Raw genomic sequence first — 57671 nt, forward strand, 5'->3', positions numbered from 1 at the left:
GGAGGCGTATGCCTGCGACATTACGTACGGAACGAACAACGAATTCGGATTCGATTACCTTCGCGACAACATGGTGCTTTATAAAGAGCAGATGGTACAACGTCCGCTTTATTTTTGCATTATTGACGAAGTTGACTCCATTTTGATCGACGAAGCGCGGACGCCGCTGATTATTTCCGGGCACGGGCAAAAATCGACGGAGCTGTATTATGCCGCCGACCGGTTCGTGAAGACGCTAGTACCGGAAGAGGACTATACCGTAGATATTAAAGTGAAGGCAGTAGCGCTCACCGAAAAAGGGGTGGCCAAAGCGGAACGGGCTTTTGGCGTCGACAACCTTTATGACCAGAAGCATGTGACTCTGAATCACCATGTGGTGCAAGCACTCAAGGCGAACGTCATTATGCGCCGCGACGTCGATTATGTTGTTACGGGAGACGAAGTGTTGATCGTCGACGAATTTACGGGCCGTTTGATGGCGGGACGCCGCTACAGCGACGGTTTGCATCAGGCGATCGAAGCCAAGGAAGACATCAAGGTGCAGAACGAAAGCATGACCTTGGCCACGATTACGTTCCAGAACTACTTCCGTATGTACCGCAAGCTTGCCGGGATGACCGGTACGGCGAAAACGGAGGAAGAGGAATTCAAGAAAATTTACGGTCTGGAAGTACTGCAGATCCCGACCAACAAGCCGAACCAGCGGGTCGACATGCCGGACGTCGTTTACAAGAGCGTAGACGGCAAGTTCAAGGCGGTCGTGGAAGAGATCGTGAAGCGGCACAAAAACAACCAGCCGGTACTCGTCGGCACGGTGTCGATCGAAAACTCCGAACGCGTCTCGGAAATGCTGAAGCGCAAAGGCGTCCAGCATAAAGTGCTGAATGCCAAGTACCATGCCGAAGAGGCGGAAATTATTTCGCGCGCCGGCCAAGCCGGAGCCGTAACGATCGCCACCAACATGGCGGGCCGCGGTACCGACATTTTGCTGGGCGAGGGCGTTGCCGATCTGGGCGGCCTTCATATTATCGGTACGGAACGCCACGAATCGCGCCGGATCGATAACCAGCTGCGCGGCCGCGCCGGACGCCAAGGCGACCCGGGTTCAACCCAGTTCTACCTGTCGCTCGGCGACGAACTGATGAAGCGGTTCGGGGCGGACAATGTGCTGAACATGATGGACCGCCTCGGTTTCGAAGAAGACCAGCCGATCGAAAGCAAGATGATCACCCGGGCGATCGAATCCGCGCAGAAGCGGGTCGAAGGCAACAACTTCGACGTGCGGAAAGTCGTCCTGCAATATGACGACGTTATGAATCAGCAGCGGGAAATCATCTATAAGCAGCGCCGTGAATTGCTGGAATCCGAGAACATCAAGCAAATCGTCCTCGATATGATCAAGCCGGTGATCGAACGGGTTGTAGAGGCGCACACCGCCGACGAAATCCCGGAAAACTGGGAGCTCCAGGAGGTAGCCGACTACGTCAACAGCAAGCTGTTGGACGAAGGGGCGATTTCGAAGGATGACCTGTGGGGCAAGGAAGCGCCGGAGATGGTGGAGTTTATTTTCGAGCGCGTGTTGGCCAAATACGAAGCCCGCGAACAGGCGATCGGCCCGGAAATGGTGCGCGAATTCGAGAAAGTTATCGCCCTGCGCGCCGTGGACAGCAAGTGGATGGACCACATCGACGCGATGGATCAATTGCGTCAAGGCATCCATCTGCGGGCGTACGGCGGTACGGACCCGCTGCGCGAGTATCAATTTGAAGGTTATGAAATGTTCAACGCGATGATTGCCAGTATCCAGGAGGAAGTGGCAACATATATTATGAAGGCGCAGGTGGAATCCAACCAAGAGCGCCAGGCGGTTGTGGAAGAAAGCAAAATTTCCACCAGCGGCGAGCCGGCCGAGAAACGCCCGGTCAAACGCGGCGAGGAAATCGGCCGCAACGACCTTTGCCCATGCGGCAGCGGCAAGAAATACAAACACTGCCACGGACAAAATGCTTAAAATGCGAGTTCAAAAAGTCGGATTTTCAGGACCGAGAAGGTTGGATGAAGCCAGGGACTGAGTAGCGGAGCGTAGACAGATCTACGTGAGTCAAATGTTTCCGAAGGAAACATGCTTCGGAAGCATCCGCTTGGAAGGCCCGGCTGAATTCAAGATTCGACGCCCGATCCATTCCCTAAACTCTTCGTCATGGAAAGACGACTTTTTGAACAACCTCTTAATGAAAGGTGATTAACATGATCGAGGCCAACGTAAAGCATGATATGCGCGAAATCGCCAAGAAATTATCCAATCTTAGGGGGTCTCTTTGACTTAGATCTTAAGCAAGAGATGATCGCCAACTATGAAGAAAAAATGGCGGCCCCGGACTTTTGGGACGACAACGAGAAGGCTCAGGCGATCATCGCCGAGATGAACGCCGTGAAGTCCTCCGTTGATCAGTACCTGGCGCTGCAAGGGGAATATGACGACATCGAAACGATGGCCGAGCTGGCCGAGGAGGAAGGCGACGAGTCGCTGGCAGCGGAGATTTCCGAGTCCGTTACCGCTATGGCGAGGAAGCTGGAGGATTTCGAGCTTCAACTGCTGCTTAATCAGCCTTACGACAAAATGAACGCGATTCTGGAACTTCACCCTGGCGCGGGCGGCACCGAATCCCAGGACTGGGGGCAAATGCTGCTGCGGATGTACACCCGCTGGGCCGAGAAACGCGGCTTCAAGGTAGAGACGCTGGACTATTTGCCCGGCGACGAAGCGGGGATCAAAAGCGTAACCCTGCTGATTAAAGGGTACAACGCTTACGGCTACCTGAAGGCGGAAAAAGGCGTGCACCGCTTGGTGCGGATTTCGCCGTTTGACGCTTCCGGGCGGCGTCACACCTCGTTTGTATCCTGCGATGTCGTGCCGGAGATCAGCGAAGACGTCGAAGTCGAAGTCCGTCCCGAGGACTTGAAGATCGACACGTACCGTGCCAGCGGCGCCGGCGGCCAGCACATCAACACGACCGACTCGGCGGTGCGGATTACGCATATTCCGACCGGGATCGTGGTGACGTGCCAGAACGAGCGCTCCCAGATCAAAAACCGCGAGCGCGCCATGACGATGCTTCGTTCCAAGCTGTACGAGCGCAAGCTGGAGGAGCAGCAGAAGGAACTGGACGAAATCCGCGGCGAGCAATCCGATATCGCCTGGGGCAGTCAGATCCGTTCCTACGTGTTCCATCCGTACAGCATGGTGAAAGATCACCGCACCTCGGTGGAGACGGGCAACATCGGCGCGGTCATGGACGGAGACCTGGACGCGTTTATTGACGGATATTTGCGCAGCCAAATTCGCTCCGAGGCCTAATTTCGTCCTTGTGCCGCATTCAACTATAGAACCGAAAACCCACCTCAGGCGAAGGGCTTGTCCCGCCTTGATCGGGTGGGTTTTTATTTTTCGGGTGCATACATAATAGTTTTAGAAGCGATCAAATAAGGAGGGGCCGCGGTGCCGCCTAAAACCCGCAAACGCAGATTTGGGGATTATATTCCTTTAACTGGACCGGTACGCCATGCGATCGACACGGCGATGATTCTCGTAGGATCGCTGATCACGGCGCTGGCCTTCAACTTATTTCTCGTCCCGAACCACATCGCCTCGGGCGGCGTATCGGGGATTTCGATTATCGTTCAAGCGCTATTTGGCATGGAGCCGGCGTATACCCAGTGGGCGCTGAATATTCCTCTTTTTGTCGCGGGGTATTTACTGCTCGGGCGGGATTACGCGATTCGCTCTTTGCTAGGTACGGTCGTTTTGCCTTTATTCGTGTTTCTGACCAAAGATTTTCCGGTCCCGACGACCGACCCGCTGCTCGCTTCTTTGTATGGGGGGATCGGCGTAGGCCTGGGGCTGGGCATCGTTTTTCGGGGGCGCGGATCGACCGGAGGTTTGTCCACGCTTGCGCAAATCATTCAGAAGTACAGCGGGCTCAGCCTATCCGTTTGCGTTGTCCTGATGGACGGTACCGTGATTGCATTGGCTATGTTTATACTCTCCCCGGAAAAGGCGCTATACGCTCTAATCGGCCTATACATTACCGGCAAAATCATCGACGCGATCGAGCTTGGCTTTAACTATACGAAAGTGGCCTATATCATCGCCGAAAAGACCGAGGAAATCTCGAAGGCTGTGCTGTCGCAATTGGACCGCGGGCTCACCAAGCTGGACGGGCGCGGCGGATATACCGGCGATCAACGGACCGTGCTGATGGTGGTCGTGGGGCAAAGCGAGGTCACCCGGCTCAAAACGCTCGTACAGACGCTGGACCCCACCGCCTTCGTCATCATCACAAATGCCCATGAGGTTTTGGGAGAAGGGTTTAAGCGAGGGTAAGAAAAAACTCCTCTATATTTAGCGGTTAAAGTAAATCGCTAAATATAGAGGAGTTTTCTTTACGAAGTATTAATTTAACAGTCACTCCAAGATTGTTAACACCCGCTAAACACACCATTGACAATCCAAACTTATTATTATCAAGAAGTATTACTAACCAAACCGAGAGGAGTTCATTTTTAGTTATGGGCATTATCGAAAAATCGGGCAGGCGTACGTTAATCATGCTTCTGATCGCAGCTGTTTTGTTATCGTGCTTCCCCATGGGGGCAGCGCGGGCGGAGGAAATGAAGGCGGCGCCGTTTGGACAAGTTCTGGACGAGCGCAAAATGGAAATAGGCCCGGACGCACATTACACTTGGTACGATATGAAGCTGCCGCAAGGCTTGGAAAAAGTCCATTTTGTCGAGTTTGATCCGCGGAATCCCGCGCTTGAGCTGCAGCCGGGTAAAACGGAAGGCAAAGTATACGGCATGCAGGGAGTCACCAAGATGGCCAATGACGCGGATCGCTCCGGCAATCGGGTTATTGCCGCGATCAACGCGGATTTCTATGACATGTCGACGGGCGTGCCGCTCGGTCTGTTTATGGGGGATGGAGAGATTTTGACCAGCCCTCCCGACGATTGGTTTGCGTTTGGGATGAAAAGCGACGGAACGACCATTTACGGTCCTAGCCCCAGACTGGATAGAACGCTGAATATCAACGGCAATACCGTGCCGATTCATCATATTAACCGGATGCGGTTCAACAGCGAGGCGCTGATCCTTTACACACCTTCTTTCTATACCTCCACCATGACGAACGATCTGGGTGACGAGGTTGAACTGGAAGTTTTGGACGGAGCGGTGAAAAGCGGGGAAACGATGCGGCTGCGCGTTGCGGCCATCCACAAGGACAAAGGGAACACGCCGCTTGCGGAAGGCAAAGTGGTGTTGTCCGCTTCCGGCAGTTACCGGGAGATGCTGTCGGGGCTGAAAATCGGCGACGAAATCACCGCCAGTTTTGCTTTTGAAGAGGCGTGGGGCGATGTGAAAATGGCGGTCGGCGGACAGCACCTGCTGGTCAAGGACGGAGTACCGATGTCCGATCCGGACCGGGAGCTGTATCCGCGGGTGGCGATCGGAACTAAGGCCGACGGCACGGTGGTTATGCTGGAAGTCGACGGGCGTGCGCCGGGGTTCAGCGAAGGCGTATCCTTTCAGGATTTGGCGCTCATGTTGAAAGACATGGGGATTGTCGACGCGCTGCTTCTTGACGGAGGCGGTTCGGCGACGTTTGTGGCCAGACTTCCCGGGGAGCCGACGCGGAAAATATTGAACCGACCTTCCGATGGAGCGGAGCGCAAAACCGCAAACGGCATTTTGCTTGTCAATAAAGCGCCGGAATCCGCGGCATCCAAGCTCGTGGTCCAGCCGAACCTGGAGCGGGTGCTGATCGGTTCTAGTTTCCGGTTCAATACGGCTGCCGTCGATGAGTATGCCCATCCTGCCCCGTTTGCGGGATCGCCAAATTGGAGTGTGGATGCATCCGTCGGGTCGATCGATGAATCGGGATTGTTTACGGCGGGAAATACGCCGGGAATGGCTGATATTTCCGTTACGGCCGGCGGCCTCGCGGGAAGCGGACAGGTAGAAGTCGTGGACGAACTGAGCGAACTGAAGTTTCCCGACGCGGTCAGAACGTTTACCTCGGGAGCTCAGCAAACCTTGTCCGTGACGGCGTTGCGGAACGGGCAAGTGATTCAGGCGGACAACCGCATGTTCGAGTGGCGGGTAGAAGGTCCGATCGGGAGCATTGACGAGAACGGAACGTTCACCGCGACGACGGAGACTGAACAAAGCGGCAGGATTATCGCGAGCTATCGGGGAATAGAAGTTTCCATGGATGTTCACGTTGGCCTCCCTCCGGTGATTCTGGAGGATTTCGAGAACGGACTGGACCGGTATCTGCCAAGCGCAGGCGACCGGTACACATTGGCCGGCGTCAGCGAAGAAACGAATGAGGACTTTGTCCGCTTCGGCAACAAGTCGGCGAAGCTGGAGTACGACTTCACGGGGACGATCGGGACTTCCGGAGCTTATATCAAAGCGAAAAGCACCGACGATTACATCGAAATTCCGGGATATCCGGAAAAAATCAGCATGTGGGTTTATGGAGACGGGAAGAAGCACTGGCTCCGGGCACAAATGTTCGACGCCAACGGCGGGAATATCCCGATCAACTTTGTCGAAGAGACCGTAGGCGTCGACTTCACGGGCTGGCGCTATCTGGAGGCGGAGGTGCCGCAAGGCAGACCGCTGCCGCTGAAACTCGCCATGCCGGTGCGCTATATGGAAACGAAAAACGATAATAAGGACGCGGGCGCGATCTATATCGACCAAATCCGGGCACTGTACGGTCCCGCGAACGACGATTTGGACGCCCCGTTGATCAAGGACGTTTCCCCCGCGGATGGGAACACGATCGACACGAATACGCCGAAAATCCAAGCCTTTGGCGAAGATTACGGGTATGATCCGGCGGTTCATCCGGGGACGACGCTGATCGATCCGGATAAAATCAGGCTGTATGTTGATGGAGAACTGGTACAGCACACACTGTATCCGCCTAAAGGGCAAATCCACTATACTCCCGCCATTCCCCTGACGGACGGAGTTCACGCGGCCAAGCTGAAAATCCGCGATTTGTCCGGCAATCAGACGGAGAAGGAATGGACGTTCACGGTCGATACCGGAGCGCCGAAAATCGAATACGACGGCCCGGCAAGCGTGTATGCGGGCAATTCGTATACGCTCGGCGTGCGGGCGGTGAAGGCTGCGGGAATTCACGAAGGGTTTATCGAATTCGGCTTTGATCCGGCCAAGGCGGAGGATCTGCAGGTTGCGGCAAGCGAAAAGCTGACGGAAACCCAGCTGCGGTCTGCGATCGAACCCGAATCCGGGACGGTTCGGATTGATTTCAACGGTCTGGAGGCGTCCGGCTTGACGGATCATGAGCCGCTTGCGCAAATCCGGTTCAAGGTGAAACCGGCCGCGTCCGATACGCATCGTATCGCCTTCCGGTCCGGCGCGATCAAGCTGAAGGATCAGGGAGATACCAGCTTCAGGCTTTACGGCTTGCCGGTCGAGTCGGAGATCAGACACCATTTGCGGCTCGCATGGGACGAAAACGGGGTTATCCAAGGAGGGGCCACGACGATTCAGGTCACCGATGAAGCGGGCGCCGCCGTTGAAGACGCGACAGTGACGGCCGACGGCACCGAGCTCGGCGTTACGGACGCGAGCGGGAAGCTGGAAACGAACGACCTTACGGACGGGTTGAAAGAGTACGAGCTGCAAGCGGTGAAGGGGAATTTCTACAGTCCCGTGCTCAAATTCAAGGTTTCGCCATTGGCCGGGAATCCGGTTCCGAACAATATCAGCGTAACGATGGGGGCGGATCCGAGCAGCTCGCGCGCTTTTACATGGCATACGCATCCGGATGTGAAAGAAACGGTTGTGGAGATTGCCAAGAAATCGGAATTTATTGATTTTTCCCAACCTAACGTATTTAAGGTGATTGGTTCCGACTACTTGTTCAACACGTGGGACATCGGAACCGTCAGGGTGCACAAGGCGGTCGCCGACAACCTGGATCCCGGAACGGAGTACGTCTACCGGGTAGGCGACGGAGCCGGGAACACCAGCTCGCAGGGAACGTTCCGCACGGCCGCGGCATCCGGGGACGCGTTCGAGTTTCTCTATTTTGCCGATTCCCAGGCGACCAACGCGTCCGGCTTCAAATTGTGGGGAGATATCGCCAAGAAAGCGGCGGCGGAACATCCGGACTCCAGCTTCATGGTGCATGCTGGCGATATGGTGGAAGACGGATATAAGGAAAACGAGTGGAACATGTGGTTTGGCGCCGCCCAGCAGACGTTATTGAACAGTACGATCGTATCCGTCGTCGGCAACCACGAAGTCACCGGTCCGAAGAAAAACGATTATTTCCTGGCGCACTTCAATCATCCGCAGAATGGCATCGATTCGTTGAAAGGAAGCAATTACTCTTTTGATTATCTGAATGCGCATTTTGCCGTTTTGAACAGCGAATACGATTTTGAAAAACAGCGGGAATGGTTGCGGGAGGACTTGGCGTCGACCGGCAAGACGTGGAAGATCGTCATATTCCACCGTGGCGCGTACGGCAGCATTTACGATTCGGAGCATATCCGGAACGCCTGGACTCCGGTTTTAGACGAGTTCCGGGTCGACCTGGCTCTGAACGGACACGACCATGTGTATATGCGGACCCATCCGATGAAAGGCAACAAGCCGGTCGGGGAAGGAGAAGGGACGACTTACGTCGTGGCCGGCTCTACCGGTCCGAAATTTTATCAGGTGGTGCCGCGCGAATGGCAGAAAATTACGGACGGCGAAGAGGTCCAGATGTATGCATCGATCAAAATAGACGGGGATGAACTGAGCTTTGCCGCCAAGACCATCACTGACCGGATCGTGGATCGGTTTACACTGGCCAAAGCGGCCCCGCAATCCGTCGTACTGGATCGCACGGAAGCCAAAATTCAGGTGGGCGGCAGCATCAAGCTGAACGCCACCGTATTGCCCGAGCACGCGAATAATAAGTCGGTCACCTGGTCCGTTTACAGCTCGAGCGGGGATAACGTCGTCACGGTCGACGCGGACGGTCTGGTTACCGCTCATGAATCGGGAACGGCGGTTGTCAGAGCTTCCACCGTCACCCAGGCCGTTTACGCCGACAGTGTAATCGAGGTGGTGCCGCCGTCGCCGGGTGCCGAGTTGGCCGCTATCGAATTGCGTGGGCGGGATAAACTTTATGTCGGCGAGACGGATCAAACGGTGACGGAAGCCGTTTATGACGACGGGTCCCGTCGGCAGGTGGTTGAAGGTGTTCAGTACGCAAGCAGCCGTCCGGAAGTTGCAACTATCGACGCGGCCGGCGTGATCCGGGCGCTTAGCGAGGGCACGACGGTGATTTCCGCGGAATTTGCGGGAATGAGCGGGCAATACACGCTGATCATTGAAGGACAGAAACCGGATGTTAAGCTGGAGCGTTTGGAGATGGATCTTCGCCGGAACATGACGGAGGGGGAAACTCAAACGGCCCGCTTGACGGGGACTTACAGCGACGGAACGTCCGTCTCTTTGACGGATGGGGTTGAATTCAGCAGCAGCCATCCGGCGGTTGCCGCGGTAAATACCGCCGGGGTAGTTAGAGCCGTCCGGGAGGGCCAGACGGTCATTACGGCGACTTACGAGAATCATACCGCCAGCGTTGAAGTGACGGTTGGACGGGATCGTTTGACGGGCGGCAGGGGGAAATCGTCGAATAAGAGCAATAATACGCCGGCACCGCCAACCGCGCCTGCCTCTCCTCCAACGTCCGAAACACCGGGACGATTCGTGGTGAAGCCGGAGCAGTTCAGCGGCCAAGAGGCAGTAAACGGACAAATCGAACTCCGTTTTGAAGGGGTGCTGCGCGAATTAATTCTGCCGGGGAATGCGGGGGAACTGCTTGAGAGCAATGCTTTATTTGTGCAAGCAGGCAATATGGCTGTCTCTATCCCGTCCGGGGTCATTCGATCTCTTATCAGTTTGGCGAAATCCGAACATCCGGAGAACAGTACCATTGTACTGAAGGCACATGCCTTGCAAGCCGAGGAAGCCCAAATTCTCCTGCGTAACGCAAGCGTGCGTTCCGGGGCAGGGATTGAAGCGGCGAGCGACGTGATGGACTTCTCGCTGTCCTTGACCAGCAAGGAAGGCGATACCGTTTGGCTGACCCGGTTCAATGAACCGATCGGAATATTCCTGCCGGCGAACCCGGATGCGGACAGGAACTTGACGGGGATTTACGGTATTGCCGGCGATGGATCGCTTGAATACTTGGGCGGCGTTTGGAAGGATAAATTTTTGGCGGCATCGTTGAACCAGGCCGGCAGATACGCTGTACTGGAATATACGAAGACGTTCACCGATTTGCCGGACGGTCATTGGGCGGCAAGTGAGATCAGGCATCTCGCGGCAAAACATCTGGTGGAGGGCGTTTCCGGCGACAAGTTCCAACCGGGCCGGCAAGTGACGCGGGCGGAATTTGCCTCAATGCTGGTTCGTCTGCTCGATCTCCAGGGCACGGGTGCGGACGCTGGGTTCGCGGACGTGGCTCCGGACAAGTGGTATGCGGACGAAGTTGCGTTAGCGGCACAAGCGGGAATCGTAACCGGTACGGGCGCCGCAAGTTTTGCGCCGGATGCGCCGATCACCCGTCAGGAGATGGCTGTCATGATCGTTCGGGCGTATGAGTACGGTTCTGGCCAACCTGCGCAGCCAGTTACCGAATCCGGCTTCACGGACATCGCCTCCGCCCCGCAATGGGCGAAAGCGGCGATAAACGTAGCCCGTTCCCTCGGGCTTGTTGAAGGGCGGACGGATGTTTCTTTTGGCCCTGAAGAATACGGAACGCGCGCTGAAAGCGCCAAGCTCATCTACAATCTGATGGAGACCATGGGAGACCATGGGGGCTAATTCCTAATCTGGATAAAAACGCAGCCTGTGTTCGATACTCAAGCGAACACAGGCTGCTTCTTTTTTTAACTCAAACCATCATAGATGGAATGCTCCTGCTTCAGCGGAAACCGGACTCCCCGCTCCCAGGCCAGTTCGAATGACTCAAACCCGAGGTGCGGCGGAACATGGGGGCCTAATTTGCCGAATACCCGCTCAACGCTGAGGATTTGCGATTCATGGGCCTCAAGCGCCCGGCGTTTGGCGTCCCAGCGGCCGGCGGCTTCCACGCGCAGCACACTCGACTTTTTCGAATCAAATGATCCGAATTGGTTATAGTACAACTTTTGTACCGTGGGCGCCTGGCCGCTAAATATCACATCATTCACGGCATAATGGATCACAATATGATCCTGATGCCCGGAAATGCCGTCCTCCGGAAACGTGACGACGATTTCGGCTTGATGGCGCCGCAAAAAATCAGCGACCTTTTCCCGCAGCAGGGCCGGATCCGTTTCCTTCAGCTTCCCGTCGCCCATTCCCAACTGCTCCACCGTGGAGATGCCTAATATGTTGGCGGCTTTCTCCAGTTCCAGGTCTCTTTTGGCGGCCAGCTCCTCCCGGGTCATGGCCCCTAATCGCCCGGTCTTCCCCGCGTCCCCGCGGGTTGCCGTCAGCAGCACCGCACGGCTCCCTTCATCGGCGATTTGCCGGATCAGATACGAACAGCCGAACGTCTCATCATCGGGATGAGCGTAAACAAAAGCTACGGTTGTCATGATGAACCTCCTCCTTACTCCACTCCTGCTGTTTATGATTTACTACCTACTATACTTTAATATGGCCAAATCGTTAAGTCCGGCCGTTTCCTAACATTGCCGTGTAAATTTTTTGGAATGGGATTGTATTTATATAAGTTCGCTCGTATAATAATACATATTTAATACGGTTTTATACATTCCGGGTTGTTGGTTTGATAGAAACAGGCGGGAGAAGAAAGCGAGGGCAAGCAGGTGAACGGGGAAAAAGTAAAAGTCGCGATTGTCGGTTCTACGGGGTACGGAGGCGTGGAGCTGATTCGTTTTTTATGGGGGCATCCAGCGGTAGAGATTGTTTCGGTCATTTCGGCATCCAGCGCCGGAGCGCCGATTTCGGAAGGGTTTCCGCATTTGTCGGAGATTATCGTCCAATCTCTGGACGCGGTGGAGCCGGAGGAAATCGCCGCCAAAGCGGAGGTTGTATTCACCGCAACGCCGTCCGGCGTCAGCGGCAAGCTGGTGCCTGAGCTGTTGAAGGCCGGGCTGAAGGTGATCGATCTTTCCGGCGATTTTCGGCTTAAAGACGGGGACGTGTATGAAACGTGGTATAAGCATGGGGCGCCGGACGGCAAGCTGCTGGAGCAGGCGGTTTACGGGCTCAGTGAAATATACGGAGACGAGGTGCGCGGCGCAGGGCTAATCTCCAACCCCGGCTGTTATCCGACGGCGACCCTGCTGGGTCTGATCCCGGCGCTCAGCGCGGGTTGGATCGATCCGGGCAGCATTATCATCGACGCCAAATCAGGCGTGTCCGGTTCGGGCAGAGGCACAAGCCTGACGACGCATTATGCGGAGATCAACGAAAATTTAAAAGCCTATAAAGTGAATAAACACCAGCATATTCCCGAAATCGAGCAAATTTTATCCCAGGTCGCCGGCGAGCCGGTGACAGTGACGTTTACGACACATCTGGCGCCGATGACGAGGGGAATTATGAGCACAATATACGCCGGGCTCAAGGGCGCATATACCGAGGACGATTTGATTCAGCTGTACCGGCAGTTTTACAAGGGGCGTTCTTTTGTCCGCATTCGCGAAAACGGCATCTGGCCGGCGACGAAAGAAGTGTTCGGCTCCAACTATTGCGACATCGGGTTTGCGGCGGATCGGCGGACCGGAAGGCTGACGATCATTTCCGTGATCGACAACATGGTCAAAGGGGCCGCGGGCCAGGCGATTCAAAACTTGAACCTGATGATGGGCTGGGACGAAACGGCCGGACTGAACTACGTTCCAGTTTATCCGTAAATTAAGTTCACGGTTGGCGGGGCTTTTGGCCTCCTCGAAAATAAACAGCGCGTTTAAGCGAAAGTATCGAAATCGGCTGAAGATGGAAAGGAGAACGTCATGGGAGTAGTTAGTTTATTTCGCGTTGCGCCGGAGGGAGGCATTACCGCTCCAAAAGGCTTCCGGGCCGGCGGACTGCATTGCGGCTTGAAAAAAACGCCGCGCAACGATCTCGGCGCAATCGTATGCGAGGTGCCGGCGGCGGCGGCGGCCGTGTACACGACAAACGTGTTCCAGGCCGCCCCGTTGAAGGTGACGCGGGAGAGCATCGCGTCGGGAGGGCGGCTGCTGCGGGCCGTCGTCGTCAACAGCGGCAACGCCAACGCTTGCACCGGCGCGCAGGGCGAAGCCGACGCGTACGCGATGCGCGCGGCGGCGGCCGCGGCGTTTGGGCTCGGCGAGCACGAAGTCGCCGTAGCCTCGACCGGGGTCATCGGCGAACTGCTGCCGATGGACCGCGTTTCCGCCGGCATCGCCGGTTTGCCGGCGGCATTGGCGGCGAGCGGCGAGGGCGCCGAGCAGTTTTGCCAGGCGATTTTGACCACCGACCTCGTGAAAAAAGAGGTGTGCGTCAAGCTGGACGTTGACGGGTGCGAGGTGACGATCGCCGGGGCGGCCAAAGGCTCGGGCATGATTCATCCGAACATGGCGACGATGCTCGCTTTCGTGACGACCGACGCCGCGATCGAGCCGCAGGCCTTGCAAAGCTTGCTGGGTGAGACGACCGACCTGACATTTAATATGATCACGGTCGACGGAGATACCAGCACAAACGACATGCTGCTGGCGATGGCCAGCGGCCTGGCCGGCGGCGGCGAGCTTGCGCCGGGTCACGCCGACTGGGACGCCTTCGCCGCCGCGTTCCGGCACGTGTGCGAGACGCTCGCCAAGGCGATCGCCCGCGACGGCGAGGGCGCCACGCGCCTGGTCGAGGTGACGGTCACGGGGGCTGTCACCGATGGGTCTGCCCGCGCCATCGCCAAAACGATCGTTGGCTCGAGCCTGGTCAAATCGGCGGTGTTTGGCGCCGACGCCAACTGGGGGCGGATCATCGCGGCGGCGGGCCGGGCAGGCGAGCCGATCAACCCCGAGACCGTCGACATCAGGCTCGGCCACATTCTCGTGCTGTCGGGCTCGCGGCCGATTCCTTTCGACGAGGATGAGGCGCTCGCCTATCTCAAGGGCGACACCGTGAACATCTTCGTGGACCTGCATAACGGCAAGGGCGAAGCGACCGCCTGGGGCTGCGATTTAACCTACGATTACGTGCGGATTAACGCCGCTTACCGGACTTAGTCCAGGGGCGGACCGATAGTTTAAGATGAACTTTATTGCTATTGCTATTGCTATTGCTATTGCGCTTGCGCTTCACCTAATTTTGAAATCTATCGGACGGAAAGGAGCATTTGAACGATGACAACGGCAGTAAACAGCGCTCCGGATGCGGCGGGTAAGCTTTCCGGAGGGCGGATGTTTGTCATGAAATGCGGAGGCAGCACGCTTGCGGAGCTGCCGGATTCTTTTTTCGGCGATCTCGTCAAGCTGCAGGAGAGCGGAGTCCAGCCGGTTATCGTGCATGGAGGCGGGCCGGCGATCTCGGAAAATCTCGGCAAGCTCGGGATCGAAAGCAAGTTCGTGAACGGGCTGCGCTATACCTCGGAAGAGGTGCTTGACGTGGTGGAGATGGTGCTGTCCGGCAGCATCAACAAGATGATCGTGCGCCGCATCGCCAAGTCCGGCGGCAAGGCGCTTGGCCTGTCCGGCGTGGACGGCGGCCTGCTGCAGGCGAAGCCGGTGGCGGCTAGCCATGAAGTTGGCTTGGTCGGCGAAGTGACCGGGGTCAACGCCGATTTGGTGGCCGGCGTGCTGAACCTCGGCTATATGCCGGTCATCGCTCCGGTCGGCGCCGGACCGGACGGCCAGCGCTACAACATCAACGCCGATACCGCGGCCGGCGCGGTAGCGTCCGAATTGGGCGTGTCGAGGATGATCGTCGTCACGGACGTCCCCGGCATCATGAAGACCGTGAATGGGGAAAAGCGCGTGCTGGAGACGATTACCGTACAGCAGATCGAGGACATGATTTTGGCCGGGGAAATTTACGGCGGCATGATTCCGAAGGTTCGCGCAGCGGTAGACTGCATCAGCGGCAAAGTCAAGGAAGTCGTCATCGTCAACGGCGCCGAACCCGGCGTGCTGGGGAAAGTACTGTCCGGCGAAAAGATCGGTACCAAAATCGTCCGGATGCAGTAGCCCCGTTGTTCCCGTTTGCGCTATAGTGCGTTATAGTTAGGTTAATAGAGTGACGGTAGATATATGTTAGACTAATAGACGCTGGATTGCGGAGACTAGCCTGTAGAACAACCAGTAGAGCAACAAGTAGAGCAACAAGTAGAACAACAAGTAGAACAACCAGTAGAACAATCCGGATACGTGGTCTCATCAAAATAGCGGAGTTTTATGCTCTTATTTTTTGGAATTGAACATGTTCATCCCGAATAGCGGCATTTTTGGTCCTTATTTTCCAGGGGCGGTCCCGAAAAAGTGGCAATTCCCTGCGGTTCGTGAAAATAACGACATAAATTGCCTCTATTTCACTCAAAGTGGGGGATTGGCCGAAATAACGACATTTTTTGCCTTTATGTTACGTGTGTTGGTCGTGAAAAGAGCTGCACAGCGAGTCGATTTCTTAATCATAGACAGGAGTGATAAAACTTATGGCACAAAGCGACGTAAAAGAAACGGGGAAACCTGCGGAAACTGCCGCCAATGGAGCGGGGAGCGCCTCTTTAACCGGAAGTCCAGGTGCGAGCACCAGCCCTAGTCCAAGCTTCAGCCTTGGAGCAAATTCCAGCCTCAGTGCAAGTTCCAACCCTAATGGAAGCTCAAGCCCTGGCGCCAACTCGGGCTCCAGCGCGCTTTTTCCAAGCTATGCCCGGTATCCGATTCATCTGGTAAAAGGCCAGGGGAGCTGGCTGTGGGATGACAAAGGCAACCGCTATTTGGACTTTATGAGCGGTCTGGCCGTAGCCAATCTGGGACATGCACCGGAAAAAGTGAAGGCCAAGGTGAAAGCCCAGCTCGACGAACTGTGGCATGTATGCAACCTGTTCCACATTCCGCAGCAGGAGACGGCGGCCCGGATGCTGACCGAGGTCAGCTGCGCTGATGTGGTGTTTTTCTGCAACAGCGGCGCGGAGGCGAACGAAGCGGCGATCAAGCTGGCGCGCAGGTACCACCAGAAGGTGAAGGGAACGGAACGTTATGAGATTATTACGTTCGAGCAGTCGTTCCACGGCCGGACGCTGGCCACGCTGACGGCCACCGGCCAGCAAAAGGTAAAGGACGGCTTCCTGCCGCTGCCGGCCGGCTTTAAAACCGTGCCGCTGTATGACCTGGACGCGCTCAAAGCCGCCATCGGCCCGCACACCGCAGCGGTGATGCTGGAAATGGTTCAAGCCGAGGGCGGTGTGTACCCGGTCGATCACGGCTTTGTGCAGGAGCTTGCGGCGCTGTGCCGGGAGCAGGGCCTGCTGCTGATCATCGACGAGGTGCAAACGGGTATGGGCCGGACCGGCAAGTGGTTCGCCTACCAGCACTACGGCATTGAGCCGGACATTTTCACTTCGGCGAAAGGTATCGCCAGCGGCCTCCCGGCCGGGGCAATGCTGGCGAAGGAGTATTTGCGCGAGGCGTTTACGCCGGGAACGCATGCCTCCACCTTCGGCGGCAACCCGGTCATAGCGGCGGCGATCATCGCTACGCTTGAAACGATGAAGGAAGAGCGGATTCCCGAACACGCGGACGAGATGGGACGCTACCTGATCAGCCGCCTGGAGGAAACGTTCCAGGCCGTGCCGTTCGTCAAGGAGGTTCGCGGCAAAGGCCTGTTGATCGGCATCGAATGCGCCGGACCGGTCGCGGATATCGTGACGCTTGGCCAGGAGAAAGGCCTGCTGTTCGTCACGGCGGGACCCAACGTCATCCGTCTGCTGCCGAACCTGAAGGTAACGAAGGATGACATCGATCAGGCCGTAGCCATGCTGGCCGACGTGATCGCAGCCTATACCGCCAAGGAGGGGAAATAACCGATGACTTTGCTGGAGCAGGGGAAACACAGCAGTATTAGCCTTAGCGGACGTGATTTTATCGAATTGACCGATTATACTATGGAGGAAATCCACTACCTGATCGACCTGGCCGTTGAGCTCAAGCGCAAACAGAAGAACGGCGAGGTCTATCAGCCGCTCAAAGGCAAAACCGTGGGGCTGATTTTCGAAAAATCGTCGACGCGGACGCGGGTGTCTTTTGAAGTGGGCATTTATCAATTGGGCGGGCATGCGTTGTTTTTGAGCAAAAACGACATCCAACTCGGGCGCGGCGAGACGATCGCCGATACGGCCGGGGTGATGTCCCGCTATTTGGACGGCATCATGATTCGTACGTTTGGCCACGACAGAGTGGTCGAGTTGGCCCGCCACGCCGCCGTGCCGGTGATTAACGGCCTCAGTGATGCGGCTCATCCGTGCCAGGTGCTGGCCGACTACCAGACGCTTTACGAGCACAAAGGGAAGCTCCAAGGGCTCAAGCTGGCCTACATCGGCGACGGCAACAACATGGCCCATTCGCTGATGATCGGCGGGGCGAAGCTTGGGGTGCACGTGTCGGTGGCAAGCCCTGAGGGCTACGAGCCGGACCCGCAAATCGTGGCGGACGCGAAGGAAATCGCCAAAGCGACGGGGGCGCGGATTGAAGTGGTCCGCGAGCCGAAAGAGGCTGTGCGGGACGCCGACGCCATTTATACGGACGTGTGGGCCAGCATGGGCTTTGAAGAGGAGCAGAAAATCCGGGAGATCGCTTTTAAGGATTATCAGGTCAACGAAGAGCTGGCGAAATACGCCAAACCGGACTACGTCTTTCTGCACTGTTTGCCGGCGCATCGCGGCGAAGAGGTCAGCGAAGGCGTCATCGACGGCCCGCATTCGATTATTTTTGACGAGGCCGAGAACCGGCTGCATGCCCAAAAAGCGCTGCTGGCGGCTTTGCTCGGATAATTTGGGGGATGCCCGGGGTAGACACGGCCAGCGTCGAATATCTGAGCCGGAGCCCGGGCTTCGCTTTGACAATCAACGAGGAGGATATCAGGATCATGGCAAAAGAAAAAATCGTGCTGGCCTATTCCGGGGGACTGGATACGTCGGTTATTCTGAAATGGTTAAAAGAAACTTATGACGCGGAGATCATTGCGTTCACCGCCGACATCGGCCAGAAGGAAGAGTTGGATGGGCTGGAAGCGAAGGCACTGGCCACCGGCGCTTCGAAGGTATATATCGACGACCTGCGCGAGGAGTTCGCCAAAGACTTTATTTTCCCGATGTTCCAGGCGGGGGCTTTGTATGAAGGACAGTACTTGCTGGGCACCAGCATCGCCCGCCCGCTGATCGCGAAGCGGATGGTGGAAATCGCCCGCGCCGAAGGCGCAACGGCAATTGCTCACGGCGCCACCGGCAAAGGCAACGACCAGGTACGCTTCGAGCTGGCCGCCGCGGCGCTGGCGCCGGAGATCAAGGTGATTGCCCCGTGGCGGCTGAGCGAGTTCCGCGACCGTTTCCCGGGCCGCGCGCAAATGATCGCCTACGCCGAAGCGAACGGCATCCCGGTGACGGCCTCCGCGGCCAAGCCGTATTCGATGGACCGCAATCTGCTGCACATCAGCTACGAGAGCGGCGTGCTGGAGGATCCGTGGTTTGACGCGGCCGCGCCGGAGAACAAGGATATGTACCTGCTCAGCGTGTCGCCGGAGGATGCGCCTGACCAGCCGGAATACTTGGAGCTGGAATTCGAGCAGGGCAACTGCGTGGCGCTGAACGGCGAACGTTTGAACCCGCTGGCCGTGATGGAGAAGCTGAATGAGCTTGGCGGCAAACATGGCATCGGCCGCGTCGACATGGTGGAAAACCGCTTCGTCGGCATGAAAAGCCGCGGGGTGTACGAAACGCCGGGCGGCACGATCCTGTTTACGGCCCACCGCAAAATGGAGTCGCTGACGATGGACCGCGAAGTGATGAACCTGCGCGACAGCCTGATCACGCGCTACAGCACGCTTGTGTACAACGGCTTCTGGTTTGCCCCGGAGCGCTTGGCGCTGCAGGCGCTGGTGACCGAAAGCCAGAAGAACGTGACGGGCACGGTGCGCGTGAAGCTGTACAAAGGCAACATTATCGCCGCCGGCGTTAAGAGCCCGGTCAGCCTGTACAATCCGGACATCGCCACCATGGAGGAGGATCCGACCCAGGCTTACGATCAGGGGGACGCAACGGGCTTTATTCATCTGAACGCGCTGCGGCTTAAAGTAAGCTCCGGCGTGGAACAGAACAAAAGCAAGTAAGCCGTTGAACGAGCTTTATAAGTAAGTTCAAGTTTAAAAAGTCGGCTAAAAGATGACTTTTTAAACTACCTCTATAGCAGATAAGGGAGTGGATCAGGTGAGCAAACTGTGGGGAGGCCGCTTCACGAAGCAGACCAACCGTTTAGTCGAGGAATATACCGCCTCCATCGGGTTTGACAAAGCGCTGGCCGAGGAGGATGTGCAGGGGAGCCTGGCGCATGTGACGATGCTGGGCAAATGCGGAATTTTGTCCGAGGAGGACGTGGACAAGATCAAGGAAGGCCTGCATGCCGTCTTGCACAAAATTCGGCGCGGCGAGCTGGAGTATTCCGTGTCGGATGAAGACATTCATATGAATATCGAAAAACAGCTGATCGAAGAGGTCGGCGGGGTCGGCGGGAAGCTGCATACCGGACGGAGCCGGAACGATCAGGTGGCGACGGACATGCATTTGTACCTGCGCAAACGGGTCGTTGAATTCGTCGCTCTGCTGCAGGATTTGCAGGAGGCGCTGCTGGGGCAAGCCAAAGCGAACCAGGATACGATCGTTCCCGGGTATACCCATCTGCAGCGGGCGCAGCCGATTTTGTTCGCCCATCATTTGCTGGCGTACGTATCGATGTTCCAGCGCGATATCGAACGCCTGCAGGACAGTTACAAGCGCATCAACGTGCTGCCGCTGGGAGCGGGGGCGCTGGCGGGAACGACGTTTCCGATCGACCGCCATTTCGTGGCCGAGCAGCTGCATTTTGACGGCGTTTATGAAAACAGCCTTGACGCAGTCAGCGACCGCGATTTTATACTCGAATTTTTGGCGGACGCTTCGATATTGATGATGCATCTCTCGCGCCTCAGTGAAGAACTGGTGCTGTGGAGCAGCACCGAATTCCGCTTCATTGAGCTGGACGATGCGTTTTGCACGGGCAGCAGCATTATGCCGCAGAAGAAAAACCCGGACGTGCCGGAGCTGGTCCGCGGCAAAACGGGCCGCGTATATGGGAACCTGATGGGCCTGCTCACGGTGCTGAAGTCGCTGCCCTTGGCCTACAACAAAGACATGCAGGAGGACAAGGAAGGCATGTTCGATACGGTCGCTACGCTGCAGGGAGCGCTGCAGCTGTTCGCTCCGATGATCGCCACGATGAAGGTGAACAAGGAGCGGATGCGCGAAGCGGTGAACCAGGACTTTTCCAACGCGACCGACATCGCCGACTTCCTGGCCAACAAAGGCCTGCCGTTCCGCCAGGCGCATGAGGTCATCGGCAAAACGGTGCTGTACTGCATCCAAAACGGCAAATATTTGCTCGACCTTACGCTGGAGGAATTCAAGCAGTTTTCGCCGCTATTTGACGACAGCATCTATCAGGTGCTGCAGCCGGAGAGCGTCGTGAACGCGCGCAACGTATACGGAGGTACGGCTTCGCAGCAGGTAGCCGCGGCGATCGAACGCGCGGAGCGGAAGCTGGAGAGCGGCCGGACATGGGTGCAGGAGTACGCGGAAAAAAGTAAATAAATAGCCGGCCCATCCGGGATGATCCGGTAAAATCACAAGCAGCCATCGTCATTGACGAGCGGCTGCTTTTTTTGTGAGCGAGCGGGGCTCCTAAACCATCCCATTTTTATGTGAAAAAATGAAAGTTAATTATAATATTTTTCATTGAAATTTCAAAAATACTCTATAAAAACTGACATAAATTGTCGAAATATGGATTATGCCGCTTTATGTGATTGATCTTTAACCCCCTCCTCAATCAAATGTCATCCCTATCAACCCAGTTACTTTTAAATTTTACACATACCGCAAAGGAGAGAATTTAATGAAAGCCTTTTGGAACCGTCTGCTTAGTTTAGTGGAAGTCAGGACATTGCGTAACCGGATGCTCCTTATTTTTGCCGTCTTGCTGATCATCCCGAACCTGGTCGTCGCTTATTCCAGCTATACCAGCGCCAGCGGGCAGCTGCGCTCTAAAATAGAAGAAAGCGTCAAATCGAACGTAAACCTCTTGGATGAGACGCTGAATCAAATCATCGAAGCGGAGAGCCGCAACGTCGAACAACTGGTGATGCAAATCAATTCGGCGCAAATCGAGGCGAAGTCGACCGAAGTCCAAGAGCTGATGGAATTATATATGGAGAAACATCCCGAGCTGGAGGTCCTGACCGTCGGGAATCAAAACGGAGCGTGGATGAAAGCGCCGGATCCCGGCAAGCAGGACTATGACCCGCGGGATAGAGACTGGTATAAAGCCGCGATGAAGGCTCCGAAAGAAACGGTCATCATCGATCCGTTCACTTCGTCAACAACGGGCCACTACAATTTGTTCATCAGCCGCGCGTTGGCGGATGGACAGGGGGCGATCACGGTTTCCCTTGACCTGGCCCAGCTGAACGAAATGGTGAAAGCGATCCGTTTGGGCAAAAACGGGTACATTTATATCATGGACCGGAACAGCAAGTTTGTGTCGCATCCGACAAACGCCATTGGCGAAGAAGCGGCCGGGAACCAAATCGCCAAAATTCAGGGGACGGAATCGGGATTTATGGAGTATGTCAACCCGAAGACAGATTTGTCGCAGAGCGTATTTTTCACCACGAACAAGCTTACGGGATTCAAGATCGTCGGCGTATTGGAACTACAGGAATTTAGCGAAGCCTCCATGCCGATTTTTTGGACATCCATGATCGTTTTAGCGATTTCACTGGTGGTTGCCGGCATCGTGCTGTTTTTCGTCATCCGCCTTATTACCCGTCCGATCGAACAGTTGAACCATTCGGCACGGCGGGTCAGCGAAGGGTACTTAAACGAGGATGTCGTTGTGAAGCGAAAAGATGAAATCGGACAACTGGCGGAGAACTATAACGGCATGTTGGCTTCTTTGCGCACGATGGTCCAGGAAATGTCGGAAACCGCCAGCCAGCTCGCCGCTTCGAGCGAAGAACTGACGGCCGGAACGGAGCAAAACGCGAAAGCGGTCGAGCATGTCGTCGAGCTGGTGCAAGAGGCTTCGGGTGATGCGGAGAGCCAGGCTGCGTCTTCGGCCGAAAGCGCCAAAACGATGGAAGAAATGTCGATGGGCATCCGCAAAATTGCCGAAGCTTCGTCCACCATTGTCCAGTCGTCTTCGCAAACGGTATCCGACGTGCAGAACGGCAGCGAGAAGGTTGCCCAGGTCGGGCTGCAAATGGAAGAAATTCGCCGCTCTACCCGCGAATCGGCGGAGCTGATGCAGCAGATGAGCGAGCTAAGCGCATTTGTCGCCGAGATGAGCGGCTCGATTTCGGACATCGCCGGGCAGACGAATCTGCTGGCGCTGAACGCGGCGATCGAGGCGGCCCGGGCCGGCGAAGAAGGACGCGGCTTTGCGGTCGTGGCGGGCGAGGTGCGCAAGCTGGCCGAGCAGTCGCGCGTTACGGCGGACCGCATTCAGCAGCATATCGGAGAGATGAACGAGCTTACCGGCAAGGCGTACCAAATGATCAAGCAGGACGTCAACGCGAATGTGGACCGGGGCATGTCCGTGACCGAAGAAGCCCAGCAGGCGTTCCGCGAAATCGAGCGCTCGACGCAGCGCATTTCGGAGCAAATCCATGAAGTGTCGGCCATTACCGAGCAGATGTCGGCCAGCGCGGACGAGATCGCAAATCCGGTGGAACAGATCGCGGCCACCTCGGCGAAAAGCCTGGAAAGCTTCCAAGGCGTAACCGCCGCAACCGAGGAGCAGCTCGCTTCGATGGAGGAAATCTCCTCGGCTTCCGAAGGTTTGGCGCGGATGGCGGCCGATGTCAATGCGCAGATCGAACGGTTTAAACTTTAATTAACCTCCTTATAACCTCATACTCTATCGCTGCGTGCGGCCCTGTTCCTGCAAAAGGAAAAGGGCCGCGCGTTTTTTAATCAGCTTCGTTCCAAATTTTTTTAGGTCCGGATGATTTACAACGAAAAAATCACAGTACGGTTAAAAACGGGTGCCGGGCGGCTGCTTGGTCCCGCCCGTGCCGCGGAAATCGTAGGCGCCCGGATCAGCGTCGCCCCGCAAATTTCCTGGGGACTGATGCCCTGGCTGAAGTCGTGGGGAACGCCGGAGCTGCAGGCCAACGTAATCGAAGGCGATGTGATCCGGTTGGAGAATACGGTCTGTGATGTCGTGCGCGGAGGCGATGTAACGATTGGTCCCGGCTGCCGGATCGGGCTCGTGGAATATACGAAACAGTATCATCAGGATCCGGACTCAGAGGTTAAAGAATGCCTGAAAGGCGGAGGCAACGATCATGTGTGATGGAAATAGCCGGCTTGGGTTCGTGGTGGCGGGTTTGCTGCTCGGCATCCTGATGGCGGCGATGGTCAACACGATCGTATCCACCGCCATGGCCACCATTGTAGCCGAACTGGGCGGGTTGGATAGTACGTTTGGGTCACCTCGGCCTATGTGGTTGCGGAAATGGCGGCGATGCCGATTTTCGGCAAGCTGTCCGACATGTATGGGCGCAAACGGTTTTTCGTGTTTGGCATCGCGATCTTTTTGCTCGGTTCGGTGCTGTGCGGCCTGACGGACAATATCGTGCAGCTCAGCATATACCGCGCAATCCAGGGGATCGGCGGCGGAGCGCTGATGCCGATCGCTTTTGCCCTCATGTTCGACGTGTTTCCGATTGAAAAACGCGGGGCGATGGGCGGTTTGTTTGGCGCTGTGTTCGGCATCTCCAGCTTGGCTGGCCCCCTGCTCGGCGCGTTTATTACCGACCACTTGAATTGGCGCTGGAATTTTTACATTAATTTGCCCCTGGGTGTGCTTGCGCTGTTGTTTATCGTCGTTTTTTATCGGGAGTCTCCCGGTTCATGCCAAGCAAAAAATCGACTGGTGGGGTGCTTTAACCTTGATTGGAGCCATCGTTGCGCTGATGTTCGCGCTGGAGCTCGGCGGCCAGCTGTATGCCTGGGACTCCGTAGTGATCCTCGGTTTGTTCGCGGCGTTTGCGCTGCTGTTTATCGTGTTTTTGCTGGCGGAGCGCAGGGCGGGGGAGCCGATCATTTCCTTCGGCATGTTCCGGAAACGGCTGTTTGCCAGCAGCAACGCGGACGATCGGGATCACCCGTATTCGGCATTTTGCAGCGCAACTTTTTCGCCAGCCGCTTAGCGGAATCGCTGGCCGGGACAGAAGGCGCGGCTGGGCTGCCTTCGCTGGACGATCCCCGGACCTTGCTGGCCTCGAAGGCGCGAAAAGCGATCTCCGCCCCGGTGCTGGAGCGGATCGTCAACGATTTGTCTGCCTCGATCACCGATATGTTCCGATGGACGATCGTTCCCGCGGCGCTTGCGCTGATCGCGGTGCTGTTTATGGGGAACGCCAAAATGCTAAGCCACTCCCGCGCCCGTGGAGCCGCCCCCAGCTCCGGACGGGAACCCCGGCCGGCAGCCGACAAGGAATAAGCCGCTCGTGGCAGCACAACAAAAAACTGTCCTGATCAGATCCTGGATCTGGGGACAGTTTTTTAGTACATGAATTAACCGAAACGCGCGCAGTCTGACGAACGATCCCGAACGCTTGTTTGTTCAGCGCGTATCGACAAAACCCTTGCGTCCGGCGGCATACCCGAACAGGGCAGTCAGCACCGAAAACGCGATGATCGCGGCCAGCGGCGCGTTCCACCCTCCGCTGACGTCATGAATATAACCGAACAATGCCGGCCCAAACGCCGCTACCAGATATCCGACCGATTGGGCCATGCCGGACAGTTGTCCGGCTTGCTCCGCCGTACGCGACCGCAGCGAAAAAAAGACGATCACCAGGCTGAACGTGGTACCGCTGGCGATACCGAGCAACACAATGAACAGCGGGGCGAGCGCCGCCGGACCAAGCCAGATTCCCCCGAATCCGATGAAAAACAGGGCCGACGAAGCTGCGGTTAACAACTTTTGGTTATCCGTCCGCGCGGCGATGAGCGGCATCAGGAAGGAGCCGCCCATGCTGACGATCTGCATCAGCGAAAGCATCCAGCCGGCTTTTTCGGGACTCATCCCTTTTACCTGCAAAATATCCGGCAGCCATGAAACGCTCACATAAAACATAATCGACTGTGAGCCCATAAAAATGGTGACGAGCCAGGCTGTTTTGGAACGCCAAATTCCGCCTCGCCGTGCGGGAGCGCTTGCCGCCGCCGGGGAAAGCTGTGCCTTGGCCTCGCTAGAGGCAACGGGACGGCGGCGAAGCAGCGGAACCCACACCAAAGCCGACACCGCCGCCAGCAAGGCCCAGATGCCAAGCGCTCCCCGCCATCCCAGAGCGGTAGCGGCGAGCGGAACGCTAATGCCGGAGGAGATCGCCGCCCAGAGATTGAGGGACGAGGTGTACAGGCTGGTCATCAGCCCTACGCGCTGCTGAAAACTCCGCTTGATCAGCGCCGGAAGCAGCACGTTGCACACGGCGATCCCCACCCCGATCAGCGCGGTTCCCGCAAACAGCGCGGCAACAGAGGGCAGCGAGCGGATGATCACGCCGGCAGTCATGAGCATCATACTATAAAAAAGCGTTCTCTCCATGCCCCACCAAACGGACAATTTGGGGGCGGCGAGCGCAAAAACGGCGAAAGCGATCAGCGGCAGCGTCGTCAGCATCCCCGACAGCGCATGGGACAAGCCGGTGGCAGCCTCGATTTGGCCGATCATGGCGCCGACCCCGGTGATCGGCGAACGCAGCGTGGCGGCGGTTAGCAGCACGGCGGCGACAAGCAGCCCGGCCGAGGCGCTGCGCGCGCCGGCGGCTTGCCCTTCGGCGCTTATGTCTCCGGTGCTTGTGTTTCCGGCAGTTGTGCCTCCGGCGGTCTGGCCCCCAGCGGCTTGTCCTCCGACGCTCTGGCCTCCCGCAGCGCGGCCCCCAGCAGTTTGCCCCCCGGAAACGGTCGTTGTTTTGTGCATTGATGTTGTACCCTCCTTGGAAGAAAAACGAATCATGAAGTCATTTAAGCCGCTAATTGTAGTTTGGATTCTATGCCGTACCTTTGATGCGGTTTTTGTCACATAGACACGCTTACTCCAGTATACTAAAATTAACACACCATGATAAACTTTAAATTAATGGCCCGCCTTAAAGCTCCAGCGAACAACATAAGGGCCAAAAATGCCGTTATTCCGGTGATGTCCGCCCATTTGAGAGAAATAGAGGCAAATTATGTCGCTATTTCCCCTCGTCGCCAGGAAATGCCCATGTTCTGGTGCATTCACAAGAAAATAGGGACAAAAAATGTCACTAATGGGATGAACACGCTGGGGCCCCGGATAATAAGTACATAAAGTGCTGCTATTTTAGAAGGCCGGAGGTTCGCTTCATCGTTTCTGTAGCCGACTGTCAAGCGCCGATTTCCGGGTTGAACCGTAAAAAAAACTGGCGATCCCGCGTTTTCGGTAATCTACTGTTGCGCTTTTTCCGTAATATGGTAAAATACTAATCAAGTTAAATATCCAATTGTTGCTATTATCTAACCCGGATCAGGGACCAGCCGGCAGCAAGCTAGGCCGTGAAGCGCACGCCTTTTGTTTACGAACATTGTCGTAGACGAAAGGCGTTTTATTTTTTTATGGAGGTGTGATCAATGGCATTTGAGGAGCAGTACTCGGAATGGATCGCAAGACACTTGGCGTCGCGTCAAGGCGAGCGGGCAAGAAGGCTTGAGGAGGGGCATGGACATGCGGAAAGTCTGTTTGTGGAAAAAGTATGGTGGCCGTCATTCTGGAGTTTGGATCATCTGCACCCGGAATATGAAGTCAACGATTTTAAGGACGGGTATCGTTATCTCGACTTTGCTTATATTCGTTCCGGTCTGCTGCTGGCTGTGGAGATTGACGGGTATGGACCGCACTTGCGCAACATCAGCCGGCTGCAGTTTTCGGATCACTGCCGCCGGCAGAACGACCTGATCTTGGACGGCTGGATGGTGCTGCGTTTTACCTATGACGATGTGAAGGAGAGTCCGCGTTACTGCCAACAAACGCTGCAGCAGTTTATGGGGAGGTGGCTTGGCGAAGGGAAGCTAGTTCAGGAGATCGACTATGTCGAAAAGGAAATCATCCGCTTGTTTCTGCGGACGGGACGCCCGCTCACCCCAGGGGATATTTGCCGGCATATGAGGGTGGAAAACAAAACGGCAAGAAAGTGGCTCCGCCAAATGGCGGACAAAAATTGGCTTGAGCCAGCCAGAGGCAGCGAGCGGATTCGGTCCTATCAGCTTAGCATGGAGGGGAAGCGATTTGTGATCTAGTCAGGTGTGCCAGGTGTGCCAGGTGTGTCAGGTGTGCGATGTGGCTGAGATGGGAAGAGGGGCTGGTGGCGAGGGACGAGTGGAGTGGAGTGGGACAAGCAAAGGGGAAAAGGCGGAGTGGGACAAGCAGTTGGCTGGTTCCACTGATAAATAGCGCCCTTTTATGTCCCTATTTGACCGAAGGAGACAATTTCCGGGGAAATAACGGTATAAAATGTCTCTATTTTATGGAAACGGGCTATGCAGATGCCTTTTTATGCAGGGAGTAGCAAAATAACGCCATTTATTTCCGCTATTTTTGCTCCAGGGGATGAATTTTTCAAATAACGCCATAAAATTCCGCTATTTTACGGGAATGTCGTGATTGGCCGGAAAGAGGGAGACGGCGCGGCCGACAAGCAGGTATCTATCGGAAATTCGGTCCTTGCACGCCGTCCTCCAGAATTTGCTTGGGTGCGGATTTGTCGGAATTACCCGCCCCGCCTTTGCTTCCGGACGAGTTATCGGTTCCACCGACGGCAATCACCGCCGGCTGCGCCGGGTAAATGTCTTCGGAGATACGAATCCGCTCTACCGCGCGGCCGTCGACTTTTTTAATCCGGTACGTTTCGACGACATAACCCTGCTTTCCTGGCAAGACCAGTTGCTTGCTTCCCGCAGGGAGCGCACTGTTGACAACGTGTTTTTTCGGCGCGGGAATCTCTTCCGTTGTGCGGGATTCAACGGCGTAGGTGACGTTTTCGGGGATATCGCCAAACAGCTTGACGGTCAGCCGCTTATTTTCGATCTTCGCGCGGATGAGAAGGTGGCGGCCAGACGTATTTTTGAAGCGGAAATTGATGTGGCCTTGGGCAAATGTTGCATCCTGCCCTTTGGGCAAATAGCTGACCGGCACGGAATGGTTGCGGCGCTCCACGATATCGAGCCCGGCGCGCACCGCCGCATTGTAAAGCGTACTGGATACCTGGCAGATGCCGCCTCCCACCCCCGGCACAAGCTTGCCCGCAAAAATGACCGGCGCTTCGCGGAAACCGTACGTTTTCTCGGCGTATTCCACCGCTTTGCCATAATCGAAAATTTCGCCCGGCGCCAGCACCTTGCCGTCAATGCTTCGCGCGGCCGCATCGACATTATGGATTCTTCCCGCGCCGCTGGTCAGCAGCCCGGTGGAAAATTGCACGATTTTGCGGCGGATGCCTTCTTTTTTCAAGATTTCGACCGTAACCTTCGGCTGAACCGTACGCAGCGGGACGCTGAGGCGGATTGGAGCATAAGCGCCGGGAGATCGCCCGGTCGGGTTATTTTTGCCGGGGGCATACTCGCCATGGCCTTTCTCACCGGGGACATTCCCGTCTTCCGGACCGGTCCCATCTCCGGACTTTGGCTCCCCCCGTTCAACGAGCCGCCGGTTCCATTCCGCTTCGGCTGCTTTTACGACCTGGGGCGCTAGCCGCTCCCAATCGACACGCAGCGCCGTTTTTTCCGGCAGGTAGCGGATTTGATCGTCAGGCGTAATCGTTCGGACTGCGTCCACCGGATCGCCGAATTGCGCTTTTTCCCATGAAGGCGGAAAGACCGACTGCAGCTTTTTTTCATCTAAAGCGATCTTTAGATCCCACTGCTTCGGGAAATTCCTCCGGGCTTGCACCCGTTCCCATAGCGTCCCGGTCTCCAGCTGCCGGACCGCGGCATGAAAGGAGTGGGTCTCGAAGGAGATTCCGGTTTCCCGCCAGGCCAGCGTTTTTTCGCTTTCGCCCGCCGACAAAATTACTTTTTTCTTCAATACCTGGGCAATCTCTTCATCCAGCAGCCTGAGCGCATCAGCGCTTTGGCGGCCGCCCAGCGGTAGACCGGCGACGATCGTTCCCCGGGGAATCGAGCCCTGCACCGCATATAAATACAGTCCGCCGAGCAACAGCAGGCCGGTAAATATAACCACTCCGATGGAGATCATTGCCAAACGAATTTTTCTCATAATCTGCTCCTTCAATGGTTGATCTTTTTTTGCGCCTGGAAAAATCCTTGTACAACCATATATATGATGGAAAGCAGGAAACTTTCGGGTACTCAAAAAGTAACATCTTTGTTACAATATAAATCGGACTAAAATGAAATTACTCGGGTTTTAAAGGATTTGGCAAGAACATGTCGAATGTAAAATAGGGCTGTCTAAGATATAGAAATCAAGTTTTGGAATCAAGGTTTAGGACGTGATGAAGTGATAGAGATGCAGGATGTCTGGAAGACGTATCCGAACGGAACCCATGCCCTGAAAGGGGTATCGGTCAAAATAGACCGCAATGAATTCGTTTATCTGGTCGGGCCCTCGGGTGCAGGGAAATCGACCTTTATGAAGCTTATATACCGGGAAGAGGTGCCCACCAAAGGGCAAATTTCCGTCAATGGATTTAACATCGGCAAGCTCAAGCCCCGCAAAATTCCGTATGTCCGCCGAAATATCGGCGTCATTTTCCAAGATTTTCGCCTGCTGCCAAAGCTCACGGCTTATGAAAACGTCGCATTTGCTCTGGAGGTTATCGAAGCTCCCAAAAAAGTAATCAAAAAGCGTGTGATGGAAGTGCTCGAATTGGTTGGGCTGAAAAATAAAGCAAACCGCGATCCATCCCAGCTCTCCGGCGGTGAACAACAGCGCGTCGCCATCGCGAGAGCGATCGTCAACAGTCCGTCCGTCATCATTGCGGACGAGCCTACCGGCAACCTGGATCCCGAGACGTCATGGGGGATCATGCAGCTGCTCGATGAGATCAATTTCCGCGGCACGACGATCGTCATGGCCACCCATAACAAAGAAATCGTTAACACCATGCGCAAGCGCGTGATTGCCATCGAACACGGCAACATCGTGCGAGACCAGCTGAGAGGGGAATACGGTTATGACTATTAGCACCTTCTTCCGGCATTTGCGGGAAGGCGCGAAAAACGTGTTCCGCAACGGCTGGATGTCGGTGGCGTCGATCACTTCAATTATCGTTTCGCTGCTGATTCTCGGCGTGTTTATCCTGCTCGTGCTGAATGTCAATTCGTTTGCCGACGAAGCGGACAGCCAGGTCCAGATCAAGGCGTACCTCAATTCCAACGTTACCGAAGCCGTCCGCAATCAGCTTTCCAACGATATCGGTTCGATGCCCGAAGTCAGCCGGGTTACGCTGATCCCCAAAGCGCAAGGGTTGAAGGATTTCAAGGAAAAGCTGGGGGAACAAGGCAAGGAATTGCTGGAGGGCTACGACGAAAAGACGAACCCGATTCCCGATACGTTCCAGGTGGAAGTTGTCGAACCAACGACGATCCCCTATGTGGCGAGCAAGATTCAGGCGCTTAACGACAAATATGACGGAGACCCGGTCTATAAGGTCAATTACGGACAGGGCACGGTCGAAAAATTGTTCAAAATCACGCGTTTAATACGCAACATCGGCTTTGCGTTTGTAGCGGGCCTCGCCTTGATGGCGATGTTTCTCATCTCGAACACGATTCGCGTGACCATTTTGGCCCGCCGCCGCGAGATTGGCATCATGAAGCTGGTCGGCGCGACGAACCGGTTTATCCGCTGGCCGTTTTTCGTGGAGGGCGCGTTGATTGGCCTGATCGGCTCGCTCATTACGGTAGCGATTCTTTACATCAGTTACGATCAACTGGTTCAGTCCGTGAAAGCGGACATTACACTGGCGTTCCGGCTGGTACCGGTCAGTGAAATCGGTCTGGAGCTCGGCGGACTGCTTGTCGGCCTGGGCCTGCTGATCGGCATTTGGGGCAGCACGATGTCGATCCGCAAGTTTTTGAAGGTGTAGTGCGGGAAAACTTCGCGATAAGAAGTTGAAGTTGAATTATAATCCGAGTCAAAAATTCGACTTTTCAGCGCCGAGAAGGTTGGATGAAGCCGGGAGTGAGTAGCGGAGCGTAGGGTAGCCTACGTGAGCAACGGAGCGACCGGCTGAATTCAAGATTCGATGTCGGTCTCACTCCCAGAGTTACTTCGCGATCAAAAGTTGAATTTTTGACAACATCTATAAGAAGGATGGGGAAACGAAGTTGAAGAAATGGGTAACCACGATCGCCGTAGTGTCCTTAGCCGCTTTGATCTTCCAGCCTGCGGAAGGCTCTGCCAAAACGATCAGCCAGATCGACAAAGAACTGAAACAGCTGCAGCGGCAGGCCGCCGAAGCCAAAAAAATGCAGGAAAAAGCCGCCGGGCAAAAGCAGGAAGCGAAGCATTACGTTAACAAAAACAGGAATTACCTCAAACAGCTGCTGGCGCAAATTGAGTCGGTCAGCAACCAGTTGACGAAAATCGCCGTCGAAATTGATCAAACCGAGGAAAACCTGCATGAGACCGCTCAGAAGCTGGAGACAACCAAAGCGCGGATCAAAGAGCGTTCGCATTTGCTCGATACCCGGGTCCGGCTGATGTATACCGATGGAGCCGTTTCCTATTTGGATGTTTTGCTGTCCTCGACGAGCTTTACCGATTTTTTGGAACGCGCCGATTCGCTGCAGGCGATCATCAATCAGGATCATGTTCTGCTGGAAGAGCATAAACGGGACAAGGAACTGATTACGGAGCAGAAGGCGCAGCTTGAGAAGGATTATGCAAAGGTCAAAAAGCTGTATGCCGAAGCCGAAGACCGCAAAAGCCAACTCAAGACCAAAGAAGAAGAGAAGCAGCAATTGATCGCCAAATACAGCGCGGAAATCGAAGAATCCGACGATATCAGCGAAGAGCAGGAACAGCTGCTGGTTGAACTTGCAACCAAGCGGGCTGCGCTCGAAAAGGAGAAAAACAAGCTGAAGGCGGCCCAGGTCTACACTTATAGAAGAAGCTCCTCGGGGTCCGGCGGTTTTAAAGGGAACGGCGGCGCGTTTGGGCTTCCGGTCAACGGTGCCCGGATTTCTTCGGGGTACGGAACGCGAATCCATCCGATTACCGGGGTGAGGAAGAAACATACCGGGGTGGATTTTGCGGCTCCGCAAGGGACGGATATCCATGCCGCCGAAGGCGGCGTTGTCATCGTTGCCGAGTGGTGGAGCGGTTACGGGAACGCGGTGATCATCGACCATGGCGACAACGTGTGGACGCTATATGGACATATTCGCAATGGCGGCATCATGGTTGAAAAAGGGCAGCAGGTCAAAAAAGGCGAAAAAATCGCCGAAGTCGGCAGCACCGGCAATTCGACGGGGCCTCACTGCCACTTTGAGGTGCGGATTAACGGAACACCTGTAGACCCTATGCCGTATTTGTAATAAAATAGCGTTATGATGCGATAGAAAAAACGGATACCGCCCGCTCGGGACGGATTATCCGTTTTTCCGTTGTTCATGCGGGATTGGTAAATATTTATTATGGACAGAACATATACTATGGGACGTTCCATTTTTGGACTTGCTGGGCCTTACCTTGTCGTATGGCCGATCAATCGGAGGCGGTGAATTTATTTATGTTTAAAGGACGTACCGTTACATTGCTGGTCGTGGTGTCCATGCTGGTCAGCTGCTTGCTGACGTTGACTTTGACGGGCGAATGGAGTTTCGCCGGTTCGGCGCCGCTGCGCAGCGGGCTGTTTGCCGACAGCAGCGGGCAGAGCAGCAAAGCCGGCATCGAGAAAATCGAAAAGGCGCTGGCTTTGGTGGAAAAAAATTATGTCGAAGACGTCGACCAGAAGAAGCTAGTGGACGGAGCGATCGACGGTATGATGGGCGCGTTGGGGGACCCATTCTCGTCCTATATGGCGCCGGACACGGCGCAGCAGTTCTCGGAGCAAATCGAAGGCTCTTTTACCGGCATCGGGGCGGAAGTGTCGATGGAAAACGGAAACGTCGTGGTCGTTTCTCCGATCAAAGGCTCTCCGGCCGAAAAAGCCGGGATCCAGCCGAAGGATATTTTGCTGTCGGTTAATGGCGAATCGTTCGAGGGGCTCAGCCTGAATGAAGCGGTCGCCAAAATCCGCGGCCCGAAAGGGACGGAGGCCAAAATCAAAGTGAAGCGGGCCGGCTCGGACACGACGCTGGAGTTTACGATCGTCCGTGACGATATCGCCCTGGAAACGGTATATTCCCGCATGGAGGACGGTGGCGTGGGCGTAATCGAGGTCACCGAGTTTTCGATGAACACGGCGGAACGCTTCAAGGAGGAGTTGGCTTCTCTGGAGAAGAAGGGGATGAAAGGGCTGGTCATCGACGTGCGCAACAACCCGGGAGGCGTGCTGACCGTCGTCGAGGATATGTCCGAACAATTCGTGCCGAAAGGCAAGGTTATCGTGCAGGTTGAAGATAAAAACAAGCGCCGCCAGCAAACCTTATCGGACGGCAGCGGCAAAAAATATCCGATCGTGGTCGTCACGAACAAGGGCAGCGCCAGCGCTTCGGAAATTTTGGCCGGGGCGCTGCAGGAATCGGCCGGAGCGAAGCTGGTCGGCGAGGCGACGTACGGCAAAGGCACGGTTCAATCGAGCTACACGCAGGAAATGGGCGACGGCAGCATGCTTAAGATCACAATCGCCAAGTGGCTGACGCCGGACGGCGAGTGGATTCACAAAAAAGGCATCCAGCCGGACGTCGCCGTGCCGCAGCCGGATTATTTTTCGGTAGCGCCGATCAATAAAGAAAAAACGTTCAAATACGATATGCTGGGCGACGACATCAAGAGCGCGCAAACGATGCTGGACGGCTTGGGGCTGGACCCCGGACGCAAGGACGGATACTTCGACAAGCAGACGGAGAACGCCTTGAAGGAATTCCAAACGGGCCAAAAGATGGAGCCGACCGGCGTCCTGGACGCCAAGACGGCGGAAGCGCTGGAGAGCAGCGTCATCAAGCAAATCCGCGATCCGAAAAACGACCTGCAGTTAAAACGGGCGGTCGAGGAAATCCGGAAGGAAATCGCTTCGTAAGCGTCGAATCCATAAGAAGGCTGAAACTTGGCCTTCTTTTTTCTTTGTTTGCATGTTGAAAGCAGAAACAAATACACCTAGAAAAGACGCTTCGGGAAACGGTCCGAAGTTGTCCGCTTGTTGCGAAAAGGAGCGTGAACATCCCTTGGATCTCATTCTTGAAGGATTGTGGAGTTTGGCGGAAGCGGCAGCGCAGTTGTTTTTGCAGCCTTTTTATTATATTTCTATCATCATGATCGCGCTGCTTTATCGCCGGCAGGTGCTGCTGGAGCGCAAGCTGTTTCATGCACGCCTGCATAGCTGGGGCGCCCAAACGTGGCGTACCGTGATCGCCGGCCTGCTGGCGGGGGTTACGGTATCCGTCCTATTTGCCTTCCTCGGAATGGATCTGACGCTGGAAGGCATCGTCTGCATTTGGGCCGTCACGATTGTGCTGCTGCTGTTTCGCGTCCGGTATTTATGCCTGGCCTACTCGGTCGGACTGCTGGGGGTCGCACAGTTTGGCCTGAACCTGTTTCCGGGCTTTGCAGGGACGGGATGGGGCGGCGAAATCGTGCGCATTGTAAGGGAGCTTGATATGCCGGCGCTGCTGTGCCTGGTCGGGCTGCTGCATATTGCGGAAGGGCTGCTTGTCCGCTGGCAGGGGGCATCGTTTGCCGGTCCGCTGTTTTATGAAGGCAAGCGGGGCAAGCTGGTCGGCGGCTACCAAATGCAAAGCCTATGGGCGGTGCCGCTGTTTTTGCTGGTCCCGATGGAGACGACGGGAAATGTGCTGCCGTGGACGCCGTTTTTTGGCGGTGACGCCTGGCAGGGTGGTTTCGGCATGATCGGGCTGCCGATTATCATCGGGTTTTCGGAAATGACCATGGGCTTTTTGCCGAAGGACAAGGCGCGCGTGTCGTCCGGGCGCTTGCTGGCGTATGGTGCGGCGGTACTGGTGCTGGCGCTGGCCGCGGCGTGGTGGAGTCCGCTGCTGCTGTTGGCGGCGCTGGCGGCGTTTCTGCTGCACGAAGGGCTGGTCTGGTACAGCCGCTACGAGGAGCAGCGGCGCAGCCCGCTGTACGTGAACCCGCTGGGCGGGGTGAGGGTGCTTGCGGTGCTGCCGGGGAGCCCGGCGGACGAGCTTGGCATCCGGGCCGGCGAGACAATCGTCAAAGTGAACGGCGTGCCGGTGCCGACCAAGGAAGATCTGCATGCGGCGCTGCGGATCAACCCGGCTTATTGCAAGCTGGAGGTGCGGAATCTCGCGGGCGAGAGCAAGTTCCTCCAGCGGGCGATTTACGCCGGCGATCATCACCAGCTCGGCGCAATTTTGGCGCCGGACGAGCTGGCGCCTGCGGCGGTACGGCTGCAGCCGTTGTCGCTGCTGCAGCTTGTGCGCCCGCGGCGGAGCGCCCGCGCGGTGCGGGGCGCTCGCCCGAGCGGCGGCGGTGGCGGTGGCGCCGCCGCGGGAGGCACGGGCCCCGCGGGAGCGGGGGGCCCGGCGCGGGAGCCGCTGCGCCGGCTTCGCGGGCGGCGCAGCGGCAGGGCGGCTCGGCGGCGGACGGCCCGGCCGCCGAGGTGTAGCGCCCGGCGCGGTGCGGGGCGCTCGCGCGAGCGGCGGCGGAGGCGCCGCCGCAGAAGGCGCGTGCCCGGCGGGAGCAGGCGTGTCCGGCGCGGGAGCCGCAGGGCCGGCTTAGCGGGCGGCACAGCACGGGGCTGCTCGACAGCACGCTCGGGCCGCCCCGGCCGCCCCGTTCCCCGAGGTATCGCACTCGCGGCATTGCCGTTGCTGCAGATACAGCGTGCTTTTTTCCTAACACGCGCTATTCTCTGCACGCTTCATAAAAAAACCTCCTGGATAACGTTCCTCCAGGAGGTTTTTTGGGATGCGCTAACGGACTCAGTTGCACTTACTTCACTCAAACTAATGTAAAATCACGTATTTGGCGCCCAATAAGGTCTAACTTTGCGGGATTTGTACAACTATATAGGCTCAACCTAATAATCAGCGCTCGATAAGGAGGGCCGGTAACCGGTCGTGGCAAGAAATATCGGCAGATCAATATCCGCTGTCCGGACGCTTTGCACGATTATCCCATTTGATCCGGAAGCAGAGAGGAAGATAAATTCAGGAGAAGAAAATAGGTTTGGGAGAAGCAGACATGTTCGAGATCGTTAGACAGGTTTGTGGGAAGGCGGTTTAGGAGAAGTGAAGCAGACTTAACGGGAGCAACGGGGCAAGACACCGGGAAAAATGAACGGACCGGAGTAGCCTCTACCCTCCACCCCCTGAACAAGAGGGATAATCGTGCAAAGCAGCCTGCAGGGATACCAAGCCACGAACGCTAAATACAGCCGCCTCAGAGCCAAAGTCATTCTCGGCCAGTTCCAACAAAATGCGTCTGGCTTGACGAACCGGTATTCGCAGATGTTCCGACAACTCGTTGGGCGTGAAGGGCCGCAGCAAACGGCGGGAGAAACGAACCGCTTCCGCCTCCAACCAGGTTAGGTCCGATTGCACGTCGACAGCAACAAATTTTCCGATAAACGAGAGTACCAACTGCTGGCATGCTTGGGTTCGTTCATAATCGACAATTTACGCAATCGAAAAAAATCCAGCCATCAAGTGCCAACGGGCTATGGCGCCAGCATAAGTCCTTAAAGCGTCTTACATCGAGATCCCTTGCATGGGGGCCGTATCCTTGGATATCAATGCCTCCTTTTGCCGTGTCCGGCATATATGCCAGGTAATGTTATTTTCATGTATAGGCAACAGGTGGAGGTAATCCGCTAAAATTGAATTCTAACGAACCACGTGGCTTTGTACCAAAGGGTTTTGGAAACAAATGTATAATACTAATGGTGGGCTATAGTTTAATTCTATCGAGGACGTGCCAGCAAAATGACATCAAAACTATTTAAGTTAACCGAGACCAACGTTTCTGACTATCTGCCTGTGATTTTTCAGTGGGCTGCGGACGAAACCGAAAAAGAGTACCACACTTGCCGTCCGATTCAAGAAATGGATAGTTACGAGGCTTTTAGAAAGAAGGTGACTGCCGGTCTAAGCCATGGACATTGCCAATACGTGTTGATCGATGTAGAGGAGAATGAGGTTGTCGGGAAAATAAGTCTTTTTGACTATAATCCGAGGAATCGCAGTGGGGAATTTGGTTATTATGTTCCGCCTTTGCATCGGGGGAAGGGAGTAGGAGGCCGTTTGATTCAGCTATTCCTGGAAGAAGTGTTCCATGATCAACATTTAAATTTACATAAAGTCTATGCCACGACTGCAGCTAACAATAAACCTTCGATCAAGCTATTGGAGCGTTTCAACTTCAAATTCGAGGGCGCTTACAGAGAGCATTACTGGTTTAGCGACGGTTCTGTTTGCGATCAATACCATTATTCTTTATTAAAAAAAGAATTAAGCGTGTAGAGAAACGCGGGGTTGATCGTGGCTGCCGCGCCGAACCTAAACGCCGAACCTAAACAAAGAGTGAAGGGGTTAATTTCCCGATCACTCCTTGTTTGCGTACATCTATAAACGTTTATTGCTTCCCGCCGTTTTTGGGCACATAAACTCTGCCGTGAAGGGCTTCCTCGGCCCATTTGGCCGATTCGGTTCCCGCTACCGGGCCTTTTAAAATCGGATCGTCCGTGGACGTCATCCAATTTTCCACTTTGCGGCGCAGTTCTTCGGCAACCTCCGCGTAGCCGGGATCATGGATCAGATTCGTATATTCCAGCGGGTCCTTTTCCAGATCGTAAAGCTCCTCCGGTTCGTTGGCGACATAAAACTGCTCCCGCACGTCCGGACCGGAAATACTGCGATGGATGTCCACAGGCATGTAAATTTTCGGACCGTCAATAAAATTTTTGACGTATTTGTACCGGGCCGTACGGATGCCGCGCATCGGGTGATACTTGTCATGCCAGGTCAGCTCGCAGAAAAATTCCTCGCGGACCGGCGCATCATCGCCTCGCAGCGGGGAGGCGAAACTGATGCCGTCGATATCTTCGGGAATTGGCGCTCCCGCCAGCTCGAGCAGCGTCGGCAGCATGTCGATATTGCACAGAAGTTCATCGATGACCCGGCCGTTTCCTTGAATCCACTTGGGCCCGTACATAATCAGGGCCGTTTCCAGTCCGGCGTCCTTCATCGTTCCTTTCGCCCGCGGAAAAGCGATGCCATGATCCGTGGTGTAAATAATCAGCGTATTCTCTAACAGCCCCGTCTCCTTCAGCGCGGCCTTAATCCGGCCTACGGCTTCGTCAAGCACTTTAACGGAACCGTGAAATTGGGCAAAGTCCAAACGGATATTTTCGGTGTCCGGCAAATAAGCAGGTACCTGCACGTTGTCTACGTCGTCTTTGATATCGTCGTATTCATCGAAAGAGCGGTGCGTCTCCCAAAAGCCGATGTTGGCGAAGAACGGCCGGCCTTCCTCGACCGCTGCGGCCTTTTCCCGTAAATATTCGATCGCCGTGTCCGCCACGCCGGGGGCTCTGGAGCCTTCGACTCCCATATACCTGTCATACCCCAGCTTGTAGGTTGAACTGTAGGTCCCCTTTGCGGTTTCGCCGATCGTTTCGTGGCTGAAGCCGATCAGCGCGGTTTCATAACCGGCTTTTTTCAATTCCATTGGTATAGTAGACTCGTCCTCATTGATATGAAAATTTAAGTGGGCCAGCCCGATCAAACCGTTATTGTGCGGATATTTGCCGGTTAAGATGCTGCCCCGGCTGGGGCTGCATTGGGGGGCCGGACAGTAATACTGATCGAAGCGAATCCCCTTTTCGGCCAACTCGTCAAGCTCCGGGGTCGGCACTTGATGGCCGTAACAGCTAAGGTATCGTCCCGTGTCGTGCGAGATCATGAAGATAATGTTTGGTTGGTTCATTGCGGTGACAGCTCCTTTATCATTGGATCATTTCCTCCAGCTCCGTTTTAATCAGGGCGACATGCGGGCCGTAAATAATCTGCACCCCTTTGCCTTTTACAATGACGCCTTTGGAACCGGTCTTTTGCAGCTCTTCTTTGGATACTTGGGTTTCATCCCGAACCGTAACGCGAAGCCGTGTTGCGCAGCAGTCCAAATCTTCAATATTGGCTTTGCCCCCCAGCGCCGACAGGATCGCCGCGGTCTGTTGATCGGCATTTCCGGAACCACCGTCTGCGGCGGACGCCGTGTCGGAAGTGTCTTCATCTTCTCTGCCCGGGGTTTTCAGATTGAGCTTCGTGATCAAAATACGGAACGTGAAATAATAAACGATGAAAAAGCCAATTCCCACCAGCGGCACCAGCATCCAATTCGTTTTGTCGTTGCCCTGCAGGATGCCGAACAGCGTAAAGTCGATCAACCCGGCGGAGAACGTCATGCCGACCGTGATGTTAAGGATGTGAGCCAGCATATAGGCGACTCCCCATAGCGCGGCGTGGATCACAAAAAGCAAGGGCGCCACGAACAAAAAGGCGAATTCCAGCGGCTCGGTGATCCCCGTCAGAAAGGAAGTGATCGCTCCGGTAAGCAGCAGGCCAAGCACTTTTTTCTTGTTTTCCGGCTTGGCGGTATGATACATGGCCAGTGCGGCTCCAAGCAGACCGAACATCATCGGAAAATATTTTCCGCTCATAAAGCGGGAGACGCCGACAAAGTACTGCTGGGTATTGTGATCCGCAAGCTGGGCGAAAAATATATTTTGCGCCCCCTGCACCTCAACCCCGTTCACGACCATGCTTCCGCCGAGCGCCGTTTGCCAGAACGGGAGATAGAAAATATGGTGAAGTCCTAGCGGTCCCAGCAATTTTACAATGAATCCGAACATAAAGGAGCCGAAATAACCCGTGCGGTCGACGATGCCGCCCATGCTGGCAATCCCGGATTGCACCGGCGGCCAGACGACAAACATGACCATCCCCAGCAGTACGGCCGAGAAGGAACAAATGATCGGAATAAACCGGGAGCCGCTGAAAAATCCGAGCCATTGCGGCAGTTTGACTTTGCCGAACTTTTTATGCAGATAGTAGGTCAACAGGCCGACGATGACGCCGCCGAACACGCCCGTTTGCAGCGTTTGAATGCCCAGAATCATCCCTTGGCCTACGTCGGCCAGCTTTTCTTTGGCCAGCTTCCCGGTAACGACCAGAAGCGCGTTAATCGACGCATTCATCACCAGATAAGCCAGCAGCGCGGCGAGCCCGGCTACGCCTTTGTCCGACTTCGCCAATCCGACGGCGATTCCGATGGCGAAAATAATCGGCAGGTTGCTGAAAATAATTTGCCCCGCAAAGCTCATAATGGTGAAGATCGCCTGCAGCCACGGCTGGTCGAGAAACGGATAGTTGCCTATCGTGTTGGGGTTGGTGAAGGCTCCCCCGATCCCCAGCAGCAGCCCGGCGGCAGGGAGTACGGCGATCGGCAGCATGATCGCTTTGCCGAAGACCTGGAATTTGCTGAACAAGCTTTTAAGCATCATGATCCCCTCTTTTCTAAGTTGTGAGTGATTCCGGGAAAACAAAAAGACCTAAAACGTTCAAGAGCAAAAAGGCTTTAAGCGCTCTTAAACATTTTAGGTCTTGCCTGCTTTCCAGTAACAATCCCCGATATGAAATTCATTGGATACGGTTACATTGTAGACGGTTAACATTTTTTCGTCAAGCCTTAAATATTTTCTAGGATGCGCTGCAAATGCAGGGCAATATACGCCATTTCCGATTCCGGAAAAGCAACGCCGTACTTTTGCTGGAGAAAAGCTGCGGCACTTTGCGCGGTTTTGTAGCCCTTTTTATATTTTTTCTTGATGACTTTCAGCATGTCGTCGTCCAGCGTATGAAACGGTTTATTCTCGTAAAAGCGGTGGATGGCGTATTCCAGATGCGTCAGCAGACGATGATAGGAAATGCTGTCGCTGCTGATGCTTACGCCCAGATCCTTAAGCATAAAATCGCTGGCCTCCTGCAGAATCAGCGCTTTTTTGATGGAGTCTTCGATATGGGCGTCTCCCATTTTGGCGGTATGGATATGCAGGGCGATAAAAGCCGCTTCATCCTCGGGAAACGCGATCCCCAGCTTCTCCTGCACATGGCGGAGCGCCCACTGCCCGATCTTAAATTCTTCGTGGTAAAGAATGCGGATTTCGTTCATCAGCTTGTTCCGGACTTCGATGCCCTGGTTTAAACGCTCGATGGCAAAGGTCAGGTGATCGGTTAAGGAAATATGAATGTGGTCGCTCAATTTCATGCCAAGCTGCCGTTCCGCATAGGAGATAATATCCTCCCCCACGGCAATATGAGCCTCGGGAACGGTGCTGAGAAGCTCCTGGAACTTGTGGCCCTCCTCCTTCAAAACGAAGACCTTCTCGATCTTGCTCTGATCGATGACATCGTTTTTTCCTTTCTGAAACGCGATTCCCGCCCCCATAATTATTTTCTCGCTGTCGCCTTCTTTTACAACAACGGCGTTATTGTTCAGAACACGGCTGATTTTCATGAATCTTGCTCCTAGTCTTTAGTTCGTTTTGGTATAAACAACCATATCCGGGCATCAATTAAAGCTAATATTCCCTGAGAACAGTCAGTTCATGCCCCCGAAAACGGAATTAGGTATACTATAATCTCGGATTTCCCCAAAAATCAACCCGGTTGCCAGAATTAATTTATTTTAAGTTTCTTTCAAAATGGATTTAAGCTGATATAATAACATTAGCTTAGCAGCGCAGACTAGCTTTAGCAGCGAAGAAAGGAGAGGTAGGACGTGGATCAAGATCATAACAAGGCCGCACCTTCCTGTTGTTCCCCGAAACGTTCAAAACCGGGTGTTGTCCGGTTGGGCAGTGGAGCCGCAGCATTTGCGGCGAACGGCGGTCGTCCTAAAGCGGCGGGAGCGAAGACGGCGGGAGTGCAAAGCAACATGGTACGCTTGGAAGGCGGGACGTTTTTGATGGGCACGGACGACAAGGAAGGTTTTCCTTCGGATGGCGAAGGGCCGGTAAGGGAAGTCACGGTGTCCCCTTTTCATATCGACGCCTATGCGGTGACCAACCGGCAGTTTTCTGAATTTGTCCGGGCTACAGGCTACCGTACCGATGCGGAGAAATTCGGCAACTCGTTCGTGTTTCATCTGTTTCTGCCTCCAATTGTTCTGGCCGATGCGGCGAATATTGTCATGCAAACTCCATGGTGGCGGATCATCGAAGGAGCCGATTGGCGGCATCCCGAAGGGCCTGGTTCAGGGCTTCAAGGAAGAATGGATCACCCCGCGGTGCACGTCTCCTGGCGCGATGCGGAGGCATACTGCCGTTGGGCCGGCAAACGGCTGCCGACGGAAGCGGAATGGGAATATGCCGCGCGCGGCGGGCTGGCGCAGAAAAAATATCCGTGGGGAGACGAGCTTACCCCCGAAGGCAAACATATGTGCAATATCTGGCAGGGGAAATTTCCCGTTCAGAACGAGGCGTTGGACGGATACGCAGGGACCGCTCCGGTAAATGCGTTCGAGCCTAACGGCTATGGTCTATACAATATGGCGGGGAATGTCTGGGAATGGTGCGCGGACTGGTTCGATGTGCGTTACCACCGGTTCCAAGGCAATGTGAATCCCAAAGGACCGGAGAAGGGCAATCTGAAATCGATGCGCGGCGGCTCCTACCTGTGTCATCACTCTTATTGCAACCGGTACAGGGTTGCGGCACGAAGCAGAAACACGCCGGACAGCTCGTCCGGAAACCTTGGATTCCGTTGCGCGGCGGATGCCTGATGGCTATGCGGGTTGCTTTTTTCGGAATCTTGCGGTTTGACAAGAAAAACTCATTCAAGTAAGATAAGTTTGCCAATAAAAGTGCGAGTTCAAAAAGTCAGCTGTTCAGCAAAAATGAATTTTTGAACAAGCTCTAACATATCGGGGTTTGTTACTGTGAGCAGGCAATGCCCAAAACGAGTGATAAAGAGCGATCCTCTTTATTTCGTTTTGGGCTTTTTTATTTTGAATTTTATGAAAACGGAGGATGGGACTATGTTGCCATGGAGTAGAAAAAGCAAAAAACAAGCCGGCGATTTGGTAATAACCACGCCGGTGAACGGACTGGCTGTGCCTCTTGAGCGTGTGCCCGACCCGGCATTTGCCGAACGGATGATGGGCGAGGGAGTTGCGATCGAGCCGGCCGAAGGAAAAGTGTATGCGCCGTTTGATGGAGTTGTCGCGCAACTGATCAAATCCAAACACGCCGTGATCCTTGAACATGAATCCGGGGCTCAGCTCCTGATTCACGTCGGCGTCGATACCGTGTCGCTAAAAGGAGAAGGCTTCACGCCCCGGGTGGAGACCGGTGACCGGGTAAAGGCGGGGCAATTGCTGATGGAGTTTGATATCGCCCGGATTGTTGAAGCCGGCCTGCCGGTCATAACGCCGCTGATCGTTCCCGCGGGCATCGACGCCGTGCTTGAAGTTCATGCACATGAAGGAGAAGCGGCCGTGGGTATAGATCCCGTACTCACTATTAAACTGGCTTGATTTTTGAACGTAACTTAGAATAAACAGCGAACACGCCGTTTCGATAACAGGCCCCGGGAACAGAGGAGATGAAATCGGAACGGCGTGTGTTTTTTAGATTATTATTTAATACTCAACTTTTGGTGCGACCAGAGCTAAAATCGGCTTAACCGCTAATGCTGCACAGACGGAGTGCGAAAAAAATTTTAGCCTTGACAAAAACAGCCATACACCACTGCTCGTTTATTTCGTCTGTCGGATAGCGGGCAAAATAGTGCTCGATCGGCCCCACTCTGACCGTTAATTGCAAATCATACAACTAACTTTATATCCATTTACCCAATCATTCGTTTAATTGCATTTCATGCAGGCTTTCCCTCGCCTCTTTGCCTTTTCTTCGAAAGATAGCGGAGTAATTGCAGGTTTTACACTTAATCAAGCGCTGTGGCAGCATTTTCGGATAAGTAACTGTACATTTTGCAACTATTCCATTCAACAAAGGACCAAGAAAGCTGAAGTAGGAAGCAGGTACGCTCAGGTGGGGATCACCTTGCTACAACTCCTGGATCTGAACCACGAAATCGCCTCGAAAACCGGGAAAAGCTTTCTCCTTTGATCCAATGTCAATCCCAGGTCTGGATAGCCGCTTCGCCTAGTCACATCAACGCTTACTTGCCAATTTCATGTTGCTAAAGTTGATTTATAAAATTTTAGGGTGTGGAGGGGCACACAACCTGCGTATTTGTGGAGGTCATGGGAATAACGGTAAAAAAGGGCCTTATTTTCGTAAGAAAGGGTGTTCACAAAAAATAGGGGAAATTTTTACCTCTATTTTAGGAACATGGGGGGCAAACGGGGGCCTTTCCAAGCCTAGTCCCAAAATTGCGGAAATTTTTTCCGCTATTTTGCGCAGGATGGGGGGAAATCCCCAAATAAGGACATAAATTGGCCCTATTTCCGGCAGAGATTTGATTGGCGCATCAGAAGACCGCCGGAGCGAATTTCTTCGGCGGTCTTTCATATGACTCCATTCATAGACGGAAACGACATTGTGCGGAACCCCTCCGTCATTGCTGCAGCTGCCGCAGTACGGTGATTTCAACGCGGCGGTTTTTTTGGCGGCCTGCGGCGGTGTCGTTGCCGGCGGCCGGGCGGGTGTCGGCATATCCGGCGTATTGGAAATGCTGCGGATCGAGCGCCTCCTTGTCGACAAAGAAGCGAAGCACCGACAACGCGCGCGCGCCCGACAGCTCCCAGTTATCCTTGAATTTGGACGACCGGCCGATCGGCTGGCTGTCCGTATGGCCTTCGATGCTGATCACGGTGTCGAGCTGCCCGAACAGGCTGGCCAGCTTGGACAGCGTTTTGGCCGAACCGCTTTTCAAGTCCGCTTTGCCGGTATCGAACAGGAAGCGGTCGCTAAGCGTGATCGAGATGCCTTTCGGCAGATCGGCCACATGAATTTGATCCTCGAGGCTGTTTTCCTTAATGTACGCCTCGATCAGCTGCATCAGGTTGCTCAGTTCTTGCTCCTGCTTGCGGAACGCCAGCTCGCGTTCGGTGAGCGGAGCCTGGCCGGAGCCCGCTTGGGCGGACGCTTGCTGGCCGCCGTTCCCGCTGCTGCCGTCCTGGCCCGCACTGCCGGTTCCTTTGCCGTTCTGAGCGGTGGAGGAAGGAGTTTTGGCGTTGTAGCTGCTTAACGAACCGGTGATGCCGGCGCCTTTATCGAGAATGGAGTTCCCGTTGCTGAACGTCATTTGCAGGGACTGGGTGACGACTTCGTATTTTTCCGCATCGAGCCGGCTCATGGCATACATGATCACGAAAAAAATAAGCAGCAGCGTAATCAAATCCGCATATGTAATCATCCAGCGGTCCTTGGCATCCTGTTGTACCGCGCGCCGCTGCCGCCGCTGCCTCCCATGACCCGGAACCTCGGGTTTGTAATTGCCGCTTGGCGATCCCGGACGACTCATATTTCATTCTCCCGGGAGTCGATGTTGAACCGCGTATTCGGGCTGAGTCCTGCGTCCGTTAACTGACCTGGAGTCCGGTTGTCGGCTGCGTACGATTCCAGCTTGCGGCGCACCAGCAGCGGATGATCCCCGTTTTGAATCGACAAAATCCCTTCGATCATCATCTCCATCCGGTCCACTTCCTCTTCGCTGCGCGCTTTGATTTTGGAGGCAATCGGGAGGAAAATCAGGTTTGCGCTGGCCACCCCATATAGCGTGGCGGTAAAAGCAAGCGCAATCGACGGCCCCAGCGCCGTCGGTTCGCTCAGGCTGCCGAGCACGTGAATAAGGCCCATGACCGTGCCGATGATGCCCATCGTCGGCGCGTAGCCGCCGGCCGATTCGAAAACTTTGGCGTAGCTTTCATATTTTTTTTCCAAAGCGTCGATTTCGAGGCTCATGATTTGCTGGACCATGGTGCGTTCGGTTCCGTCCACGACCAGTTGAATCCCTTCGCGCAAAAAAGGATTCGGGTAGTCCGCCGCTTTTTTTTCCAGGGCAAGCACGCCTTCGCGCCGGGCCACCGTGGCCATGCCGACGATGTCTTCGATCAGCTCGCCCGAATCCTGTTGCCGGGAAGAAAACGCGAGGGCCAGCGCCTTCGGCACCGTGCGCAGCTTGGAGACCGGAAAGCTAATCAGCACCGCGGCGATCGTGCCTCCAAACACGATAAGGGCGGAAGTGAGCTGCATGAGTCCCCCAATCTCGCCGCCTTCCCACAAGAAACCGCCGATCAGGGCGGCCAAACCGATAATGATGCCAAGTAACGTTGCGATATCCATCGAGTGTGTACAACTCCTATTCTTCGACTTACCGTTTGCATCTATAAGATGAAAAAGGTATAATACATGGGAACACGCATTCCTATTTTGTAAATTAAGGAAGGTGTATAGTTTATTCATCGGAATCATGACCGATCCTGTTTAACAAAAGGGCACGATTAGGCAAAAGGTCTCATTTATATATAAGTAAGACTAGGTAGAATTATGGGGTAACTTGTCGGATCCTCCTCTAGTATTTCATTTTAGACGATAGGGTGATGTTGGACAATGAGTGAAATTGTATTTAGCGATAATAAATTCGAGCTTGTCTCCGAGTTCACTCCGCAAGGGGATCAGCCGGAGGCCGTAAGGCAGCTCGTCGAGGGCATTCGCGCCGGGAAAAGACACCAGACGCTGCTTGGCGCGACCGGAACGGGCAAGACGTTTACGATCGCCAATACGATTGCCCAGATAGGCAAGCCGACGCTGATCATCGCCCATAACAAGACGCTGGCGGCGCAGCTGGCCAGTGAATTTAAAGAATTTTTCCCCAACAACTCGGTAGACTATTTCGTCAGCTATTACGACTATTATCAACCGGAAGCCTACATCCCTTCCTCCGATACCTACATCGAGAAAGACTCCAGCATCAACGAAGAGATCGATAAGTTGCGCCACTCCGCGACAAGCTCGCTGTTTGAGCGGCGGGACGTCATCATTGTGGCGAGCGTGTCGTGCATCTACGGCCTCGGTTCGCCGATGGAATACCGCAACCTGGTGCTGTCGCTGCGGGTTGGCATGGAGAAGCCGCGCAACCAGATTTTGAGCCGGCTGGTGGATATCCAGTACCAGCGGAACGACATCAACTTCGTGCGCGGTACGTTTCGGGTGCGCGGGGACGTGCTGGAGATTTTTCCGGCTTCCAAAGGGGAGCACGCCGTACGGGTGGAATTTTTCGGCGATGAAATCGAACGGATCACGGAAATCGACGTGCTGACCGGCGAATTGGTCGGCGAGCGCGAGCATGTGGCGATTTTCCCGGCATCCCACTTCGTTACGCAGGAGGAGACGATGCGGATCGCGCTCGCCAACATCGAGCGTGAGCTGGAGGAGCGGCTGGAAGAGCTTCGTTCCAAAGGAAAGCTGCTGGAGGCCCAGCGGCTGGAGCAGCGGACGCGCTACGACATTGAGATGATGAAGGAAGTCGGCTTTTGCTCCGGGATCGAAAACTATTCCGGGCCGCTGACGTTCCGCGAGCGGGGGGCTACCCCGTATACGCTGCTGGATTATTTTCCCGACGACTTCCTGATTGTGATCGACGAATCCCACCAGACGCTGCCGCAAATCCGGGCGATGTACAACGGCGACCAGGCGCGCAAAACGGTGCTGGTGGAGCACGGCTTCCGCCTGCCTTCGGCGCTGGACAACCGGCCGCTGAGGTTCGAGGAGTTCGAAGCCAAGGCGAAGCAGTTGATTTACGTATCCGCGACGCCGGGACCTTACGAGCTGGAGCATTGTAATACGATGGTGCAGCAGATCATCCGGCCGACGGGCCTTTTGGATCCGGTGATCGAGGTGCGGCCGACGAAGGGGCAGATCGACGACCTGATCGGCGAAATTCAGAGCCGTATCGACAAGGATGAGCGTGTGCTCGTGACGACCTTAACGAAGAAAATGGCCGAGGATTTGACCGACTATTTAAAAGAGATCGGCATCAAAGTAAGGTACCTTCATTCCGATATCAAAACGCTGGAGCGGATGAGCATTTTGCGCGACTTGCGGCTGGGCACGTTCCATGTGCTGATCGGCATCAACCTGCTGCGCGAAGGGTTGGATTTGCCGGAAGTGTCGCTGGTGGCCATTCTGGACGCCGACAAGGAAGGCTTCCTGCGGTCGGAGCGCTCCCTGATCCAGACGATCGGGCGGGCGGCCCGGAACGCGGACGGCCGGGTGCTGATGTACGCTGACAGCATCACGGAATCGATGGACAAGGCGATTAAGGAAACCGAACGGCGGCGCAGCATCCAGATCGCTTACAACGAGAAGCACGGCATTACGCCGCAGACGATCCGCAAGAAAGTTCGCGACGTGATCGAAGCGACCAAGGTGGCGGAGAGCAAGAGCGAGTATCTGGCCGACGCCGCCAAGGTCAAGATGTCCAAGCGCGACCGCGAAGCGATGATCCGCCGCTTGGAGGCCGAAATGAAGGAAGCGGCCAAAAACCTTCAGTTCGAGCGGGCCGCGGAGCTGCGTGACGCAATCATGGAACTCAAGGCGGAGTAAGCGGCGGCGAATTGGAGTTAAAGCTAAAAGCAGCTTGAGTCAACAGTTCAAAAATCTGTTATTCGGGATTTTTGAACTGCCTCAGTTTTAATATAGATGTTGTTTAAAATCGGCTTTTCGGCACCGAAGCGTATGTTTTGGCGATCCGCGTTTATGCTCAGGCGAAAATATAAGGACAATAAACGCCGCTATTTCGCCGATATCTCTCATGTTGAGTGAAATAAAGGCATTTAATGCCGCTATTTTCTCCAGCCGCAGGGAAATGGCCTGCTTTTCGTTCCGGCATTGAACAATAAGGACAAAAAATGCCGCTAATGGGGATGAACAAGTTCAAATCCGGAAAATAAGAGCACAATGTGCCGCTATTTTTGGAAAGCAGCCTCGGAAACACATGTTTGGTCCCGGCTGAATTCAAGATTCGACGCCGAATCCGCTTCGCTGTTCTTGCTTCATGATCAAAAGCTGATTTTTAAACTGCCTCAGTTAAATGGATGTTTAAAAATCAGGTTTTCAGCACCGAGAAGGTTGGATGAAGCTAGGGATGGAGTAGCGGAGCGTAGGAAGATCCTACGTGAGCAACGGAAAGCCCGGCTGAATTCAAGATTCGACGCCGAATCCGCTTCCCTGTTCTTGCTTCGTGATCAAAAGCTGATTTTTAAACTATCTCAGTTAAATGGATGTTTAAAAATCAGGTTTTCAGCACCGAGAAGGTTGGATGAAGTTAGGGATGGAGTAGCGGAGCGTAGGAAGATCCTACGTGAGCAACGGAAAGCCCGGCTGAATTCAAGATTCGACGCCGAATCCGCTTCCCTGTTCTTGCTTCGTGATCAAAAGCTGATTTTTAAACTACCTTGATAAAGGGAGATGAAACCGTTGGCTAGTGAGAATATAGTCATCAAAGGCGCCAGAGCGCACAATTTGAAAAATATCAGCATCACGATCCCGCGCGACAAATTTGTGGTGTTGACGGGCTTAAGCGGTTCGGGCAAATCCTCGCTCGCCTTCGATACGATTTACGCTGAGGGGCAGCGCCGTTACGTCGAGTCGCTGTCCGCGTATGCCCGGCAGTTTTTGGGACAGATGGAGAAGCCGGACGTGGATTCGATCGAGGGCTTGTCTCCGGCGATTTCCATCGACCAGAAGACGACGAGCCGCAACCCCCGTTCCACCGTCGGAACGGTGACGGAAATCTATGACTATCTCCGCCTGCTGTTCGCCCGGGTCGGGCATCCGCACTGCCCGGAACACGGCATCGAGATTACGTCCCAGACGGTTGAGCAGATGGTCGACCGCATTATGCAATATCCTGAACGTACAAGATTGCAAATTTTAGCCCCCGTCATTTCCGGGAAGAAAGGCGAGCATAAAAGCTTGTTCAGCGAAATCGCCAAACAAGGCTTTGTTCGGGTGCGGGTTGACGGCGAGCAACGGGATTTGTCGGAGAACATCGAACTGGAGAAAAATAAAAAGCACTCCATCGAAGTCATCGTCGACCGGATCGTGGTTAAGGATGACGCCCGCAGCCGGTTGGCCGACTCGATCGAAACGGCGCTGAAAATGTCCGGCGGGCAAATTTTGGTCGACATCATCGGCCAGGAAGAGCTGCGGTTCAGCTCCAATTTCGCCTGCCCGATCTGCGGATTCAGCATCGAAGAGCTGTCGCCGCGGATGTTTTCGTTCAACAGCCCGTTTGGCGCTTGTCCGGAATGCGACGGGCTTGGCGTCAAAATGATCATCGACCCCGATCTGCTTATTCCCGATCCGTCGAAGACGATTGAGGACGGCGCGTTTGAAGCGTGGGCCGGAGGCACTTCGAATTACTATCCGCAATTTTTGAAATCCGTGTGCGAGCATTTCGGCATTCCGCAAGACGTGCCGGTGTCCGAGCTGACGAAGGAGCAAATGGACAAGCTGCTGTACGGAACGGGCGATACGAAAATCCGCTTCCGCTACCAAAACGATTTCGGCATGAGCAAAGAAGCTTTGGTAACGTTCGAAGGGATCATCCCGAACCTGGAGCGCCGATACCGGGAAACCGCTTCGGAAGGCATCCGCGAGTTCATTGAAGAGTTTATGGGCACGAAACCGTGCGGTACCTGCAAAGGCCATCGTCTGAAAAAAGAAAGCCTCGCGGTTACGGTCAACGGGCAAAATATGGCTTATGCGACTTCGCTTTCGATCGGAGAGGCGATGGAGTTTTTCGGCGGGCTGGAGCTCAGCGAAAAAGAAAAACAAATCGCTCACCTAATCCTGAAGGAAATCAATAACCGGCTCGGTTTCCTCGTAAACGTCGGGCTCGATTACTTGACGCTCAGCCGGGCGGCAGGGACGTTGTCCGGCGGGGAAGCGCAGCGGATTCGGCTGGCAACGCAAATCGGCTCAAGCCTGATGGGCGTGCTGTATATTCTGGACGAACCGAGCATCGGCCTGCACCAGCGGGATAACGACCGGTTGATCTCCACGCTGGCGCATATGCGCGACATCGGCAACACGCTGATCGTCGTCGAGCATGACGAAGACACCATGCTGGCGGCCGATTATATTATCGATATCGGACCGGGGGCGGGCATTCACGGCGGCCAGGTAATTTCGCAAGGGACGCCGCAGGAAGTGATGAACGACCCGCGTTCCCTGACCGGCCAATATTTAAGCGGCAAAAAATTCATTCCGGTGCCTTTGCAGCGGCGCAAACCGGACGGACGCTGGCTGGAGATCAAGGGAGCGAAGGAGAACAACCTGAAGAACATCAACGTCAAATTCCCGATCGGCGTGTTTACGGCCGTGACCGGGGTATCCGGTTCGGGCAAATCGACGCTGGTGAACGAAATCTTGAAAAAAACGCTGGCCCGCGACTTGAACAGAGCGAGAGTCCGGCCCGGCCAATACAAGGAGATCAAAGGGCTGGAGCACGTCGATAAAGTCGTGGACATCGACCAGTCGCCGATCGGGCGGACACCGCGTTCAAACCCGGCCACGTACACCGGCGTGTTCGACGACATCCGCGACCTGTACTCGCAGACGAACGAAGCGAAGGTGCGCGGCTACAAGAAAGGGCGCTTCAGCTTCAACATCAAAGGCGGCCGCTGCGAAGCCTGCCGCGGCGACGGCATTATCAAGATCGAGATGCACTTCCTGCCGGACGTGTATGTGCCTTGCGAAGTGTGCAAAGGCAAGCGCTACAACCGCGAGACGCTGGAAGTCAAATACAAAAACAAAAGCATTGCCGATGTGCTGGAGATGACGGTGGAGGATGCCACGGAATTTTTCCAAAACATCCCGAAAATTCATCGCAAGCTGCAAACGCTGCTTGACGTCGGGCTGGGCTACATCAACCTGGGGCAGCCGGCGACGACGTTGTCCGGCGGGGAGGCCCAGCGCGTGAAGCTGGCTTCGGAGCTGTACCGCCGCAGTACCGGCAAGACGATCTACATCCTGGACGAACCGACCACTGGTCTGCATGTCCACGATATCGACCGGCTGCTCAAGGTGCTGCATCGTTTGGTCGATTCCGGGGACACGGTGCTGGTCATCGAGCATAACCTGGACGTCATCAAAACGGCCGATTACCTTATTGACCTTGGTCCGGAAGGAGGCAGCGGCGGCGGGACGGTCATCGCCACAGGCACGCCGGAAGAGGTCGTAAAGGTGGAAAACTCTTACACCGGCCGCTACCTGGCTCCGATTCTCGAACGCGACGCGAAACGCACCAAAGAGCTTGAAAACCTGGAAGTGGAGAGCCGGGAAGTGGGTTAAAACTATCCGCAGGACGTAATGCAGAATAATGCGTAAAGAATTGCAGGAAGAAGTATAGAAGAAGTATAGAAGAAGTTGTAGAAGAAGTGTTTAAGACAGTCTGCGGCGGTCCCTTGTGATTGCGGGCAGGCTGTTTTCTTTGTCCGATTAAAGTAGTGTTCCATATGACGGGGGAGTGGACTTTTTGGCAAGAGGAAGATGGAGTTTGTGCGGCGACAAATATAGTGTTAGGACGAAATTAATTGCATTTCCTACATTTGGGATGGCATGTTTGAGTCGGATGAGAGCAACAGTTGTAAAAAGTGCGATTAAATACAGGGTATAGAGGTTGGCCGAAGCTAAGTTCCGTTTTAAATGCAGGTTATGCAATTAAAACAAAGGATTCAGCCAAATTTCCGAAAGTAATTGTAAGTTTTGCACTTATACGCTACGGGCCTAGTAAATGAGCAAGGGGCTGGCACCAATCACCAGCCCTTTGCGATGCAATATCTGGCTGCCTCACGTTCTTTTACGAAGCAACCCCGGCCTCTAAAATGCCGCTAAACTTCTCCTGGAAGGCGGGAATGCCAATGCGGCGGACAAAGCTGTGGAACGATTCCCCGGCGGTGCGCTGCTCTTTGTAGAACAGCAGGAGCTGCTCCAGCACCTGGGCCACCTGATCGCCTTTGACGCGGCCTTTCAAAGCCTGGTTAAACTGCGCCTGGGGTCCGTTAGGCCCGCCGCCGAGAGTGCCACCGACGGCGATGTCGAACGCGTCGACCATGCCTTCCGGCGTTTTCACCAAAGAGCCTTGCAGACCGATGTCGGCGATATGCTTTTGTCCGCAGGCGTTCGGGCAGCCGATGAAATGGATGCGTACTTTTTCGTCCAATTCGACGTGCTGATCCAAATATTCGGCAACCTCGGCGGCGCGGCGTTTCGTTTCCACGATCGCGAGATTGCAGAACTCGTTGCCGGTGCAGGAGACGGTGCGGCTCATAAAATGCTTCGGAAACGGCGTCAGCCGCTGCAGGACGGGAGCTTTCAGCGCTTCCTCCACCTTGTCGTCCGGAATGCCGCTCAGCAAAATGTTCTGGGACATCGTGGTGCGGATTTTTCCTTCCCCGTATTGATCGGCCACATCGGCCAGCTGTACGAGTTCATCCGCATTGAAACGGCCGACGGGAACGTTTAGGCCGATGTAGTTTAAGCCCTTTTGTTTTTGCGGATGGACGCCGTCGAAATAGGCGGCTTGCCAGCCTGCCGTTTTGTCTTCGCCGCGCGAAGGCAGGTCACCGATCAATTCGATCAGCTTGTCTTTGAATTTTTCCGGGCCCCAATCGGCAACCAGAAATTTCAGGCGGGCTTGATGGCGTTTCTCGCGGTATCCGTAATCCCGGAAAATCGTCGTCACGCCGACCGCCACCTTCAGCACTTCCTCCGGTCTCACGAAAATGTCCAAGGGCTTCGCCAGATGGGGCTTGGCCGAAAGACCGCCGCCAACCAGCGCGTGAAAACCGATCACCTCTTCGCCGCCGATCGTTTTGACGGCCGGAACGAAGGCCAGGTCGTTGATCTCCGCCTGCGCGTTGTTATAAATGTTGGCAGAGATGGACATCTTGTATTTGCGCGGCAAATTCGAAAAATCGCGGTTCAGCAGGAAAAAGGTGTTCACTTCTTCCACGATGTCCGCCGTGTCGATCAGCTCATCCTTATCGATGCCGGCAAGCGGGTTGCCGACGATCGTACGCGGGCAGTCGCCGCAGGCTTCAAACGAATAAAGGCCGACTTCTTCCAGCCGCCGAAAAATATCCGGCAAATTCTCCACACGCAGCCAGTGGAATTGAATCGCCTGACGGGTCGTGACGTCCACGAGCCCGCGTCCGTACAATTTGGAAATTTCAGCTAACGCCCGGGCTTGCTTGGTGTTCATGATCCCGGTGTTGATCCGCACGCGCATCATGAAATGGCCGTCCTTCGGTTTTTGCTGATATACGCCGGCCCATTTGAAACGGTCCATATCGTCCGCCGGGATGGAGTCATACCCTTTGACCGCGTATTCCTCGATAATGGTGCGGATGACGTCCAGGCCGTCTTTTTCCAGCTTGACGAATTCGAATTTGTTTAATTTCTCCGGTTCTTTTGTCCAAATCGGCTCGTATGCCATGCGTAACCCCTCCTTGTATGATCAAATCTATAATTCCGACAGAATAACTATGATATAAGTAACATAATGGTACCATAGTTATGAAGGAGCGTAAACCGACAGAAGGGCTTTTGGACATAAGACTTCCTTATGGAAAAACAAAGTTCTGGTAATAATGAGGATGTCAATGAACAATTGAGCGAAAAGAGATAAAAAACCATCCTTTGGAGTTATTTTTTTGACGATTTTTTGTCTTTCCTCTTGCATCCGGCGGGGCGGGAAGATAACATAGAAGGAGATATGTAATTTCGTGGATTTCAAGAGGAGGTTTCGCGATGTTGCTCGCCGCAGCGGGAGAAACGACAACGACGTTTAACGGATTCGATATTTTTATGATTTTGTTCACCGTGATCATTTTGATCGGCGTGGTCCGCTTGTTCAAAGAACGTCCGAAGAAAAATCTGTTCGCCATCGCCTTCGGCATTATCAGCCTGCTCGTGTTTTTGGTGTCCGACGCCATTATGATCAAAGGCTGGTTCGGTTAAGCTTCCGGTACATAACCCTTCATGCAGTGAAATGGTTGGGCATCTTAATCCGGGCGGGATGAGGTGCCTTTGAATTTTTTTAGCGCAAAGTCTTTACGAATCCGCAAAGTGTAATATAATGGAAACAGGTGAAGCACACCTTGATATCGCTCGTCGATAATCGAGGTGTGTTTTTTTATTGCCTAAAATGGGTTATTTTCACAAAATAGGGATGTTACGGGAGGTGATGATAGAAAAGGAGCGAATAATTAGAAATAAGGCATTTTATGTGATTAGTGTAAAACAATAGAAGGAAGGGTGAGGCAATTCCATGAAAAAATGGCTGTCATTTCTGTTGGCCGGGACTTTGATAAGCGCTTTTATTCCGTTCGGGTCCCATACGGCCGTCGGCACGGTGAATGCTGCAGCAATCACTTTTAAGGACGTGAAATACGACCACTGGGCGAAAAAGGCGATTGATTCGGCGGTCGCCAAAGGTTACTTCAAAGGCTACGCCGATGGAACCTTCAAGCCGAACGCGACCGTGACCCGGGCCGAATTTGCCGCGCTTTTGGCGCGTGCGGCGAAAGGGGATGCCGCTGAAACGGCTTCTTCCGGCCATGAGTTTTCCGATCTGACAGGTCATTGGAGCGAAGCCGAGGTGGAACGCGCCGTGTCCCTCGGATATATTCAGCCCGGCGACTATCCGAACGGATTTAAGCCCAATACGCCGATTACCCGGTTTGAAATGTCAAAATGGATGACCTCGGGGCTGGCGGCGGCCGCTGAGGATTACAAACAAGCATTGGAGGATACGAAGACCACCGTGATCCCGGTAAAGGAATATTTTAATCCCGGCATACCGCAAATTAAGTCCTCTTACATCGCCGTAGCTTTAGGAACGAAATTAATGAGCGGTTACCCGGACGGCTCCTTCGGCCTGGACAAAAACGCAACCCGGGCGGAAGCTTCCACGATCCTGCTGAATCTGGAACGAGTAGACGGCCAAAAGGCCGACGACTTCCTTGGCCTCAAGGAACTGCGCCAGGTCGGCACGGAACGGACCAATCTGGAGACGATCAGCCCGTTTACAACCGGCAACACCTCTTTAAACGATGTGGCGGAAAAAACACTCACATTCCGAAATAACGCCGGCAGCCTAAAGCTGCACAATTATATCGTGGTCGATACCGAAGATTTCAAAAATATTAAGAGCATCTATGCGCCGTTGTTTGTGGATGAGACGGATTATATTAGTCGGTTGGATAAACCGGGTGAATACAGAGCATACATTCAAATCACGATATATCCAAAAAGCAAGGATTTTGACCTTGGCCATTATATGAACGGAGTAACCGCTGGTATAGTCGGTGGAAGTAGAATTTCAAATGCAAGTTTAATGCAAAAATATGAATACCTTACTCTACCACACACGGATAGCAAGGAATTTTTCCAAAGTCATAACACCGTCAAAGGGATAACTTTATGGGTTGAAAGATTTTTAAATCCTAAAACAGTAGCTGGAGATCAAATCACAACTGACGATGGTTCATTTGCAGTGCTAAGCAAGAAATAATGGGGAGTGGCGTGAGTTGAAAAAGTGGATCGCTAGCTTCTTTGTGTTAATTCTATTTACCACCCCATTTTCGAACTATTCCTATGCCGCATTCCAAAGTGGCTACCCCACGAAAGGAATAGAAGTTACCCCTACGGGGCCAGCGCAGATGCAAACTGTAAAAATAGAGGTGACAGGGAAGACTGACGCTCGGCCAAAGGTGGTTTGGGTTCAAAGCGATTCAGATATTTGGGCGGCTACGTTTGACGACGGAATGCGTGCAGAAACAGGCACTTTTGGAAGCGGAAAAAATGCTGTGCCTTTAGAGAAACGTACGGATTTTAAGCTGGATATGACAAAGTATGCTCCTGATTCTATGACAGATGCACTTAGTAATTCGTTTTCCAAGGTGCATATTAAAAAGTTAGCAATTGAAGATATGGAATGGGTAGAGGGGAAAAGTTATGCATCTGTCGATGACAAACCGTCATTTCAGCCGGGAAGTATTGAAGCTAGAATCAGAGTTTCGACAGGGCATCCATTGGAGTACAGTGAACACTATAAATACTCCACCCGCTACGACGGAGCGGACAAATTTATGGCCGAATACTACATC

The 57671-nt window shown here is 54.6% G+C and carries 36 protein-coding genes and 4 pseudogenes (2 of these 40 cut by a window edge); 30 read left to right on the top strand and 10 right to left on the bottom strand.

Annotation, left to right across the window (positions count from 1 at the left end):
- From secA to NYE74_RS07125, 4 genes are all read left to right on the top strand, one after another.
- Positions 1-2011 carry the 3' portion of a preprotein translocase subunit SecA gene (gene secA / locus NYE74_RS07110; protein WP_155620276.1) on the top strand. Its footprint begins 497 nt before the window's first position, so 2011 of the gene's 2508 nt are visible here — the last part of the coding sequence; its start codon lies off the left edge, out of view; it ends in the stop codon at positions 2009-2011.
- A gap of 236 nt (positions 2012-2247) precedes the next feature.
- Positions 2248-3358 (top strand): peptide chain release factor 2 gene (gene prfB, locus NYE74_RS07115; RefSeq protein WP_213509737.1). Its coding sequence is split into 2 segments (ribosomal slippage): positions 2248-2319 and positions 2321-3358, totalling 1110 coding nucleotides; the frame shifts between segments, so codons are not numbered across the junction.
- Positions 3359-3499: 141 nt separating this feature from the next.
- Complete coding sequence (locus NYE74_RS07120; protein WP_036619364.1) at positions 3500-4384, top strand: YitT family protein; 885 nt, start codon at positions 3500-3502, stop codon at positions 4382-4384.
- 185 nt (positions 4385-4569) lie between these two features.
- Complete coding sequence (locus tag NYE74_RS07125; RefSeq protein ID WP_326043557.1) at positions 4570-10932, top strand: phosphodiester glycosidase family protein; 6363 nt, start codon at positions 4570-4572, stop codon at positions 10930-10932.
- A 65-nt stretch (positions 10933-10997) separates the two neighbouring features.
- Here the strand turns inward: NYE74_RS07125 and NYE74_RS07130 are convergent, their stop codons facing one another.
- On the bottom strand, positions 10998-11690 hold the full coding sequence (locus NYE74_RS07130) for a PIG-L deacetylase family protein (RefSeq protein ID WP_326043558.1): 693 nt from the start codon (positions 11688-11690) through the stop codon (positions 10998-11000).
- A gap of 234 nt (positions 11691-11924) precedes the next feature.
- Here NYE74_RS07130 and argC point away from each other — a divergent pair, with 234 nt between their 5' ends.
- From argC to NYE74_RS33275, 11 genes and pseudogenes are all read left to right on the top strand, one after another.
- A complete protein-coding gene (argC, locus tag NYE74_RS07135) occupies positions 11925-12977 on the top strand; it encodes an N-acetyl-gamma-glutamyl-phosphate reductase (RefSeq protein ID WP_270619438.1) in 1053 nt (350 codons plus the stop codon).
- A 99-nt stretch (positions 12978-13076) separates the two neighbouring features.
- A complete protein-coding gene (gene argJ / locus NYE74_RS07140; protein WP_036619368.1) occupies positions 13077-14312 on the top strand; it encodes a bifunctional glutamate N-acetyltransferase/amino-acid acetyltransferase ArgJ in 1236 nt (411 codons plus the stop codon).
- 117 nt (positions 14313-14429) lie between these two features.
- Positions 14430-15269 carry an acetylglutamate kinase gene (argB, locus tag NYE74_RS07145; protein ID WP_036619370.1) on the top strand — a complete coding sequence of 280 codons (840 nt, stop codon included), beginning with the start codon at positions 14430-14432 and terminating at the stop codon, positions 15267-15269.
- 464 nt (positions 15270-15733) lie between these two features.
- Positions 15734-17104: an acetylornithine transaminase gene (locus tag NYE74_RS07150; protein WP_316560918.1), complete on the top strand. Its 1371-nt coding sequence runs from the start codon at positions 15734-15736 to the stop codon at positions 17102-17104.
- 3 nt (positions 17105-17107) lie between these two features.
- Complete coding sequence (gene argF / locus NYE74_RS07155) at positions 17108-18070, top strand: ornithine carbamoyltransferase (protein WP_124333353.1); 963 nt, start codon at positions 17108-17110, stop codon at positions 18068-18070.
- A gap of 95 nt (positions 18071-18165) precedes the next feature.
- The gene (locus NYE74_RS07160; protein WP_036627455.1) at positions 18166-19404 is read left to right on the top strand and encodes an argininosuccinate synthase; all 1239 of its coding nucleotides are present in this window, start codon (positions 18166-18168) and stop codon (positions 19402-19404) included.
- A 97-nt stretch (positions 19405-19501) separates the two neighbouring features.
- Positions 19502-20917, top strand: a complete 1416-nt coding sequence (gene argH / locus NYE74_RS07165; protein WP_036619373.1) for an argininosuccinate lyase — start codon at positions 19502-19504, stop codon at positions 20915-20917.
- 304 nt (positions 20918-21221) lie between these two features.
- Positions 21222-23219, top strand: coding sequence for a methyl-accepting chemotaxis protein (locus NYE74_RS07170; RefSeq protein ID WP_341004691.1), 1998 nt, complete (start codon positions 21222-21224; stop codon positions 23217-23219).
- Between the two features lie 111 nt (positions 23220-23330).
- A complete protein-coding gene (locus tag NYE74_RS07175; RefSeq protein ID WP_051985227.1) occupies positions 23331-23681 on the top strand; it encodes a hypothetical protein in 351 nt (116 codons plus the stop codon).
- Positions 23674-24474: pseudogene (locus NYE74_RS07180) on the top strand (MFS transporter); the annotation flags it as partial. The gene NYE74_RS07175 and the pseudogene NYE74_RS07180, both read left to right, overlap by 8 nt.
- A 35-nt stretch (positions 24475-24509) precedes the next feature.
- Entirely contained in the window at positions 24510-24833 is a 324-nt protein-coding gene (locus NYE74_RS33275; protein ID WP_051985230.1) for a hypothetical protein, read from the top strand.
- A gap of 123 nt (positions 24834-24956) precedes the next feature.
- Here NYE74_RS33275 and NYE74_RS07185 read toward each other — a convergent pair whose 3' ends face one another.
- Positions 24957-26318 (bottom strand): CynX/NimT family MFS transporter, encoded by a 1362-nt coding sequence (locus NYE74_RS07185; RefSeq protein ID WP_341004692.1) that lies wholly within the window; start codon positions 26316-26318, stop codon positions 24957-24959.
- Positions 26319-26992: 674 nt separating this feature from the next.
- On the opposite strand from NYE74_RS07185, the gene NYE74_RS07190 reads away from it, so the two are divergent.
- A complete protein-coding gene (locus NYE74_RS07190) occupies positions 26993-27658 on the top strand; it encodes a hypothetical protein (protein WP_036619374.1) in 666 nt (221 codons plus the stop codon).
- 406 nt (positions 27659-28064) lie between these two features.
- Here the strand turns inward: NYE74_RS07190 and NYE74_RS07195 are convergent, their stop codons facing one another.
- Entirely contained in the window at positions 28065-29633 is a 1569-nt protein-coding gene (locus tag NYE74_RS07195; protein WP_341004693.1) for a VanW family protein, read from the bottom strand.
- A gap of 243 nt (positions 29634-29876) precedes the next feature.
- Between NYE74_RS07195 and ftsE the strand changes: the two genes are divergently transcribed.
- The 5 genes and pseudogenes from ftsE to NYE74_RS07220 all read left to right on the top strand — a co-directional run.
- The gene (gene ftsE, locus NYE74_RS07200) at positions 29877-30563 is read left to right on the top strand and encodes a cell division ATP-binding protein FtsE (RefSeq protein ID WP_036619379.1); all 687 of its coding nucleotides are present in this window, start codon (positions 29877-29879) and stop codon (positions 30561-30563) included.
- Complete coding sequence (gene ftsX / locus NYE74_RS07205; RefSeq protein ID WP_213509741.1) at positions 30553-31467, top strand: permease-like cell division protein FtsX; 915 nt, start codon at positions 30553-30555, stop codon at positions 31465-31467. The genes ftsE and ftsX overlap by 11 nt, the downstream gene beginning before the upstream one ends.
- 241 nt (positions 31468-31708) lie before the next feature.
- The gene (locus tag NYE74_RS07210) at positions 31709-32920 is read left to right on the top strand and encodes a murein hydrolase activator EnvC family protein (RefSeq protein WP_213509742.1); all 1212 of its coding nucleotides are present in this window, start codon (positions 31709-31711) and stop codon (positions 32918-32920) included.
- A 194-nt stretch (positions 32921-33114) separates the two neighbouring features.
- Positions 33115-34566, top strand: a complete 1452-nt coding sequence (locus NYE74_RS07215) for a S41 family peptidase (protein ID WP_036619385.1) — start codon at positions 33115-33117, stop codon at positions 34564-34566.
- A gap of 145 nt (positions 34567-34711) precedes the next feature.
- Positions 34712-36001, top strand: a pseudogene (locus NYE74_RS07220) (PDZ domain-containing protein); the annotation flags it as partial.
- Positions 36002-36823: 822 nt separating this feature from the next.
- On the opposite strand, the pseudogene NYE74_RS07225 reads toward NYE74_RS07220, so the two are convergent.
- Positions 36824-37295 (bottom strand): annotated as a pseudogene (locus NYE74_RS07225) (hypothetical protein); the annotation flags it as partial.
- Between the two features lie 155 nt (positions 37296-37450).
- Here NYE74_RS07225 and NYE74_RS07230 point away from each other — a divergent pair.
- Entirely contained in the window at positions 37451-37987 is a 537-nt protein-coding gene (locus NYE74_RS07230; RefSeq protein WP_155620290.1) for a GNAT family N-acetyltransferase, read from the top strand.
- 112 nt (positions 37988-38099) lie between these two features.
- Here the strand turns inward: NYE74_RS07230 and NYE74_RS07235 are convergent, their stop codons facing one another.
- The 3 genes from NYE74_RS07235 to NYE74_RS07245 all read right to left on the bottom strand — a co-directional run bounded on the left by NYE74_RS07235 (position 38100) and on the right by NYE74_RS07245 (position 42041).
- Positions 38100-39452 carry a sulfatase family protein gene (locus NYE74_RS07235; protein WP_341004694.1) on the bottom strand — a complete coding sequence of 451 codons (1353 nt, stop codon included), beginning with the start codon at positions 39450-39452 and terminating at the stop codon, positions 38100-38102.
- A 19-nt stretch (positions 39453-39471) separates the two neighbouring features.
- The gene (locus NYE74_RS07240; RefSeq protein ID WP_124333388.1) at positions 39472-41025 is read right to left on the bottom strand and encodes a PTS transporter subunit EIIC; all 1554 of its coding nucleotides are present in this window, start codon (positions 41023-41025) and stop codon (positions 39472-39474) included.
- Between the two features lie 188 nt (positions 41026-41213).
- Positions 41214-42041 (bottom strand): PRD domain-containing protein, encoded by an 828-nt coding sequence (locus tag NYE74_RS07245; RefSeq protein WP_036619394.1) that lies wholly within the window; start codon positions 42039-42041, stop codon positions 41214-41216.
- A 264-nt stretch (positions 42042-42305) separates the two neighbouring features.
- On the opposite strand from NYE74_RS07245, the gene NYE74_RS07250 reads away from it, so the two are divergent.
- From NYE74_RS07250 to NYE74_RS33280, 3 genes and pseudogenes are all read left to right on the top strand, one after another.
- Complete coding sequence (locus NYE74_RS07250) at positions 42306-43307, top strand: formylglycine-generating enzyme family protein (protein ID WP_240752124.1); 1002 nt, start codon at positions 42306-42308, stop codon at positions 43305-43307.
- 255 nt (positions 43308-43562) lie between these two features.
- Complete coding sequence (locus NYE74_RS07255; protein WP_036619399.1) at positions 43563-44060, top strand: PTS sugar transporter subunit IIA; 498 nt, start codon at positions 43563-43565, stop codon at positions 44058-44060.
- 523 nt (positions 44061-44583) lie between these two features.
- A pseudogene (locus tag NYE74_RS33280) lies at positions 44584-44732 on the top strand (IS4 family transposase); the annotation flags it as partial.
- 374 nt (positions 44733-45106) lie between these two features.
- On the opposite strand, the gene NYE74_RS07260 reads toward NYE74_RS33280, so the two are convergent.
- Positions 45107-46015 carry a flagellar motor protein MotB gene (locus tag NYE74_RS07260; RefSeq protein WP_036619401.1) on the bottom strand — a complete coding sequence of 303 codons (909 nt, stop codon included), beginning with the start codon at positions 46013-46015 and terminating at the stop codon, positions 45107-45109.
- On the bottom strand, positions 46012-46836 hold the full coding sequence (locus NYE74_RS07265) for a flagellar motor protein (RefSeq protein ID WP_036619403.1): 825 nt from the start codon (positions 46834-46836) through the stop codon (positions 46012-46014). The genes NYE74_RS07260 and NYE74_RS07265 overlap by 4 nt, the downstream gene beginning before the upstream one ends.
- 267 nt (positions 46837-47103) lie before the next feature.
- Between NYE74_RS07265 and uvrB the strand changes: the two genes are divergently transcribed.
- Both uvrB and uvrA read left to right on the top strand, forming a co-directional pair.
- Positions 47104-49098, top strand: a complete 1995-nt coding sequence (uvrB, locus tag NYE74_RS07270) for an excinuclease ABC subunit UvrB (RefSeq protein WP_036619405.1) — start codon at positions 47104-47106, stop codon at positions 49096-49098.
- 873 nt (positions 49099-49971) lie between these two features.
- A complete protein-coding gene (gene uvrA, locus NYE74_RS07275; RefSeq protein ID WP_155620297.1) occupies positions 49972-52851 on the top strand; it encodes an excinuclease ABC subunit UvrA in 2880 nt (959 codons plus the stop codon).
- Positions 52852-53359: 508 nt separating this feature from the next.
- Here the strand turns inward: uvrA and NYE74_RS07280 are convergent.
- Entirely contained in the window at positions 53360-54997 is a 1638-nt protein-coding gene (locus NYE74_RS07280; protein WP_124333363.1) for a nitrite/sulfite reductase, read from the bottom strand.
- Between the two features lie 314 nt (positions 54998-55311).
- Between NYE74_RS07280 and NYE74_RS07285 the strand changes: the two genes are divergently transcribed.
- From NYE74_RS07285 to NYE74_RS07295, 3 genes are all read left to right on the top strand, one after another.
- Positions 55312-55521 carry a hypothetical protein gene (locus NYE74_RS07285; protein WP_036619413.1) on the top strand — a complete coding sequence of 70 codons (210 nt, stop codon included), beginning with the start codon at positions 55312-55314 and terminating at the stop codon, positions 55519-55521.
- A gap of 310 nt (positions 55522-55831) precedes the next feature.
- Positions 55832-57076: an S-layer homology domain-containing protein gene (locus NYE74_RS07290; RefSeq protein ID WP_341004695.1), complete on the top strand. Its 1245-nt coding sequence runs from the start codon at positions 55832-55834 to the stop codon at positions 57074-57076.
- A 520-nt stretch (positions 57077-57596) separates the two neighbouring features.
- Positions 57597-57671: the start of a DUF5704 domain-containing protein gene (locus NYE74_RS07295; RefSeq protein WP_341004696.1), read on the top strand. It continues 2736 nt past the right edge of the window; 75 of the gene's 2811 nt are visible here — the first part of the coding sequence; it begins with the start codon at positions 57597-57599; the stop codon falls past the right edge of the window.

Source organism: Paenibacillus sp. FSL P4-0127 (genome assembly GCF_038007325.1).
In the GTDB taxonomy this organism is placed as follows: domain Bacteria; phylum Bacillota; class Bacilli; order Paenibacillales; family Paenibacillaceae; genus Fontibacillus; species Fontibacillus macerans.

Coding starts and splice junctions, on each gene's coding strand:
- NYE74_RS07125 (WP_326043557.1), top strand. CDS start 4,570: ATGGGCATTATCGAAAAATCGGGCAGGCGTACGTTAATCATGCTTCTG.
- NYE74_RS07130 (WP_326043558.1), bottom strand. CDS start 11,690: ATGACAACCGTAGCTTTTGTTTACGCTCATCCCGATGATGAGACGTTC.
- argJ (WP_036619368.1), top strand. CDS start 13,077: ATGGGAGTAGTTAGTTTATTTCGCGTTGCGCCGGAGGGAGGCATTACC.
- argB (WP_036619370.1), top strand. CDS start 14,430: ATGACAACGGCAGTAAACAGCGCTCCGGATGCGGCGGGTAAGCTTTCC.
- NYE74_RS07150 (WP_316560918.1), top strand. CDS start 15,734: ATGGCACAAAGCGACGTAAAAGAAACGGGGAAACCTGCGGAAACTGCC.
- argF (WP_124333353.1), top strand. CDS start 17,108: ATGACTTTGCTGGAGCAGGGGAAACACAGCAGTATTAGCCTTAGCGGA.
- NYE74_RS07160 (WP_036627455.1), top strand. CDS start 18,166: ATGGCAAAAGAAAAAATCGTGCTGGCCTATTCCGGGGGACTGGATACG.
- NYE74_RS07170 (WP_341004691.1), top strand. CDS start 21,222: ATGAAAGCCTTTTGGAACCGTCTGCTTAGTTTAGTGGAAGTCAGGACA.
- NYE74_RS07175 (WP_051985227.1), top strand. CDS start 23,331: ATGATTTACAACGAAAAAATCACAGTACGGTTAAAAACGGGTGCCGGG.
- NYE74_RS07185 (WP_341004692.1), bottom strand. CDS start 26,318: ATGCACAAAACAACGACCGTTTCCGGGGGGCAAACTGCTGGGGGCCGC.
- NYE74_RS07190 (WP_036619374.1), top strand. CDS start 26,993: ATGGCATTTGAGGAGCAGTACTCGGAATGGATCGCAAGACACTTGGCG.
- NYE74_RS07195 (WP_341004693.1), bottom strand. CDS start 29,633: ATGAGAAAAATTCGTTTGGCAATGATCTCCATCGGAGTGGTTATATTT.
- ftsX (WP_213509741.1), top strand. CDS start 30,553: ATGACTATTAGCACCTTCTTCCGGCATTTGCGGGAAGGCGCGAAAAAC.
- NYE74_RS07215 (WP_036619385.1), top strand. CDS start 33,115: ATGTTTAAAGGACGTACCGTTACATTGCTGGTCGTGGTGTCCATGCTG.
- NYE74_RS07230 (WP_155620290.1), top strand. CDS start 37,451: ATGACATCAAAACTATTTAAGTTAACCGAGACCAACGTTTCTGACTAT.
- NYE74_RS07235 (WP_341004694.1), bottom strand. CDS start 39,452: ATGAACCAACCAAACATTATCTTCATGATCTCGCACGACACGGGACGA.
- NYE74_RS07240 (WP_124333388.1), bottom strand. CDS start 41,025: ATGCTTAAAAGCTTGTTCAGCAAATTCCAGGTCTTCGGCAAAGCGATC.
- NYE74_RS07245 (WP_036619394.1), bottom strand. CDS start 42,041: ATGAAAATCAGCCGTGTTCTGAACAATAACGCCGTTGTTGTAAAAGAA.
- NYE74_RS07255 (WP_036619399.1), top strand. CDS start 43,563: ATGTTGCCATGGAGTAGAAAAAGCAAAAAACAAGCCGGCGATTTGGTA.
- NYE74_RS07260 (WP_036619401.1), bottom strand. CDS start 46,015: ATGAGTCGTCCGGGATCGCCAAGCGGCAATTACAAACCCGAGGTTCCG.
- NYE74_RS07265 (WP_036619403.1), bottom strand. CDS start 46,836: ATGGATATCGCAACGTTACTTGGCATCATTATCGGTTTGGCCGCCCTG.
- uvrB (WP_036619405.1), top strand. CDS start 47,104: ATGAGTGAAATTGTATTTAGCGATAATAAATTCGAGCTTGTCTCCGAG.
- NYE74_RS07280 (WP_124333363.1), bottom strand. CDS start 54,997: ATGGCATACGAGCCGATTTGGACAAAAGAACCGGAGAAATTAAACAAA.
- NYE74_RS07285 (WP_036619413.1), top strand. CDS start 55,312: ATGTTGCTCGCCGCAGCGGGAGAAACGACAACGACGTTTAACGGATTC.
- NYE74_RS07290 (WP_341004695.1), top strand. CDS start 55,832: ATGAAAAAATGGCTGTCATTTCTGTTGGCCGGGACTTTGATAAGCGCT.